This window comes from Nonomuraea sp. NPDC003214 (assembly GCF_053590035.1).
This window is the reverse complement of the sequence record NZ_JBSFSX010000002.1, coordinates 57,672-114,585: the sequence shown is the minus strand read 5'-3', so window position 1 is coordinate 114,585 and position 56,914 is coordinate 57,672. Positions and strand designations below refer to the sequence as shown.

At 72.0% G+C, this 56,914-nt stretch carries 47 protein-coding genes (1 of these 47 running past the window's edge); 17 read left to right on the top strand and 30 right to left on the bottom strand.

Annotation, left to right across the window (positions count from 1 at the left end; translation table 11 throughout):
* The 9 genes from ACWDXC_RS05460 to ACWDXC_RS05420 all read right to left on the bottom strand — a co-directional run.
* Positions 1-540, bottom strand: the 5' portion of a protein-coding gene (locus ACWDXC_RS05460; protein ID WP_449978332.1) for an electron transfer flavoprotein subunit beta/FixA family protein. 240 nt of this gene lie to the left of the window's left edge; 540 of the gene's 780 nt are visible here — the first part of the coding sequence; its start codon is at positions 538-540; its stop codon lies beyond the left edge, outside the window.
* Between the two features lie 183 nt (positions 541-723).
* Entirely contained in the window at positions 724-1,920 is a 1,197-nt protein-coding gene (locus tag ACWDXC_RS05455; RefSeq protein WP_357590322.1) for a serine/threonine-protein kinase, read from the bottom strand.
* 36 nt (positions 1,921-1,956) lie between these two features.
* On the bottom strand, positions 1,957-3,732 hold the full coding sequence (locus ACWDXC_RS05450; RefSeq protein ID WP_449978330.1) for a serine/threonine-protein kinase: 1,776 nt from the start codon (positions 3,730-3,732) through the stop codon (positions 1,957-1,959).
* Between the two features lie 16 nt (positions 3,733-3,748).
* Positions 3,749-5,884 carry a protein kinase domain-containing protein gene (locus ACWDXC_RS05445; RefSeq protein WP_449978328.1) on the bottom strand — a complete coding sequence of 712 codons (2,136 nt, stop codon included), beginning with the start codon at positions 5,882-5,884 and terminating at the stop codon, positions 3,749-3,751.
* A gap of 132 nt (positions 5,885-6,016) precedes the next feature.
* Positions 6,017-6,529 (bottom strand): YbaK/EbsC family protein, encoded by a 513-nt coding sequence (locus ACWDXC_RS05440; RefSeq protein ID WP_372455342.1) that lies wholly within the window; start codon positions 6,527-6,529, stop codon positions 6,017-6,019.
* Positions 6,530-6,589: 60 nt separating this feature from the next.
* A complete protein-coding gene (locus tag ACWDXC_RS05435; RefSeq protein WP_449978326.1) occupies positions 6,590-8,140 on the bottom strand; it encodes a flavin monoamine oxidase family protein in 1,551 nt (516 codons plus the stop codon).
* Positions 8,141-8,170: 30 nt separating this feature from the next.
* Positions 8,171-9,013: a M55 family metallopeptidase gene (locus ACWDXC_RS05430; protein WP_449978324.1), complete on the bottom strand. Its 843-nt coding sequence runs from the start codon at positions 9,011-9,013 to the stop codon at positions 8,171-8,173.
* 748 nt (positions 9,014-9,761) lie between these two features.
* Positions 9,762-10,967, bottom strand: coding sequence for a DUF6395 domain-containing protein (locus tag ACWDXC_RS05425; RefSeq protein ID WP_364175932.1), 1,206 nt, complete (start codon positions 10,965-10,967; stop codon positions 9,762-9,764).
* Positions 10,958-11,302 (bottom strand): hypothetical protein, encoded by a 345-nt coding sequence (locus ACWDXC_RS05420; RefSeq protein ID WP_219501018.1) that lies wholly within the window; start codon positions 11,300-11,302, stop codon positions 10,958-10,960. The genes ACWDXC_RS05425 and ACWDXC_RS05420 overlap by 10 nt, the downstream gene beginning before the upstream one ends.
* 302 nt (positions 11,303-11,604) lie before the next feature.
* On the opposite strand from ACWDXC_RS05420, the gene ACWDXC_RS05415 reads away from it, so the two are divergent.
* Positions 11,605-12,654, top strand: a complete 1,050-nt coding sequence (locus ACWDXC_RS05415; protein ID WP_449978321.1) for an endo-1,4-beta-xylanase — start codon at positions 11,605-11,607, stop codon at positions 12,652-12,654.
* On the opposite strand, the gene ACWDXC_RS05410 is transcribed toward ACWDXC_RS05415, so the two are convergent.
* Positions 12,641-13,414 (bottom strand): enoyl-CoA hydratase/isomerase family protein, encoded by a 774-nt coding sequence (locus tag ACWDXC_RS05410; protein WP_449978319.1) that lies wholly within the window; start codon positions 13,412-13,414, stop codon positions 12,641-12,643. The genes ACWDXC_RS05415 and ACWDXC_RS05410 overlap by 14 nt on opposite strands.
* Positions 13,415-13,527: 113 nt before the next feature.
* Between ACWDXC_RS05410 and ACWDXC_RS05405 the strand changes: the two genes are divergently transcribed.
* Positions 13,528-15,441, top strand: coding sequence for an N-acetylmuramoyl-L-alanine amidase (locus ACWDXC_RS05405; protein WP_449978317.1), 1,914 nt, complete (start codon positions 13,528-13,530; stop codon positions 15,439-15,441).
* Here the strand turns inward: ACWDXC_RS05405 and ACWDXC_RS05400 are convergent.
* Together ACWDXC_RS05400 and glgP are read right to left on the bottom strand one after the other, a co-directional pair.
* Entirely contained in the window at positions 15,407-16,303 is an 897-nt protein-coding gene (locus ACWDXC_RS05400) for a MurR/RpiR family transcriptional regulator (protein WP_219501009.1), read from the bottom strand. The genes ACWDXC_RS05405 and ACWDXC_RS05400 overlap by 35 nt on opposite strands.
* A 47-nt stretch (positions 16,304-16,350) precedes the next feature.
* The gene (gene glgP, locus ACWDXC_RS05395; RefSeq protein WP_449978315.1) at positions 16,351-18,933 is read right to left on the bottom strand and encodes an alpha-glucan family phosphorylase; all 2,583 of its coding nucleotides are present in this window, start codon (positions 18,931-18,933) and stop codon (positions 16,351-16,353) included.
* Between the two features lie 241 nt (positions 18,934-19,174).
* Here glgP and ACWDXC_RS05390 point away from each other — a divergent pair, with 241 nt between their 5' ends.
* From ACWDXC_RS05390 to ACWDXC_RS05380, 3 genes are all read left to right on the top strand, one after another.
* Complete coding sequence (locus tag ACWDXC_RS05390; protein ID WP_449978313.1) at positions 19,175-21,379, top strand: alpha-1,4-glucan--maltose-1-phosphate maltosyltransferase; 2,205 nt, start codon at positions 19,175-19,177, stop codon at positions 21,377-21,379.
* 71 nt (positions 21,380-21,450) lie between these two features.
* On the top strand, positions 21,451-23,151 hold the full coding sequence (gene treS / locus ACWDXC_RS05385; RefSeq protein WP_219501002.1) for a maltose alpha-D-glucosyltransferase: 1,701 nt from the start codon (positions 21,451-21,453) through the stop codon (positions 23,149-23,151).
* 3 nt (positions 23,152-23,154) lie between these two features.
* Positions 23,155-24,498: a maltokinase N-terminal cap-like domain-containing protein gene (locus ACWDXC_RS05380; protein ID WP_219501000.1), complete on the top strand. Its 1,344-nt coding sequence runs from the start codon at positions 23,155-23,157 to the stop codon at positions 24,496-24,498.
* A gap of 17 nt (positions 24,499-24,515) precedes the next feature.
* Here the strand turns inward: ACWDXC_RS05380 and ACWDXC_RS05375 are convergent, their stop codons facing one another.
* Positions 24,516-26,036: an MFS transporter gene (locus ACWDXC_RS05375; protein WP_449978310.1), complete on the bottom strand. Its 1,521-nt coding sequence runs from the start codon at positions 26,034-26,036 to the stop codon at positions 24,516-24,518.
* Between the two features lie 145 nt (positions 26,037-26,181).
* Here ACWDXC_RS05375 and glgB point away from each other — a divergent pair, with 145 nt between their 5' ends.
* The 4 genes from glgB (at position 26,182) to sppA (ending at position 33,442) form a co-directional block, all read left to right on the top strand.
* The gene (gene glgB, locus ACWDXC_RS05370) at positions 26,182-28,329 is read left to right on the top strand and encodes a 1,4-alpha-glucan branching protein GlgB (protein ID WP_449978308.1); all 2,148 of its coding nucleotides are present in this window, start codon (positions 26,182-26,184) and stop codon (positions 28,327-28,329) included.
* An 86-nt stretch (positions 28,330-28,415) separates the two neighbouring features.
* Positions 28,416-30,329, top strand: a complete 1,914-nt coding sequence (locus ACWDXC_RS05365) for a S8 family peptidase (RefSeq protein ID WP_449978306.1) — start codon at positions 28,416-28,418, stop codon at positions 30,327-30,329.
* Between the two features lie 62 nt (positions 30,330-30,391).
* Positions 30,392-31,708 (top strand): S8 family peptidase, encoded by a 1,317-nt coding sequence (locus ACWDXC_RS05360; protein WP_449979790.1) that lies wholly within the window; start codon positions 30,392-30,394, stop codon positions 31,706-31,708.
* A gap of 36 nt (positions 31,709-31,744) precedes the next feature.
* Positions 31,745-33,442 (top strand): signal peptide peptidase SppA, encoded by a 1,698-nt coding sequence (sppA, locus tag ACWDXC_RS05355; protein ID WP_219500989.1) that lies wholly within the window; start codon positions 31,745-31,747, stop codon positions 33,440-33,442.
* 218 nt (positions 33,443-33,660) lie between these two features.
* On the opposite strand, the gene ACWDXC_RS05350 is transcribed toward sppA, so the two are convergent.
* From ACWDXC_RS05350 to ACWDXC_RS05330, 5 genes are read right to left on the bottom strand one after another with little or no spacing between them, the layout of a single operon-like run.
* Positions 33,661-34,140, bottom strand: a complete 480-nt coding sequence (locus ACWDXC_RS05350) for a flavin reductase family protein (RefSeq protein WP_375071632.1) — start codon at positions 34,138-34,140, stop codon at positions 33,661-33,663.
* 37 nt (positions 34,141-34,177) lie between these two features.
* Positions 34,178-35,095 carry an ABC transporter substrate-binding protein gene (locus ACWDXC_RS05345; RefSeq protein ID WP_449978302.1) on the bottom strand — a complete coding sequence of 306 codons (918 nt, stop codon included), beginning with the start codon at positions 35,093-35,095 and terminating at the stop codon, positions 34,178-34,180.
* Between the two features lie 46 nt (positions 35,096-35,141).
* A complete protein-coding gene (locus ACWDXC_RS05340; protein WP_364175893.1) occupies positions 35,142-35,813 on the bottom strand; it encodes an ABC transporter permease in 672 nt (223 codons plus the stop codon).
* On the bottom strand, positions 35,810-36,484 hold the full coding sequence (locus ACWDXC_RS05335) for an ABC transporter permease (RefSeq protein WP_364175890.1): 675 nt from the start codon (positions 36,482-36,484) through the stop codon (positions 35,810-35,812). Before ACWDXC_RS05335 ends, ACWDXC_RS05340 begins: the two co-directional genes overlap by 4 nt.
* Positions 36,477-37,436, bottom strand: a complete 960-nt coding sequence (locus ACWDXC_RS05330; protein WP_364175887.1) for an ABC transporter ATP-binding protein — start codon at positions 37,434-37,436, stop codon at positions 36,477-36,479. Before ACWDXC_RS05330 ends, ACWDXC_RS05335 begins: the two co-directional genes overlap by 8 nt.
* Before the next feature lie 261 nt (positions 37,437-37,697).
* Here ACWDXC_RS05330 and ACWDXC_RS05325 point away from each other — a divergent pair, with 261 nt between their 5' ends.
* Entirely contained in the window at positions 37,698-39,110 is a 1,413-nt protein-coding gene (locus tag ACWDXC_RS05325) for a hypothetical protein (RefSeq protein ID WP_449978298.1), read from the top strand.
* Here ACWDXC_RS05325 and ACWDXC_RS05320 read toward each other — a convergent pair whose 3' ends face one another.
* From ACWDXC_RS05320 to ACWDXC_RS05295, 6 genes are read right to left on the bottom strand one after another with little or no spacing between them, the layout of a single operon-like run.
* The gene (locus tag ACWDXC_RS05320) at positions 39,111-39,830 is read right to left on the bottom strand and encodes a DUF981 family protein (protein ID WP_449978296.1); all 720 of its coding nucleotides are present in this window, start codon (positions 39,828-39,830) and stop codon (positions 39,111-39,113) included.
* Between the two features lie 23 nt (positions 39,831-39,853).
* On the bottom strand, positions 39,854-41,017 hold the full coding sequence (locus ACWDXC_RS05315) for a lipid-transfer protein (protein ID WP_449979787.1): 1,164 nt from the start codon (positions 41,015-41,017) through the stop codon (positions 39,854-39,856).
* Between the two features lie 5 nt (positions 41,018-41,022).
* On the bottom strand, positions 41,023-41,433 hold the full coding sequence (locus ACWDXC_RS05310; protein WP_219500976.1) for a MaoC/PaaZ C-terminal domain-containing protein: 411 nt from the start codon (positions 41,431-41,433) through the stop codon (positions 41,023-41,025).
* Positions 41,433-42,320, bottom strand: a complete 888-nt coding sequence (locus ACWDXC_RS05305; RefSeq protein WP_449978293.1) for a bifunctional MaoC family dehydratase N-terminal/OB-fold nucleic acid binding domain-containing protein — start codon at positions 42,318-42,320, stop codon at positions 41,433-41,435. Before ACWDXC_RS05305 ends, ACWDXC_RS05310 begins: the two co-directional genes overlap by 1 nt.
* Positions 42,317-43,471, bottom strand: coding sequence for an acyl-CoA dehydrogenase family protein (locus tag ACWDXC_RS05300; RefSeq protein ID WP_449978289.1), 1,155 nt, complete (start codon positions 43,469-43,471; stop codon positions 42,317-42,319). Before ACWDXC_RS05300 ends, ACWDXC_RS05305 begins: the two co-directional genes overlap by 4 nt.
* The gene (locus tag ACWDXC_RS05295) at positions 43,471-44,481 is read right to left on the bottom strand and encodes an acyl-CoA dehydrogenase family protein (protein WP_449978286.1); all 1,011 of its coding nucleotides are present in this window, start codon (positions 44,479-44,481) and stop codon (positions 43,471-43,473) included. The genes ACWDXC_RS05300 and ACWDXC_RS05295 overlap by 1 nt, the downstream gene beginning before the upstream one ends.
* A 186-nt stretch (positions 44,482-44,667) precedes the next feature.
* On the opposite strand from ACWDXC_RS05295, the gene ACWDXC_RS05290 reads away from it, so the two are divergent.
* The 5 genes from ACWDXC_RS05290 (at position 44,668) to ACWDXC_RS05270 (ending at position 49,347) form a co-directional block, all read left to right on the top strand.
* On the top strand, positions 44,668-45,318 hold the full coding sequence (locus tag ACWDXC_RS05290) for a TetR family transcriptional regulator (RefSeq protein WP_219500968.1): 651 nt from the start codon (positions 44,668-44,670) through the stop codon (positions 45,316-45,318).
* A 56-nt stretch (positions 45,319-45,374) separates the two neighbouring features.
* Entirely contained in the window at positions 45,375-46,370 is a 996-nt protein-coding gene (locus ACWDXC_RS05285) for a sigma-70 family RNA polymerase sigma factor (RefSeq protein WP_449978284.1), read from the top strand.
* 43 nt (positions 46,371-46,413) lie between these two features.
* A complete protein-coding gene (locus ACWDXC_RS05280; RefSeq protein WP_449979785.1) occupies positions 46,414-47,532 on the top strand; it encodes a steroid 3-ketoacyl-CoA thiolase in 1,119 nt (372 codons plus the stop codon).
* Positions 47,533-47,621: 89 nt separating this feature from the next.
* Entirely contained in the window at positions 47,622-48,647 is a 1,026-nt protein-coding gene (locus ACWDXC_RS05275; protein ID WP_364175866.1) for an MBL fold metallo-hydrolase, read from the top strand.
* A 7-nt stretch (positions 48,648-48,654) separates the two neighbouring features.
* Positions 48,655-49,347 (top strand): FadR/GntR family transcriptional regulator, encoded by a 693-nt coding sequence (locus ACWDXC_RS05270; protein ID WP_449978280.1) that lies wholly within the window; start codon positions 48,655-48,657, stop codon positions 49,345-49,347.
* A gap of 29 nt (positions 49,348-49,376) precedes the next feature.
* Here the strand turns inward: ACWDXC_RS05270 and ACWDXC_RS05265 are convergent, their stop codons facing one another.
* Together ACWDXC_RS05265 and ACWDXC_RS05260 are read right to left on the bottom strand one after the other, a co-directional pair.
* A complete protein-coding gene (locus ACWDXC_RS05265; RefSeq protein WP_449978278.1) occupies positions 49,377-50,189 on the bottom strand; it encodes a hypothetical protein in 813 nt (270 codons plus the stop codon).
* Between the two features lie 14 nt (positions 50,190-50,203).
* Positions 50,204-51,016 carry a hypothetical protein gene (locus ACWDXC_RS05260; protein ID WP_449978275.1) on the bottom strand — a complete coding sequence of 271 codons (813 nt, stop codon included), beginning with the start codon at positions 51,014-51,016 and terminating at the stop codon, positions 50,204-50,206.
* A gap of 75 nt (positions 51,017-51,091) precedes the next feature.
* Between ACWDXC_RS05260 and ACWDXC_RS05255 the strand changes: the two genes are divergently transcribed.
* On the top strand, positions 51,092-52,039 hold the full coding sequence (locus ACWDXC_RS05255; RefSeq protein WP_449978272.1) for a DNA polymerase ligase N-terminal domain-containing protein: 948 nt from the start codon (positions 51,092-51,094) through the stop codon (positions 52,037-52,039).
* Here the strand turns inward: ACWDXC_RS05255 and ACWDXC_RS05250 are convergent.
* Entirely contained in the window at positions 51,994-53,163 is a 1,170-nt protein-coding gene (locus ACWDXC_RS05250) for a Cmx/CmrA family chloramphenicol efflux MFS transporter (RefSeq protein WP_449978269.1), read from the bottom strand. The two genes, ACWDXC_RS05255 and ACWDXC_RS05250, sit on opposite strands and share 46 nt — an antisense overlap.
* A 202-nt stretch (positions 53,164-53,365) precedes the next feature.
* Between ACWDXC_RS05250 and ACWDXC_RS05245 the strand changes: the two genes are divergently transcribed.
* Positions 53,366-53,797: a GNAT family N-acetyltransferase gene (locus ACWDXC_RS05245; RefSeq protein ID WP_219500947.1), complete on the top strand. Its 432-nt coding sequence runs from the start codon at positions 53,366-53,368 to the stop codon at positions 53,795-53,797.
* Here ACWDXC_RS05245 and ACWDXC_RS05240 read toward each other — a convergent pair.
* Genes ACWDXC_RS05240 through ACWDXC_RS05230 form a run of 3 tightly spaced genes read right to left on the bottom strand, consistent with a single transcriptional unit; the run spans position 53,785 to position 56,737 of the window.
* A complete protein-coding gene (locus tag ACWDXC_RS05240; RefSeq protein WP_449978266.1) occupies positions 53,785-54,693 on the bottom strand; it encodes an aldo/keto reductase in 909 nt (302 codons plus the stop codon). The genes ACWDXC_RS05245 and ACWDXC_RS05240 overlap by 13 nt on opposite strands.
* A complete protein-coding gene (locus tag ACWDXC_RS05235; RefSeq protein WP_449978264.1) occupies positions 54,690-55,442 on the bottom strand; it encodes an SDR family NAD(P)-dependent oxidoreductase in 753 nt (250 codons plus the stop codon). The genes ACWDXC_RS05240 and ACWDXC_RS05235 overlap by 4 nt, the downstream gene beginning before the upstream one ends.
* Entirely contained in the window at positions 55,439-56,737 is a 1,299-nt protein-coding gene (locus ACWDXC_RS05230) for an L-fuconate dehydratase (protein WP_449978261.1), read from the bottom strand. The genes ACWDXC_RS05235 and ACWDXC_RS05230 overlap by 4 nt, the downstream gene beginning before the upstream one ends.
* Positions 56,738-56,914 lie beyond the last annotated feature (177 nt).

The following is a 56,914-nucleotide window of genomic DNA, read 5'->3' as shown; positions in this document are numbered from 1 at the left end:
CTTCTCGACCACGGACACGACGGCGGGCAGCGTGGCCTCGACCTTGTCGTAGCCGTAGTCGGTCAGCCGCTGGATGCTGATCGAGGAGCCGTCGACGTCGACCTTGTTGGCCAGCGTGAGCTGCGGCGTGCCGAGGCGCTCGGCCAGCATCGCGGGCAGCACGCCGGTGCGCGCGTCGGTGGACTCGGAGCCGAGGATGACCAGGTCGAACCCGATCTTCTTCAGCGCCTGCGCCATCGCGTAGGAGGTCGACAGCGCGTCGGAGCCGTGCAGCGCGTCGTCGGTCAGGTGGACCGCCTTGTCGGCACCCATCGCGAGGGCCTTGCGGATGGTCTCGGTGGCCTTGCCCGGCCCCATGGTCAGGACCGTCACCTCGCCGCCGTGTGCTTCCTTGAGCTTCAGAGCCTCCTCGACGGCATACTCGTCAAGCTCGTTCACCACGCCGTCGACCGCGTCACGGTCGAGCGTCTTGTCATCGGACCGCAGCTTGCGCTCGGTCGCCGTGTCGGGGACCTGCTTCACGCAGACGACGATGTTCATGGCCGGTGGCCGACCTCCCGTGTTCGCGTGCGCCACCGCGTCGTTGCGGCGGCGCCGGATGCATGCTGTCCAGACTGCCAGGTGCCCCGTGGCGTTGTGACATCGGGGCTCCAGCGGTCATGTTACCCATCAGTAGCTTGCGTGCAAACGCCAGCGACTCCCACCATACCGAACTTTATTCGGTCACGCGGAGAGCAGGAACACGACCCCCACCACCAGGGCCGTGCCCGCGAACAGCGCCAGCACCGGCGTGGTGAAGATCGCGCTCAACGCCACCGACAGCCCCAGCGCCCCCGCGATCCCCGCGAAGTCCGCCACGATCCGGCCCTTCCTGAACGGCCCGCGCGAATAGAGCCCGAACCCCGCGTCGATGACCACCACCAGCGTGAACGCCGACAGCAGGAACAGCGCCACCTCCGGCAGCGGCTCGCGCGCGGCGGCCGCCAGCAGCGACACGAACACCCCCGAGCCGATCAGCCAGCGCCTGCGCACCCGCTCGCGGTGCCGGGCCCTGGCGACCTCCGCCGGCTCCTTGCGGGGCAGCCGCATCTCACGGGTGGACAGGTGATGCACATCACCCGCCGCGCGCCGCCGGGAGAAGCGCGGCTTCGCCGGCGCCTCCACCCCCAGCCGCTCGCAGATGCGCGCCGCCGTCGGCCGCGCCGCCGGATCGACGGCGAGGCAGTCACGCAGCAGCGGCTCCAGCCACCCCGGCGCGCCCTCCAGATCGGGCTCGTGATGGACCACCCGGTAGGCGACCGCCGAGGCGGGCCCCTGACCGTACGGCTGCCGTCCCGTGGCGGCGTAGGCCAGCGTCGCGCCGAAGGAGAACACGTCAGCCTCCGGCCCCGCCTGGCCGCCCTCCAGGACCTCGGGGGCTAAGTAACCGGGCGTGCCGACCACCGCGCCCGACGCCGTGACCGACAGGGAGTCGAGCGCGCTCGCGATGCCGAAGTCGATCACCACGGGCACCCCGTCGGCCATCATCACGTTGGCCGGCTTGAGATCGCGGTGCACCACCCCGGCCTCGTGCATGGCCAGCAGCGCGTCGGCCAGCCCGGTGGCCAGCGACCGCAGCTCCGCCACCGGCACCGGCACCGCGCTCAGCGGCCTGCCCTGCACGTAGCGGGTGACCAGGTAGGGGCGCGAGACGTCCAGCGAGGCGTCGAGCACCTCCGCCACGTGCGGCCCGCCCACCCGGCGCATGGTCTCGACCTCACGGGCCAGCCGCGCCAGCGCGCCCCCGTCGGTCACCACGTGCGGGTGCAGCACCTTGACCGCGACGGTCCGGCCGTCGGGATCGAGCGCCAGATGCACTTCGCCGAACCCGCCCGAGCCCAGCCGCGAAAGCAACTGGTAGGGGCCGAGGTGCTCGCTCATACCCCCTACTTTCCCCCCGGGCGGCTCCGGAGACACTCACGACCAGGGTGACAGGAAGCCGAGCCCCAGATCCTTCAGCAGGTCGCCGATCAACCCGGTGATGAGGCCCACCGCGCTGTCCTGGGCGCGTTCGGTCAGCTCGTTGATCACCGTCTCGGGTGCGCGCCACGGCTCCCACGACGGGTCCTGGCCCAGCGCGAACATCACCGCGAACAGCGCCAGCGTGCCCACGGCCACGGTCGCGACCAGCGCCGCGCCCGGCGAGCGCAGGGTCGCCGTCAGCGTGCGGGTGACCGCCTTGCGCGGCGCCCCGCCGCCCGGCAGCAGGAACAGCCCGGCGGTGAACGCCCCGGCGGCGTAGGCGGCGGCCTCGTTGACGCCCATCCCGCCGCCCCAGCGCAGCACCCCCCACACGCACACGCCGAACAGGATCGACAGCGGCACCTGCGCCACGCTCACCAGCGCGGCCTTGACCAGCGCCCACGGCGTGCCGACGAGCACCAGCAGCGGATCGGCCGCGCTGCTGCCGCGCACCTGGCGGCGCTTGACCATGTCGCCGAACAGGTATTCGCCCATCCGGAACACCAGCGCCAGCACGATCGCGACCATGCTCACCACGACCGGCATCATCACGGCCAGCGCGACCAGCGACACCATCAGCAGCAGCCCGACGAACTGGCTGCCCACCAGATAGCGCTTGCGCTCGGCCGGCCTCGGCTGCGGCGGCGGCGTGTAGGGCCTGGCCGGCGGCTGAGCCGAGGGTCTGGCCGGCGGCGGCGCCGGATAGCCCGCGACCCGCTGGTCCGGCCTCGGCGCCGCCGGGGGCCGCGCCGAGATCGGCGCGGGGACGTAGGGCGGCGGCCTCTCCTCACGCGCCGGCGGGCGGCGGTCGTAGTCGACCGGCGGCAGCACGTCGGCGAACGACTCCATCACCCGCGTGCGGTTGAGCAGCCGCCTGGTGCGGCTCGGCGCCTCCGGCGGCGTCTCGTGGAACGTCGTCACCGACGGGTCCAGCGCCTTGGCCATCTTGAGCAGCTCGCGGGCGTCGGGCCGGTCCTCCGGCTCCACCTGGAGCGCCCGGCTCAGCCAGCCGCGCAGCCACACGGGCGCCTTGTCGAGCTGGGCCCGGCCCTCCATGATGTTGAAGCAGACCGCCTCGAACGTGCCCGTGCCGAACGGCGGGCCGCCCACCGCGGCGAAGAACACCGTCGAGGCCAGCGAGTGCACGTCCGCCTTCTGCGTGATGTCGGAGTCACGGATGATCTCCGGCGCCAGATAGCCCGGCGTGCCGACGAACATGCCCGTCTGGGTCAGCCGCGTGGCGTTGACCAGGTGGGCGATGCCGAAGTCGATGACCAGCGGCTCCTCGCCCACCAGCATGACGTTGGACGGCTTGAAGTCACGGTGGATCACGTCGGCCGCGTGGATGGCCACCAGCGCCTGGCACAGGCCCTGCGCCAGCTTGATGATCTGACGCGCCTCCAGCGCGCCGTCGGCCAGCACGGTCTCCTCCAGCGTGCGGCCGGGGGCGAACCGGGTCACCACGTACGGCTGGCCGCCCACGAGCTCGGCGTCGAGCACCTCCGCCACGTACGGGCTGCGCACCCGGCGCATCGTCTCGACCTCGCGAGTCAGCCGGTCGCGCGCCTTGAGGTCGGCGGCCACGTGCGGATGCAGGACCTTGACCGCGACCTCGCGGCCGTCGCCGTCGACACCGAGGTGGACAACCCCCATGCCGCCCTCGCCGATTCGCCTGACCAGACGGTAGGGGCCGAGCCGCTCCGGCGTCTGGGTGTCGCCGCCCGTGCTCATCGCAACCGTCCCCGCGTCATCCGTCGTCGCCCCCGTTCAGCTTCTCCAGCAGATCCGTCGCCGAGCCGACGTCGACCGGACTCCATACGGCCTCCCTCGCGTCGTCCCCGTACGTGCCGTAGGCGAGGATGAGGGAGAGGGCGGCCCCTGCCGCCAGGACTCCCGCCATCACCATCGCCGCTGTCCTCGAGGGTACGAGCGATGAGAGCGTCCTGCGCATCTGCCTTCCGGGGCCCTCCACCCCCGGGCCGGCGCAGACGGTCCACAGCGCCACCGCCGCCCCCCAGGCCAGCGCGTTCGACGGGTCCATCTTGACTACCACGGTGAGCAGGAGCGTAACGGGCAACCCCAGAATGAGAGCGTAAAGAACGAGCGCCAGCGTGATGCCCGCCGACTTGGCCAGCGCCTGCGGCAGCCCGAACACCCTGACCACGTCGAGGGCCGCCGCGCTGCTCGGGCGGCGCACGGTCAGCGACGGCTGGGCCAGGTCGGCGGCCCGCAGCAGCACCGCGACCGGCACCGCCACCACCGCCACCAGCACCGGGGCCAGCGCGGCCAGCACGATCATGATGATGAGCAGCATCGCGCCGGCCACCGCGTAGGCGGCCGACTGCTTGAGCGGCTGGCCCGGGAGCGCGCCCGGGATGAACGGCTCGCGCCGCGTCTGCGGCTCGGGCGGGAACTGCGCCTGCGCCGGGATGTAGGGCGGCGGCGGCACCGGGGCGCCGCGGCCGTAGTCGGGCGCCTCCGGGCGCACCCGCCGCGTCGGCACCTCGCCCTCCGGCGGGTGGACGGCGGGCGCCTGGTTCCACGGCAGGCTCTGCCGGCCCGCCTCGCGCTGCATCTGGCGCAGCTCCTCCGGGCTCACCCGGCGGGTCGGCCACGGGTCGCCCTGGCCGGGGAGAAGCGACACGTACTGCTGGTCGGCGGCCTGCGGCGGGGCGTGCGGCGGGCGTCCGTCGACGACCTGGCGCGGCGTCACGGGCGGCGTGGCGGCCTCCCACGGCTGCCGGTCCTGCCCGTGCGCCGCCACGTCGCTCCCGTACGGCCGCGACACCGGCACGTCCTGCGGCCTCTCGCTCCCGTACGGCGGCGCCCCCTGCGGGCCGCTGCCGTGGAGCGGCACCGGCACGCCCTGGGGGCCGCTGCCGTGCGGGTGTCCGGCCGGTGCGTCCTGGGGGCCCGTCCCGTACGGGGGACGCGCGGGCGGTTCCTGCGCGCCCGTGACCGGAACGCCCTGCGGGCCGGTGCCGTAGGGCGGGCCGGGGCGGTCGGTGTAGGGCGGCGGCAGGTGCTCGCCCGTGCGCGGCGGCCCGTCGGGGCGCGGCACGGTGGAGATCTGGTCGGGCGCGCCGCCCGGCGGCCTGGGCAGCATGCGCGCGGTCTGCTCGGCCAGCTCGGCCGCCTTGGGCCGCTTGGCCGGATTGCGCTGGAAGGCGGCCTTGAGCAGCGGCTGGATCGCCTTCGGGGCGGCGCTGACGTCGGCCTTGCCGGCGGTGATGTTGTAGAAGACCATCTCCAGCGTGCCCTTGCCGAAGGGCGGCTGGCCGGTGCCGGCGTAGAGCAGGGTGCCGGCCCAGGCGTGGATGTCGACCTCGGGCCCGGCCTCCTGGCCCTCGATGATCTCCGGCGCCAGGTAGCCCGGCGTGCCGATGAACATGCCCGTCTGGGTCAGCCGGGTCGCGTCGACGGCCTGCGCGATGCCGAAGTCGATCAGCACCGGCTCACCGTCGAGGATGAGCACGTTGCCCGGCTTGAGGTCGCGGTGGATGACGCCCACCGAGTGCACGGCGGCCAGCGCCGCGGCCACCCCGTAGCCGACCTTGAGCAGCGCGGGCAGGTCGAGCGGCCCGTCGTTCTTGACGATCTCGTCGAGCGCGCGGCCGGGCACGTAACGCGTCACGATGTACGGCCGGTGACCGGTCACGTCGGCGTCGAGCACCTCGGCGATGTAGGAGCTGCGCACCCGGCGCATCGTCTCGACCTCGCGCGCGAGCCGTCGCCTGGCGACCTCGTCACCGGCGACCTCGGAGCGCAGGACCTTGACCGCCACCTGCCGCCCCTGAGGGTCGGTGGCGAGGTGGACCACGCCCATTCCGCCCTCGCCGAGCCGCCTGAGCAGCCGGTAAGGGCCGAGTCGGTCATCGTTCATGGCATGAAGCACCATACCGGCTTAATCCCCGCCCACGAGATGAACCACGAGGCCACATTCCCACTCGTACAACGTCCAGAAGGGCCTCATCGGTTTCCCAATCAACGGTCTCGAATTGGCTACGGTGACCGATCAGCCGGCCAGAGGAAGCACTTCCGCCTGCTTGAGCCCCGCCAGCGTGGCCCCGGCGACGGCGAGCTTGGCCCGCCGCACCCCGGCGCCGATGACCACCTGAGGGTGCTCGGCCACGTTGACGTCCACCAGGACCGGCCAGCCGTCGGGCAGGCCGAGCGGGGTGATGCCGCCGTACTCCATGCCGGTGAGCTCGACCGCCTCCGCCATCGGGGCGAAGCTCGCCTTGCGCGCGTCGAGGTGCTTGCGCACCACGCCGTTCACGTCCACCCGCATCGTCGCGAGCACCATGCACGCCGCGTAGCGGATCTCACCGCCGCGCTTGGCGGCGACCACCACGCAGTTGGCCGACTCCTCCAGCGTCACGCCGTAGCGTTCGCAGAACGCCGCCGTGTCGGCCAGCTCCGGGTCGATCTCGGCCACCCGTACGCCGTCGAGCTCTCCCACGGCCCGCGCCACCGGCTCGGCCAGCAGGTCGGGCCGGTCGGCGGCGGGCACCCAGTGCAACGTCATCCCCAACTCCTCGGTCGCTCTCCCAGGACCTTACGCCGGTCCCGGGAGCGGCATGCGACGTCACGGCGACCGCAGCACCCGTTGGTGCAGTTGCGTGACGGCGCCGCGGGCGGACTCCATGGCCCCCGCCTGCCAGGCGGTCAGCCGGGTGAGCCAGTCACCCGCGAAGTACACCCTTCCGCTGGGGCGTTGCAAAAGAGTGAAGGACGAATCAAAGTCGGGCCAGCGCACCCAGCCGCCCTGGATGTGCTCCTGGCGTTCCCAGGCGATGGAGACGCTGGACAGCACGCCGGTGCGGTACTTCTCGCCGTGGATCTTCTTGCCCTGGGTGAGCGCGCGGCGCCTGCGGTCCTCCGGCGTGAGCGCGCCGTAGAGCTCGGCGTGCGCGTCGGTGTTGTAGTAGCCGACCACGATGCCGCGCTCGGCGTGGTAGTCGTGCGACGGGTACCAGATGTGGGTGATGTCCAGGTCGGTCTCGGTGACGCCGCCGTAGATCCGGTCCTCCAGCTCCCACCAGCGGCTCGCGTACTCCAGGCCGATCTTGCCGGCGGCCACGGGGACGGGCCGCCGGAGCGCGGCGGTGACGGGTTCGCCCAGGTTGTGGGGGATCTTGGCCAGCAGGTGCGGCGGGAGGGTGGCGACGCAGTAGTCGGCCTTGACGCTGCCGCCGGCCCAGGCGACCTCGACGCCGTCGGGCAGGTCGGTGATGCGGGTGACGCGGGCGCCGGTGGTGATCCGATCGGCGCCGACGGCCGCGACGAGCCGGTCCACGATCGCGTCCATGCCGCCGACGGGCTGGAACATGGGGGTGGCCTGGTCGTACCCGAAGTCGTTGGTGATCGCGCGGCCGGTGCCGGCGGCGAGGACCTGGTGCAGGGTGCCGGGCGGGGCGAGCGGGGTGCCGCCGTCCAGCGCCGGATATTTCACGAAACCGCGCCTGCCGGACCCCTCGTACTCCAGCCGCGGCCCCAGGTCCCCGAACCGGCGCAGGAAGTCCAGCAGCACCTCCTGGTCGCCCTTCGACACCTTCCTGTCGAGCGCGCCGACATGGGTGGCCTTGGCGAGCAGCTCGGCGATGTATCCGTACATGTCGGCACGGGCCGTCCCGGACCGCACCGTCTGGCCGTTCGTGTGCACGTACGTCTGCGCGCTGCGGTTGACGAACGTCTCGATCGGGACGCCCAGCTCGCGGCAGTAGTCCATCGTGACCATCCACGGCGCGATCCGGGCCGGACCGGCGTTGAAGTAGCTCCCCTCGCCGAACCGCACCGCCTGCGCCGGCCCGTTCAGCTCGGTCAGCCGGTCGCCGCCCCTCAGCGTCAGGCTCCGCCCGCCCGCCTTGGGCCTGGCCTCCAGCAGCGTGCAGTCGTAGCCGGCCTTCCCCAGCTCGTACGCCGCCACCAGCCCCGCCACGCCCGCGCCCAGGATCACCACCTTCGCCGCCGCCCGGCCCTGAAGGGAGAAATCACTCTTCCTGGGCGGCGTGAACGCCTTGTCCTGCTCCGCCGGCGCCAGCCCCAGCGCGCCCATCGCCGCGTACATGGCCCCGGCGCCGCCCGCCGCACCGATCCCGACCAGCAGCCCGCGCCTGGTCAGCGCCGCGCCGTCCATCACACCTCGCCGCCGTCCCCGGTCCGTCGATCAGCCGTACGGGCCACTGCCGCACGCCACCTGACCGCCGATGGTGGCGAAGATGCCGAACAGCGCCATGATCTGGGTGTAGTCGTCCGTCGTGAACTCCGTGTGGCGAGGCCCCACCGTCTTCACCCCGGGAACCAGCGCCACGGCCGCCGCGATGGCCGTGGAGTTCCATTCCACCCCCAGCGTGTACGGAGCCTCCAAGGTGTAAGGCGTGAAGTCGCTCAACCGGTTGAGCGCCCTGACCGTCGCCTCACGAATCCGCTGCTGCGCGACGCTCGGCGGCAGCAACTCGGCCGAGAACTTCCCGATCCCCTTCTTGACCGCCACCGTCTCCACATCGCCCAGCAGCTCCCGCGCCTCCTCACCCACGGCCTCGTCACCGGTCACCACCACCACCGGGACCCCGTGGTAACCGGCGCATGCCGCCACCACCCGCGTCTCGCCGCACACCTCGCCGTTCAGGTACAAGTTCTGGATCTCCTTGCCCATCCACGTATGGTTGAGCACCCCGTCCGCCACGCCCGCCCGCGCGTGGTAGCCCACGAAACAGGCCGCCGCGAACGAGCCGTCCAGGCCCTGCGCCATCCGCTGCGACTTCCCCGGGCCCCGGATCAGGCTCGCCCTCGGGTCGAGCAGATCGATCCGCAGGTTCTTCGTCGACCCGTGCGCGTCGTTGACCAGCACGCTCTCCGCCCCGGCCGCGAACGCCCCGTCGATCGCCGCATTGGCGTCGGCGGTCATCAGCTCACACCCGCGCTCGTAGCCGCGCTGCCCGGCGTGCATCTCCTCCGGGTCCGTCAACCCGGTCACGCCCTCCATGTCAACGGACAGATATACCTTCACGCCTTGCTTTCCTCTCCGCTCCCGAACCCGCCCACAGGCCCAGCCGGCCTAGCATCGCACCCCGGCCCCCAACACACCCACCCCACACCAGACCGCACCACCGCAAACCGCCCCCACGGGCGCGGGCGCATCCCGCATGCCCGAGGCGACAACGGCGCTGGAAGGCACGCGACACCCGGGCCGGCCTGCCCCGGACGCGGGCCGACCCCGCCGCGAGCGCGCCGGCAGTAGAAGGCCGCAGACCGCGCGGAAGGGGCGGCAGCCCGTCGCCGAGTCCCCCGTAAGGTTGGGCACCGGCCGGCCCGTTCGCCGCTGTACGCGCGGAAGGACAGCGCCGCGTGGGGGCGCACCTCTCGTCCCGTACGACGGCGGCCCTGAGGGGCGCGGCGACGCGGGGCCGGCCTGCCGGACGCGCGCTGGCCTGCCGGACGCGGGCTGGCCTGCCGGACGCGGGCCGACCCCGCCGCGAGCGCGCCGGCAGCCCGTGGCCACGTCCCGCGAGGGAGCGGGGCGCGGCGGCTGTCCTGTCCGTATGGGACGGGCGCGGCGGCCTCCGGGGCCACGTCCCACGTCGGAGCGGGTCGCGCCGGCCCGCCTGGGAGCGGGTGCGGCGGCAGCCGGTGGCCACGGCACACGCGAAAGCGGGCGGCGGGTCGTCGCCGAGTCCCCCGTGAGGTTGGGCACCGGCCGGCCCGTTCGCCGGGGGCGTTCGGGAGGGTGGGGCGGCCGGGGTGTGAGGTGGCTGGGGTCAGGAGCCCCATGATTCCACTCGATGGCGTTCCGGGTCGGTCATGAGGCCGACGTGGGTGGTCAGGAAGGCGGCCGCCTGGTCGCGCCAGGGGGGTGGGATCTCGTCCAGGGACGGGGGGTAGCAGTGGTCGAGCCAGCGGGTGGACTCCTCGGTGGCCTCGAAGTGGTCCAGGGCCTTGGCGAACATGGTGTGCTCGATGCCGGGGATGCGGGCGAGGCCGTACTCGATCATCTCCTGGCCGCCGTAGGGCGGCGGCTGGAGCCACTTCTTGGCTTTGCCGCTGGTCGGCGGGATGGGGGTGTCGAGGGGGCGGCGTTCGACGGCGGCCTGGATGATCTCCTTGTACAGGCACTTGGCGCAGTTGCGGCAGGGCCCGTCGGTGCCGATGAGGCACCAGCGGACGTAGTCCTTGAGGTCGGAGTTCAGGGCCAGGCGCATGGTGACGGCCTCGCTCACGCCGCCCACGGGGAGGACGATGTGCACGCCGGCGGCGGCGAAGAGGCGGCCCCACGCGCCGTGCGGGGCCCACATGGGGTTGTCGGGCGTGTAGCGCAGCAGGTAGCGGTCGCCGCCGAGCCAGCGTGAGCCGAGTTCGTAGCCGAAGGCGAGCCCGCCGAGGTCGAGGCGGTCGGCGAGGAGCAGGGCGCCGGCGGCGACGGCGTGGTGCTCGGGGTAGCCGGGCCGGGGTTCGGCGAGCGTGAACTCCAGGTCGGAGGAGACGGTGGTGAGGTCGCGCCCGGTCCGCGCGGCGAGTTTGGCGAGCACGTCGGAGCGGTAGTGCGGCCAGCGGTTCGGCACGCGGGGGTGCGGGACGCGGCGGAAGTGGACGAACGGCGCGTCGGGGTAGATCGCGGCGGCGGCCACGGAGTCGGCCCCGCCGCTGTAGGAGATGGCGAGGGCGCGTCCGGTACGGCGTGGCTCGGCGGCGACGGGGCCGGCGTCGACGCCCCAGCCGTCGTGCAGCGCGGCGGCGACGTCGGCGGAGACGGCGCGGTCGAAGGTGATCCGGCGGCGGGTCCAGGGGGCGACGACGGTCCAGGCGGCGACGGCGAACAGGTCGGGGTGGGCGTCGTCCGGCACGCCGGCGATCGTGCAGGTGTTGGTGGCGAGCTTGACCGGGTGCTCGTCGGCGGCCCGGCCGGTGATCTCGTCCTCGGGGTCGAGGCGGAAGGTGAGCCGTCCGCCGGTCCAGTTCACGCGCACGGGCGTGCCTCCGTTCCGCGGTCAGGCACGGCGCCGGGGCCCGCCGAGCGGAGTTCGTCGACGGCCTGCCAGAGGAGGACCTCGTTCTGCAGGAGCCCGTCGAGCGCCTGGGCGGTCTCGTGGGCCAGGCGGCAGGTGTCGGGGGCGGGCGGCGGGGGCGTCTCCTTGAGGCGTTTCACCTCGGCCCGGAGGGCGGCCAGTTCGTCGCGCAGGGCGCGGGTCTCGCGGTGGGCGTCCTGGAGGTCCCGGCGGTGGTCGGCGATCGGGACGTAGTGGGAGTCGAGCCAGGCACGCACCTTGGCACGCAGCCGGGAGGGGACCAGGACGCGCATCATGACACGCCACCATAGTGGCAAGAAGCCCCCCAGACCCGCCCGCCCTGGCAACACCGGCATCACGGCGGCCGGGCGTGGCGGCGGCAGGCGGAGGGGTGTTGACGTCACGCCGCCGGGCGCTTACGTTTCCCGCTGACGGCGAAAACTATCGCCATCATTCCGAAATTTTCGGAGGCCCGGCGTGATGTCACGAGGCGTGGTCGCGATCGGGGTACGCACGCGCTCGGCCCCCTGCCCGTCGCCGGCCGGAGCGTGACGCTCCTGCCGCGCGCCCTCACCACGATCGTGATCGGAGATCACCGATGAGAGCACTCGCCCTCGCCCTGGTCCTGCTGCTGGCCCTGCCGGGCACGGCGTACGCCCAGGGCGGGCACGACCCGCGCGACCTGCGTGAGCTGGCGCGCAAGAACGGCATCAGGATCGGCTCCGCGGTGGACGTGGCCGCGCTGCGGGCCGAGCCGGACTACCGGGCCGCGCTCAACCGCGAGTTCGACCACGTCACCGCCGAGAACGCGATGAAGTGGGAGTCGGTCGAGCCGGAGCGCGACGTCCACACCTGGGACGACGCCGACGCGGTGGTGCGCAACGCCCGCCGCCACGGCCAGAAGGTACGCGGCCACACGCTGGTCTGGCACAACCAGCTTCCGGCCTGGCTGACGGCGGGCGTCGAGGACGGCTCGATCGGCGCGGCCGAGCTGCGGGAGATCCTGCGCGAGCACGTCACCACGCAGGTCCGCCGCTACCGGGGCCAGGTCCGGGCCTGGGACGTGGTCAACGAGGCGTTCGAGGACGACGGCACGATGCGGCAGAGCATCTGGCGCAAGCACCTGGGCCCGGGCTACATCGCCGACGCCTTCCGGTGGGCGCACCGGGCCGACCCGCACGCCAGGCTCTACCTGAACGACTACAACCTGGAGTGGAGCGTCCCCAAGATCGAGGCGACGCTGGCGCTGGTCAAGGAGCTGAAGGCGCAGCGGGTGCCGATCCACGGGATGGGCTTCCAGGGTCACCTGGGCATCCAGTACGGCTACCCGGGTGACTGGGCGAACGTGATGGGCCGCTTCGCCGAGCTCGGCCTGGAGATCGCGATCACCGAGCTGGACGTGCGGATGGAGCTGCCGGTGACGGCGGAGAAGCTGGCCACGCAGGCCGAGTATTACACCCGCGCGCTCACCGACTGCCTGAGCGTGCGGGCGTGTGCGGAGGTCACGGTGTGGGGCTTCACCGACCGGCACTCGTGGGTGCCCGAGTGGTTCGACGGGGAGGGCGCCGCGTGCCTGATGGACGAGAGCCTGGCCGGGAAGCCCGCCTACGACGCCCTGCTGGCGCTGGGGAAGGTCAGCGGCCGGTGAACTTGGGGGTGGACTTCTCGGCGAACGCGGTCATGCCGATCTTGGAGTCGTCGGTAGCGAACAGGCCGGAGAACTGCAGCCGCTCGATCTCCAGACCGGTGTCGAGGTCCACCTCCAGCCCCTGGTCGACGGCCTGCTTGGCGGCCCGCAGCGCGACGGTGGGGCCGCCGGTGAAGGTCGCGGCCCACTCGCGGGCGGCGCGGTAGACGTCGGCGTCGGGGACGACCCGGTCGACGAGGCCGATGGCCAGCGCCTCGGCGGCCGGGACGTGCCGGCCGCTGAAGATGAGGTCCTTGGCGCGGGCGGGGCCGATCAGGCGGGGCAGCCGCTGGGTGCCGCCGGCGCCGGGGATGATGCCGAGCTGAATCTCCGGCTGGCCGAGCTTGGCCGACTCGCCGGCGACCCGGAAGTCGGCGCACAGCGCCAGCTCGCAGCCGCCGCCGAGCGCGTAGCCGGTGATGGCGGCGATGACGGGCTTGCCGATGCGGGCCACGGCGGTGAAGCAGTCCTGGAGGGTGCGGGAGTGGGCGGCCATGTCGGCGTAGGACATGCCGGCCATCTCCTTGATGTCGGCCCCGGCGGCGAAGACGCGCTCGCCTCCGTAGAGGATGACGGCGTGCGCGTCGGGGTCGGCGTCGGCGATGCGCGCGGCCTCGGCGATCTCGCGCTGGACCTGGCCGTTGAGCGCGTTCATCTTGGGACGGTCAAGCGTGATCGTGGCGATCTGGTCGGCCACCTCGACACTCACGAAATCAGCCATGAGCCGACCCTACTAGTTAACGTCTGAAAAATTCCTTCGCAAAACTCTCGCCGAAGAAGGAAAATGTTGAGACGCTGACGGGGTTACAGCACCCCCCAGTCAAGGAGCGGTACATGCGCAGAGCGCTGGCGATCGCCGCGGTCGCCATTCTGCCCTTAGTCAACCTCACCGGCGCCCGCGCCGCCGCCGAACCGGACGACCGGCAGGCCGCCTTCGCGGCCGCGGCCGAGGAGTTCAAGGTTCCGCAGAGCGTGCTGCTGGGCGTCTCCTACCTGGAGTCACGCTGGGACGCCCACGCCGGCCAGCCCAGCAACGACGCCGGCTTCGGGCCCATGCACCTGACCGACGCGGCCGCGTACACCGGGACGAACCACCATCAGGAAGGCGAGGAGGACGCGCGCGGCGACGAGAGCAGGCCGCTGGTCGTCCCCGAGCACCAGGCGGCGCCGGTGGAGATCCCCGCGTCGCTGCGCACGATGGAGAAGGCCGCCGAGCTCACCGGCGAGACCCACGAGCGGCTGCGCACCGACCCGGCCGCCAACATCCGGGGCGGCGCGGCGCTGCTGGCCGACTACCAGAAGGCGCTCGGCGCGCCGCTCAGCGACAATCCCGGCGAATGGTACGGCGCGGTCGCCCGTTACTCGGGGGCCGAGGAGGCCGAGGCAGCCAAGTTCTTCGCCGACGAGGTCTTCGCCACCATCGAGCAGGGCGAGCAGCGCGTCACCGACGACGGCCACCGGGTGAAGCTCGACCCGGTCCCCGGCCTGGACAAGGTCGAGAAGTGGCTGGAGAAGCTCGGCCTGCGCCCGCCGCGCCGCGACGGCGTCGAGTGCCCGCCGACGATCTCGTGCGAGTGGATCCCGGCCGCCTACGCCGAGCTGCCGCCCGACGACTACGGCAACCACGACCTGTCGAACCGGCCGCACAACCAGAAGGTCGACTACATCGTCATCCATGACATGGAGGGCTACTTCGGCCCGTCGATCGGCCTGGTCCAGCGGGCCACCTACGGCGCGAGCTGGCACTACTCGCTGCGCTCCTCCGACGGGCACATCGCCCAGCACATCAAGACCAAGGACGTCGGCTGGCAGGCGGGCAACTGGTACATCAACGCCAAGTCGATCGGCCTGGAGCACGAGGGCTTCCTCGCCGAGGGCAGCACCTGGTACACCGAGGCGATGTACCGCACGTCCGCCAAGCTCGTCCGCTACCTGGCGTTCAAGCACGGCGTGCCGCTCGACCGCGCGCACATCATCGGCCACGACAACGTGCCCGGCACGCTGCCGACCACCGTCCGCGGCATGCACGAGGACCCGGGGCCGTTCTGGGACTGGGCGCACTACTTCAAGCTGCTCGGCAAGCCGCTGCACCCGTTCGGCGGCCCCAACTCGGGCAGCGTCATGATCAGGCCCGACTTCGCCACGAACAAGCCGTACTTCTACGGCTGCGACCGCAAGAACCCCGAGGCCGCCTGCCCGCCGCTGCCCGCCGGCACCGTCTGGCTGCGCACCGAGCCGCGCGCCGACGCGCCGCTGATCAAGGACATCGGCAAGCACCCCACGGGCGAGTCGCTCTACAGCGTGTACGACCACAGCGCGCGGGCCAGCACCGGCCAGCGCTTCGCCGTGGCCGACCGGCAGGGCGACTGGACGGCCATCTGGTATCTCGGCCAGAAGGCGTGGTTCCACAACCCGGCCGCCGCGCCGACCGCCATCCCGTCGATGGGCCTCGTCGTGACGCCCAAGCCGGGCCTGGCCACGGTCCCGGTGTACGGCAGGGCGTACCCGGAGAAGGAGGCCTACCCCGAGGGCATCCCGTACCAGGCGGTGACGCCGCTGCAGTACACGTTCTCGGCGGGCGAGAAGTACACGCTGTCGGGCACGGCGGCGGCCGAGTACTACCGGGCCGTCACCTTCGACCCGGCCGGCCACACCGTGGTCCGCGGCAAGACGAAGTATCTGCAGATCCAGTTCGGGCACCGGGTGATGTTCGTCAAGGCTGACGACGTGCGGGTGACGCTCGCTTAGTGAACTCCTCGACGGCGCGCCTGGTGCTCGCGAGAGCCTCCTGTGAGGAGTCGAACGTGCGCTGGGCGACGCCGACGAAGACGCAGTCGACGACGAGGAGCTGGCTGATGCGGCTGGCCAGCGCGCCGGGCCTGAACTCGGTCTCGCGCCCCGCCGAGATCAGCACGTGCTCGGCCAGCTCCGCGATGGACGAGCGGGGGTTGTTGGTGATCGCGACCGTGGTCGCGCCCGCCTCCCCCGCCCTCGTCAGCGGCTCGATCACGTCGGGCGTCTCGCCCGAGGTGCTGATGCCGATCGCCACGTCGCCTTCCCGGAGCAGCACCGCGCTGGTCAGCGCCAGGTGGGCGTCCTGGAAGGCGTGGCTGGACAGGCCGATCCGCATCAGCTTCTGTGCCATGTCCTCGGCGACCAGGCCGGAGGCGCTCACCCCGTAGGCGTCGATCCGGCGGGCCCCGGCGATGGCGTCGACCACCAGGCCTAGCCGCTCGGAGGTGAGCTGGGCGACGGTGTCGTTGATCGCCTCGGTCTCGGCCCGCGCGACCTTCAGGATGACCTCCGACAGCGGGTCGTCGGGCGCGAGGTCACCGGGGACGAGCCGGTCGGGCTGGGCGGCGGCCGCCGCCAGGGCCAGGCGGAGCTGCGGGTAGCCGGCGAAGCCGAGCAGCCGGGCGGTGCGCACGATCGTCGCCTCGCTGGTGCCGGAGGCGGCCGACAGCTCGGTGATCGTGCTGCGCGCGACCGTCGCCGGATCCTCCAGGATCAGCCTGGCGACGGTGCGCGCGGCCGGGGTCAGGGACGGCAGCACGCCGCGGACCGTCGCCACCAGTGTGTCTGCCCGCAGGCCGTTCCCGCTGTCGTCCACAGTGCAGATTATGCCGCTGGTTCAGCACATTTCTACCGGGAGCCGCCCTACCGCAACGTCCCGTTGGTCATCCCGGCGGGCTCCTCCGGAACGGCGACCAGCCCCAGCTCCGCGCTGGCGGCCACCAGCGGGTGGTGGGGCACGACGCGCACGGTGTAGCCGAACGCGCCGGTGCGGTCGAGCGGGACCACGCCGGTGTAGTGGGCGCGGCCGTCGTCGTCGACGCCGTCGGCGGAAAGCGCCAGGTAGGTGGGGTGCAGCAGCTCGTCGTGCGGGCCGACCCGGCCGTAGGCGGCCTCCACGCGGACGTCGCCCGGCTCCAGGTCGCCCAGTGCGACCGTGGCGCGCAGCTCCAGCGACGCGCCGACCTCCGGCGTGTCACCCACGCCGGACGCCTCCACGTGCTCCACCCGCACCCCGGGCCAGCCCTTGGTCACCTTGAGCCGCCAGGCCGCGAACGCCTTGGCCGGCGCGTGGTGATCGGCGGACAGCTCGCGGGCGGCCCGCGCGGCCGGGGTGTAGAGGTCGACCACGTAGTCGCGCAGCATCCGCCCGGCGAGCACCTTGGGGCCGAGCGAGGTCAGCGTGTGCTTGACCATCTCCATCCACCGGCGTGGCAGCCCGTCGCCCGCCCGGTCGTAGAACCGGTCGGACACCTCGTGCTCGATCAGGTCGTAGAGGGCCGCCGCCTCCAGCTCGTCGCGCCGGTCGGGGTCGCTGACGCCGTCGGCCGTGGGGATCGCCCAGCCGTTGGTGCCGTCGTACCACTCGTCCCACCAGCCGTCGCGGATGGACAGGTTGAGGCCGCCGTTGAGCGCCGACTTCATGCCGGACGTGCCGGACGCCTCCAGCGGGCGCAGCGGGTTGTTGAGCCACACGTCGCAGCCCTGGGTCAGCAGCTGGCCAAGCGCCATGTCGTAGTCCGGCAGGAACACGATGCGGTGGCGCACCTCGGGCCGGTCGGCGAACTTGACGATCTGCTGGATCAGCTTCTTGCCGCCCTCGTCGGCCGGGTGGGCCTTGCCGGCGATCACGATCTGCACCGGCTTGTCGGGGTGGAGCAGCAGCTCGGTGAGCCGTTCGGCGTCGCGCAGCATGAGCGTGAGCCGCTTGTAGGACGGCACCCGGCGGGCGAACCCGATCGTCAGCACGTCGGGGTCGAGCACGTCGTCGATCCAGCCGAGCTCGGCGGGCGAGGCGCCGCGGTCGCGCCACGAGGCGCGCAGCCGCTCCCTGGCCCCTTCGACCAGGCGCCGGCGCAGCGTGCTCCGGATGTGCCAGATCTCCGCGTCGGAGATCTTCTGCACGCCCTCCCAGCCGCGCGCCCGCTCCAGCAACGACGGCAGCTCGCGCCCGGCCAGCTCCATGAACTCGCGGCCCACCCAGGTCGGCGCGTGCACGCCGTTGGTGATCGAGCCGATCGGCACCTCGTCGACGTCGAAGCCGGGCCACAGGTTCTTGAACATCTCCCGGCTGACCTCGCCGTGCAGCTCGGAGACGCCGTTGACGCGCTGGGCCAGCCGCATGCCCATGACGGCCATGTTGAACCGGCTCGGGTCGGCCTCGGCGCCGAGCGCCAGGATGCGCTCGACGGGCACGGTCGGCCAGGCGTTGTCGCCGCCGAAGTGGCGGGCGATCATGTCGACGGGGAACCGGTCGATGCCCGCCGGAACCGGCGTGTGCGTGGTGAACACCGTGCCGGCCCGTACGGCCTCCAGCGCCTCGTCGAACGAGAGCCGCGCCTCGGTCAGCTCGCGGATGCGCTCCACGCCGAGGAAGCCGGCGTGGCCCTCGTTGGTGTGGAAGACCTCGGGGTCGGGATGCCCGGTGATGCGGCAGTAGGCGCGGATGGCCCGCACGCCGCCCACGCCCAGCAGCAGCTCCTGCATCAGGCGGTGGTCGGTGCCGCCGCCGTAGAGGCGGTCGGTGATGTCGCGGGCGGCGCTGTCGTTCTCGGCCACGTCGGAGTCGAGCAGCAGCAGCGGCACCCGGCCGACCTGCGCCACCCACACCTGCGCGTGCAGCACCCGGCCGGCGGGCAGGCCGACGCGGACCTTGACCGGCGTGCCGTCGGCCTCCTTGAGCTGGCTCAGCGGCAGCCCGCCCGCGTCGAGCGACGGGTAGTGCTCCAGCTGCCAGCCCTCGGGCGAGAGCGACTGGGTGAAGTAGCCGTGGCGGTAGAGCAGCCCGACGGCCAGGATCGGCACGCCGAGGTCGCTGGCCGCCTTCAGGTGGTCGCCGGCCAGGATGCCGAGGCCGCCGGAGTACTGCGGCAGGGCGGCGGCGATCCCGTATTCGGGCGAGAAGTAGGCGATGGCCCGGGCGGCGTCGGGCAGCGTCTGGTACCAGCGGGGCGCGGTCATGTATTCGCGCAGGTCGTCGGCGGCGTCGGCGAGCCGGCGCTGGAAGCGGCGGTCGGCGGCCAGCTCGGCCAGCCGTTCGTGGCCGACGGCGCCCAGCAGCGCGACGGGGTCGTGGCCGACCTGCTCCCAGAGTGCGGCGTCGACCTCGGCGAAGAGGTCCATCGTCTCCGGGTGCCACGACCAGCGCAGGTTGTGGACGAGCTCGCCGAGTGCGGCCAGCTCCGCGGGCAGGACGGTCCGGACGGTGAACCGGCGGATAGCTCTCACAATTTCGAACCCTATGGGCTAGGAGGGACCTCTGAGTCCTTCACCGCGAGGGAGGAACTTCAAACCCCTTCCAGGAGGAAGCATGAAGAGGGACTATTGGGGCAACTTCTTCCAATGTCAGTTCTCCCGGGGACACTCGGGGGTTCTATCCACTGCTGCCCGCAATTCCCATGCAAGGATCGTTCCTGCCACGGAAAGCCTCCGGCGGTACCGAGTGTGCCGTCGCAACCCTTTGAATGCGATGATCGGACGAATTCCCATCACGGACATCTCCCCCGTCGTCGACTGCGGGCAGTGGCCCGCCAAGGCGGTCGCCGGCGAGACCTTCGAGGTCTCGGCCACCGTCTTCAGGGAAGGCCATGACGCCGTGGCCGCCGGGGTGGTGCTCACCTCGCCTGACGGCCGCCGCGAGCGGCTGAGACGGATGCGCGAGCTCGCCCCGGGCACCGACCGGTGGGCGGTCGACGTCTGCCTGCCCGCCGAGGGCGAGTGGCTGTTCCGCGTGGAGGCGTGGAGCGATCCCATCGCCACCTGGCTGCACGACGCGGAGATCAAGATCCCGCGCGGCATGGACACCGATCTGATGTGCGAGGAGGGCGCCCGGCTCTTCGAGCGCGCCGCCAGGGCGGTGCGCCAGGCCGACTGCCCGGGGCCGAACGGGACGGGCCACCCGGCGGTCCAGGCCCGCACGACCGGCACGGCCGCCCCGGGGACCACTGCGGGGACCATTGCAGGGACCACCGCGAGGACCACCGCCGGGAACGGGGGCGCCAACGGCCGCAACGGGGCCAACGGCGGCAACGGAAGCAACGGGGCCAACGGCAACGGCGACGGGGCCTGCGGGCACCGGGCCGCGCTGCTCGCGATCGCCTCGACGCTGCGCAACGAGGAGCTGGACCCGCGGGCCCGGCTGTCGATCGCGCAGTTGCCGGAGACGGCCGCGCTGCTGGCCGCCCACCCGCTGCGCGACCTGGTGACCAGGGCGAAGCAGCACCGGATCAGGGTGGACCGGCGCCGGGCGCTGTACGGGTCCTGGTACGAGTTCTTCCCGCGCTCCGAGGGCGCCGTGGTGAGCGAGTCCGGCATCACCAAGTCCGGAAATTTCCAGACTGCCGCCAAGCGCCTGCCCGCCATCGCCAAGATGGGCTTCGACGTCGTCTACCTGCCGCCGATCCACCCGATCGGCCACACGTTCCGCAAGGGCCGCAACAACACGCTCAGCCCGGAGCCCGACGAGCCCGGCTCGCCGTGGGCGATCGGCTCGGAGGACGGCGGCCACGACGCGATCCACCCTGATCTGGGCACCATCGGCGATTTCGACGCGTTCGTCGCCAAGGCCCGCGAACTGGGCATGGAGATCGCGCTCGACTTCGCCCTGCAGTGCTCCCCGGACCACCCGTGGGTCAAGGAGCACCCCGAGTGGTTCACGATCCGGGCGGACGGGACGATCGCCTACGCCGAGAACCCGCCGAAGAAGTACCAGGACATCTACCCGCTGAACTTCGACAAGGACCCCGAGGGCATCTACGCCGAGGTCAAGCGGGTGCTGCGGCACTGGATGGACCACGGCGTGCGGATCTTCCGGGTCGACAACCCGCACACCAAGCCGGTGGCGTTCTGGGAGCGGCTGATGGCCGACGTGCACGCCACGGACCCCGACGTGCTCTTCCTGGCCGAGGCGTTCACCCGGCCGGCGATGCTGCAGACGCTGGCCAAGGTCGGCTTCCACCAGTCCTACACGTACTACACGTGGAAGAACTCCAAGTCCGACGTCGAGTCCTACCTGTCGGAGCTGGCCCACCAGACCTCGCGCTTCCTGCGGCCCAACCTGTTCGTCAACACGCCGGACATCCTGCACGAGTACCTGCAGCACGGCGGGCTGCCGGCGTTCAAGATCCGGGCCGTGCTCGCCGCGCTGGCCTCGCCGACGTGGGGCGTCTATTCGGGGTACGAACTCACGGAAAATGTCCCAGTACGCCCCGGTAGCGAGGAATACCTGGATAGTGAGAAATATCAGTACAGGCCGCGCGACTGGGCCACGGCCGAACGCGAGGGCCGCAGCCTCGCGCCTTTCATCACACAGCTGAATTTGTTCCGAAGAGCCCATCCGGCGCTCCAGGAATTGCGTAATCTACGGTTCCACATGGTCGACCAACCGGACATCATCTGCTTTTCCAAACGACTCCCGGGCGCCTATGACACGGCCACACGAAGGCACGGGCTGGGCGACGTCGTTCTGGCGGTGATCAATCTGGATCCGCACCACACCCATGAGGCCACGGTCGAACTCGACCTGCCCGCGATCGGTCTCGACTGGAACGCCGAGTTCGTCGTCGACGACGACCTGTCGGGCGAGTCGTACCGCTGGCGGCAGCGCAACTACGTGCGCCTCGACCCTCACATCCAGCCAGCCCACATTCTGACCGTACGGGCCTCGCCACGGTAGAACTGAATTCAGCGGGGAGTCTTCAACGTGTGTGAAAGCGCCTCCCTCATGAGCTTCCCTGGGGGTCGCTCATGAGCTCCACACCCATTCCCAACTCCTTCGACGAGGAGAAGCCGCGCGATCCGCAATGGTACAAGCGCGCGGTGTTCTATGAGGTGCTGATCAGGGGTTTCGCCGACTCCAACGGCGACGGCACCGGCGACATCAAGGGCCTGATCGGCAAGCTCGACTATCTCCAATGGCTCGGCGTCGACTGCCTGTGGCTGTTGCCGCTGTACGAGTCGCCGCTGCGCGACGGCGGTTATGACATCGCCGACTTCATGAAGATCCTGCCCGAGTTCGGGGATCTGGGAGACTTCGTGAAGCTGGTCGACGAGGCGCACAAACGCGGCATGCGGGTCATCGCGGACCTCGTGATGAACCACACCAGCGACGCCCATCCCTGGTTCCAGGCGTCCCGCCACGACCCGGAGGGCCCGTTCGGCGACTTCTACGTCTGGTCGGACTCCGACAGCGCCTACTCCGACGCCCGCATCATCTTCATCGACACCGAGACCTCCAACTGGACCTACGACCCGGTGCGCGGCCAGTACTACTGGCACCGCTTCTTCCACCACCAGCCGGACCTCAACTACGAGAACCCGGACGTGCAGGACGCGATGCTGGAGGTGCTGCGCTTCTGGCTCGACCTGGGCATCGACGGCTTCCGCCTGGACGCGGTGCCCTACCTGTTCGAGGAGGAGGGCACCAACTGCGAGAACCTGCCGCGCACGCACGAATACCTCAAGCGCGTGCGCGCCGAGGTGGACCGGCTCTACCCGGACCGGGTGCTGCTGGCCGAGGCCAACCAGTGGCCGTCGGACGTGGTCGAGTACTTCGGCGACCCGGTCGGCGGCGGCGACGAGTGCCACATGGCCTTCCACTTCCCGCTGATGCCGCGCATCTTCATGGCCGTGCGCCGCGAGTCCCGCTACCCCATCTCCGAGATCCTGGCCCAGACGCCGAAGATCCCGGAGAACTGCCAGTGGGGGATCTTCCTGCGGAACCATGACGAGCTGACCCTCGAGATGGTGACCGACGAGGAACGCGACTACATGTACGCCGAGTACGCCAAGGATCCGCGCATGCGCGCCAACGTCGGCATCCGCCGCCGCCTGGCGCCGCTGCTGGAGAACGACCGCAATCAGATCGAGCTGTTCACCGCCCTGCTCCTGTCGCTGCCCGGCTCACCCGTCCTCTACTACGGCGACGAGATCGGCATGGGCGACAACATCTGGCTGGGCGACCGCGACGGCGTCCGCACGCCCATGCAGTGGGACCCCGACCGCAACGCGGGCTTCTCCGACTGCGACCCCGGCCGCCTCTACCTGCCGGTCATCATGGACCCGATCTACGGCTACCAGGGGCTCAACGTCGAGGCGCAGCAGAAGAACGCGGGCTCGCTGCTGCACTGGACCCGGCGCATGATCGAGATCCGCAAGCGCCACCCGGTCTTCGGCCTGGGCGAGTTCGCCGAGCTCAACTCCTCCAACCCGAGCGTGCTGGCGTTCGTCCGCGAGCTGGGCGACGACCGCATGCTCTGCGTGAACAACCTGTCCCGCTTCCCGCAGCCGGTGGAGCTGGACCTGCGCAGATTCGTCGGCGTCTCCCCGGTGGAGACGATGGGCGGGGTGCCATTCCCGGCAATTGGCGAACTTCCGTATCTTTTGACGCTTCCTGGGCATGGGTTCTACTGGTTCACCCTCCCGCCGGCCATCACCCAGGAGGAGTAAGACGTGCTGGATGAGCTCCTTGCCGCATGGATCAGCAGACAGCGCTGGTTCGGTGGCAAGGGGCGCCCGATCGACTCCCTGTCGATCGAGTCGGACGTCGTCATCCAGTCCGGCGACCCCAGCCTGCGCCACCTGATCGTCTCCGTGTGGCAGGACGGCTCCCGCGAGCGCTACCAGCTCCTGCTCGGGCTGCGCACCGAGCTGCCCGACACGCTCAACCACGCCCTCATCGGCCCGTACGCGACGGGTGGCGCCGAATGGTCGGCCTACGACGCCGTCCACGACAACGAGCTGACCCACTGGATGCTGGAGTCGATGGCGGGCGGCACCGGCCAGGACGGCGTGCGCTTCCGCCACCTGCCCGGCGTCGAGATCGACACCTCGCCGCGCAGCCTCGTGCTGGGGGCCGAGCAGTCCAACACCTCGCTGGTCTTCGGCGACGCGTACATCTGCAAGCTGTTCCGGCGGCTCATCCCCGGGGTGAACCCCGAGCTGGAGGTCGTCACCGCGCTGGCCGAGCGCGGCGCGCCGCACGTCGCCCAGCCGTACGGGTGGATCGAGACCGACCTGGACGGCACGCCCACCACGCTGGCCATCATGCAGGAGTTCCTGTCGAACTCCACCGACGGCTGGGACCTGGCGCTGACCAGCGTGCGCGACCTGTACAACTCGCTGTCGGGGATGTCGGCCGCCGACGCGGGCGGCGACTTCGCGGCCGAGGCGACCAGGCTCGGCGCGGCCACCGCCGCCGTCCACCGCGAGCTGGCCGCCGCCTTCCCCACCGGCGTGGTCGAGATGCACGAGGTCAAGCGGATGGCCGAGGGCTTCAGGCGCAGGCTCGGCCGGGCGGTCGCCGAGGTGCCCGAGCTGCGCCCGTACGTCGGCGTGCTGGAGGCCGCCTACCACCAGGTCGAGGAGCTGACCACCGAGGTGCCCGTGCAGCGGGTGCACGGCGACTACCACCTCGGCCAGGTGATGCGCACCACCACCGACTGGGTGGTGCTCGACTTCGAGGGCGAGCCCGGCCAGCCGCTGGCCGAGCGCCGCGCCCTGTCCTCGCCGCTGCGCGACGTGGCCGGGATGCTGCGCTCCTTCGACTACGCCGCCCGCCACCTGCTCGCCGGGCACTCCGAGGCCGAGAGGCTGGAGCCCAAGGCCGAGGAGTGGTCCGCCCGCAACCGGTCGGCGTTCCTCGACGGCTACCTCCAGGGCGGCGGCCTCATCACGCCCGGTGACGCCGCCCTGCTGCGGGCCTTCGAGCTGTCGAAGGCCGTCTACGAGGTCGTCTACGAGGCCCGCAACCGCCCCGCCTGGATCTCCATCCCGCTGGCGGCCTTCCGCCACTGACCAGGCCAACGGGCCGGTCAGTCGTGGGCCGGGGCGGGGGTGTCGGCGCTGAGAGCGGGGACGTGGCGGAGCGCGGTGGCCGCCATGATCGCCGCCGCGAGGACGACGGCGGCTCCCGCGCCCGCCGCGACCGCCAGCCCCGAGCCGAACGCCTCCCTGGCCGCGTCGGCGAGGGCGGCGGCGACGGGACCGGGCTGGCCGGACGCGACGGCGATCGCGCCGCCGAGGGTGTCACCGGCCGCCTCGGCCGCCTCCGGCGACACCCCGTCCGGCACGGTGAGCCGCGCCGTGTAGACGGCGGCCGCGATGCTGCCGAAGATCGCCAGGCCGAGCGCGCCGCCGAACTCCTGGGCCGTCTCCGACAGGGCCGCCGCCGAGCCCGACCGCTCCGGCGGGGCGGACCCGACGACCATGTCGGTGCCGAGCACGAGCAGCGGCGACGCGCCGAGGAAGAACAGCGTCTGCCCGGTCACCAGCGGCGCGAGACCCGGCTGGGTGAGCAGGAGCAGGCCGCCCGCGCCCAGCACCAGCCCGGCGGCGGCCACGTACCCGGGCCTGATGCGGCGCGCCAGCGGCGGCGCGGCCACGAAGCCCGCGACGACCGCCAGCGTGGACGGCAGCGTCCACAGCCCGGCCTCCAGCGGCGACAGCCCGAGGACGAGCTGCATGTACTGGCCCGCGAGCAGGCCCAGGCCCGGGCCGACCAGGATGACGAGCATGAGGCTGGCCAGCGAGCCGCTGAAGCGGCGGTCGGCGAACAGCTTGAGGTCCAGCAGCGGCGCCGGGACCGTGCGCTGCCGCCGGATGAAGACCACGGCCAGCGCCAGGCCGGCGGCGAGGGCGAGGATCGCGAGCGGGCCCGGCTCACCGGCGGCCAGCTCCTTGACGCCGTAGGTGGCGGCGAGCGCGGCCACGACCGACAGCACGACGCTCACCAGGTCGAGGCGGCCCGGGTCGGGGGCGCGGTACTCGGGCAGCAGCAGCGGCCCGGCCACGAGCAGCACGGCCATCACCGGCACGCCCAGCAGGAACGCCGACCCCCACCAGAAGTTCTCCAGCAGCGCGCCGCCCACCAGCGGCCCGATCACCATGCCGCCGCTGAACCCGATCATCCAGAAGCTGATCGCGGTGGTCCGCTGGGCCGGGTCGTGGAACATGTTCCGGATCAGCGACAGCGTGGACGGCATCAGCGTGGCCCCGGCGACGCCGAGCAGCGCCCGCGCGGCGATGAGCACCTCGGCGCTCGGCGCGTAGGCGGCCAGCGCGGAGGCCACGGCGAACGCGCCCGCGCCGATCAGCAGCAGCTTCCGGCGGCCGATGCGGTCGCCGATCGTGCCCATCGTGATCAGGAACCCGGCTATGAGGAACCCGTAGATGTCATTGATCCACAACAGTTGCGCGCCGGTCGGGCGCAGGTCCTCGCTCAGGGCCGGGGCGGCCAGGTGGAGCACGCTCACGTCAATGGAGAGCAACAGGGTCGGCAGGATGAGGACGCCGAGTCCGATCCACTCCCGCCGGCCGGCACGTTCTATGTTCATGCATGGAACGTTAAGAACTCAATTGCGCTTGAGGTCAAGTTCTCCCGGATAAACCCAAGATTCCGCACTTTCGGTGATTGTCTCGGTGAAAGCGGGCAGTGGCTGGGTTGGACGGTCGTCGTAGGGCAGGGTTGGGAGCATGCCGATGAGGACAGAGCTCGACCGCCTCGCGGGCGGGGCGCACCATGACCCGCACTCGGTGCTGGGCGCGCACCCGGTTCCGGGCGGGGTCACGTTCCGGGCGCTGCGCCCGCTGGCCGAACGGGTCAGGGTGGTGCTGGACGACGGCACGGCCCACGACCTGAAACACCAGGCCCACGGCGTGTTCGAGACCACGGTCCAGGGGCTGGACAAGGTGCCCGCCTACACGCTGAGCGTCCAGTACCCGGGTCACGACCCGCACGAGACGCGCGACCCGTACCGCCACTGGCCGACGCTGGGCGAGGTGGACCTGCACCTGATCGGCGAGGGACGCCACGAGCGGCTGTGGGAGGTGCTCGGCGCGCGCGTGATGGAGCACCAGGACGTGCGCGGCACCGCGTTCGCCGTGTGGGCCCCCAACGCGCGCGGCATCCGCGTCGTCGGCGACTTCAACCACTGGGACGGCACCGCCTACCCGATGCGCTCGCTGGGCCGTTCGGGCGTGTGGGAGCTGTTCATCCCCGGCCTGGAAGCGGGCGAACGGTACAAGTACCAGATCCTGGGCGCCGACGGCGTGTGGCGCGACAAGGCCGACCCGATGGCCCGCCGCACCGAGGTGCCGCCGCAGACCGCCTCCGTCGTCGAGGAGTCGGTCTACACCTGGGAGGACGACGCCTGGATGGCCGCGCGCGGCGACAAGCAGGCGCGCAGCGGCCCGATGAGCATCTACGAGGTCCACCTGGGCTCGTGGCGGCCCGGCCTGTCCTACCTGGAGCTGGCCGACCAGCTCTCCGAGTACGTGGCCGACATGGGCTTCACCCACGTGGAGCTGCTGCCGGTGGCCGAGCACCCGTTCGGCGGCTCGTGGGGCTACCAGGTGACCTCCTACTACGCGCCGACGGCCCGCTTCGGCACGCCCGACGAGTTCCGCAGGTTCGTCGACCGGATGCACCAGCGCGGCATCGGCGTGCTGCTCGACTGGGTGCCCGCGCACTTCCCGATGGACGACTGGGCGCTGGCCCGCTTCGACGGCACGCCGCTGTACGAGCACGCCGACCCGGCCAGGGGCGAGCACCCCGACTGGGGCACGTACGTGTTCGACTTCGGCCGCAGGGAGGTGCGCAACTTCCTGGTGGCCAACGCCCTCTACTGGCTGAAGGAGTTCCACATCGACGGGCTGCGGGTGGACGCCGTGGCCTCGATGCTCTACCTGGACTACTCGCGGCGCGAGGGCGAGTGGACGCCGAACGTCTACGGCGGGCGCGAGAACCTGGACGCCGTCGAGTTCATCAAGGAGATGAACGCGGTCTGCTACCGGGAGGCGCCCGGCATCACGACCGTGGCCGAGGAGTCGACCGCGTGGCCGGGCGTGTCACGGCCGGCGCACCTGGGCGGGCTCGGGTTCGGCTTCAAGTGGAACATGGGCTGGATGCACGACACGCTGGAGTATCTCCGGCACGAGCCGATCTTCCGGCAGTATCACCATCACCAGATGACGTTCTCCCTGATCTACGCCTATTCGGAGAACTACGTGCTGCCGCTCTCGCACGACGAGGTGGTGCACGGCAAGGGCTCGCTCATGGGCAAGATGCCCGGCGACGAGTGGCAGCGGTTCGCGCAGTTGCGGGCGCTGCTGGCGTTCATGTGGGCGCATCCGGGCAAGCAGCTGCTGTTCATGGGCGGGGAGTTCGGCCAGGGCTCGGAGTGGTCGGAGGAGCGCGGGCTCGACTGGTGGGTGCTGGAGTTCGACGGGCACCAGGGCGTGCAGCGGCTGGTGCGCGACCTCAACCGGCTCTACCGCGACACGCCCGCGCTGTGGGAGCAGGACTCGACGCCCGACGGGTTCCGGTGGATCGACGCCGACGACGCCCCGGGCAACACGTTCTCGTTCCTGCGCTACGCGGCCGACGGGTCCGCGGTGGCGTGCGTGGTCAACTTCAGCGGCGGGCCGCACGAGAGCTACCGGCTGGGCCTGCCGTACGGCGGGGAGTGGACGGAGGCGGTCAACACCGACGCCTACGAGTACTGGGGCAGCGGCGTCGGCAACATGGGCGCGATCGAGGCTGTCGAGGATCCCTGTCATGGGCTGCCCTACTCGACGACGTTGCGGGTTCCGCCGCTGGGAGCTGTCTGGTTGACGAAGCCCGCCTGAAAGTCTGGTGAGAAAGGGGCTCCGGCCCTATATCTGGGGGATAAATCGCCCTAAACTCCGAGATCATCCCTTCTCGGAGGACGCCGGTGCGATTTCGCCCCCTGATCGTGTGCTCGCTCGTGCTCGCGCTGCTGCCCGCGGCGCCCGCCCTCGCCGCCGATCCGACGGCCGCACCGGTCCCGACCGCCGCCCCCAGCCCCGCTCCCAGCCCCGCTCCGAGCACCCCTGAGGAGAAGGTCGAGGAAGGGTTAGGCGTCGACGGCGGCACCGTGCGGGCCATCGTCGAGCTCACCCAGCCGATCCCCGCCCCGATCTCCGAGATCGGCAACGCCGAGGTGCTGCTGCAGCCCGAACGCCAGCCGTTCGTGGTCGTCGAGGGCACCGCCGAGGAGCTGGCCGCGCTCGCCGAGGACCCCAAGGTCACCTCGATCCGCCGCGACCGCGCCTACCCGCCGTCGCTCGTCTCCAGCCTCCCCCAGATCGGCGCCGACAAGGCGCACGCCGCCGGCTTCACCGGCAGCGGGCAGAACGTCGTCGTCCTGGACACCGGCATCGACCCCGATCACCAGGCCTTCGCCGGCCGCATCACCGCCGAAGCCTGCTTCTCCGCCGTCGACCAGGGCGTCAAGTCGCTCTGCCCGAACGGCCAGACCAGCCAGACCGGCCCCCGCGCCGCCGACGCCACGACCGCCAACTGCCTGGCGGGCGGCGTGAACCTGTGCGACCACGGCACCCACGTGGCCGGCATCGCCGCCGGCACCGGCGGCGTCGCGCCCGGCGCCGGGATCATCGCCGTCCAGGTGTTCAGCCGGGTCGAGGACATGGACGTGTGCGGCGAGCCCGTCTGCCTGCTGGCCTTCGAGTCGTCGCTGCGGCTGGCCATGGACCACGTGGCGTCGCTGACCGCCCCGATCGCCGCCGTCAACCTCAGCCTGGGCGGCATGCCGTCCGAGACCTCCTGCGACACCAGCGAGGAAGGCCAGGTCCTCAAGCCGAAGATCGACGCCCTGCTGGCCAAGGGCATCGCGACCGTGGTCGCCGCCGGCAACGAGTACTTCGAGGGCGCCTCCTATCCGGCCTGCATCACCTCCGCCGTCGCCGTGGGCGCCAACGACGACGGCGACGCCATCGCCGACTTCTCCAACCGGGGCGCGCTGCTCGACCTGTTCGCGCCCGGCGTGGACATCGAGTCGGCGGTGCCGGGCAACCAGACGACCGTCTACAGCGGCACCTCGATGGCCACCCCGCACGTCGCCGGGGCGCTGGCCCTGATGAAGGCCGCCTCGCCGCAGACCCCCATGCCGGAGCTGATCGACAAGCTCAAGACGACCGGCAGGCCGTACGTCTACCAGGCCAACGGCGTCCAGGTGCGCACGCCGCGCCTGGACCTGGCCGCGGCGCTCGCCGGGGCGGCCCCGCAGCCTGAGATCAGCCAGAACCCGCCGGCGCTCCCCGGCGGCCCGGGTGACCCCGACTCGCCCGACCCCGGCCCCGGCACCGATCCCGAGCCGGAGCCGACCGGCAGCGGCCCGACGCCCCAGCCCGACCCGGTGGACCCGGACCCGACGCCGGTCCCGCTGCCGACCGTCACGGTCACGGTGACGATCACCGCCACCCCGAAGGCGCCCGCGACCGTCTGCACGCGCGGCACCTCGGCCAAGCCGATGACCACCAAGCAGTGGGCCGTGGAGGTCTACCGGGGCACCGGCTCGATCGACGACGCCACCCTGACCTGCTACCTCAAGCTCGCGCACAAGGCCAGCAAGGTCTTCCCCGAGCTGACCAAGGCGTCGTCGCTGGGCAAGGCGTACCGGGTGCTCAAGGCGAGCAGGACGGCCAAGCAGCGGCTCGACAGCGCCCTGCTCACCGGCTGGCTCAACTGGGCGCACGGGATGAACAACACCAAGGTCCTCAACTCCTCCGAGAAGGTGCGGCTCTCCGCGAAGTCCACGAGCACCGCGCTCAAGAAGGCGGCCGCGAACGTCCTCAAGACTCGTTAATCACTCGGGAAACCGCGACATCACGCGCCCCACGTGCGGGCATCTGTCCCGCCGTGAGACGAATGATCCTGGTGGCTGCGGCCACGACCTCGGCCTTGCTCGCCGCGACGGCCGCCGGGCAGGCCGACACCGGTGACCCGGTGATCAGCCCGGCGCTGATCGCCCAGCTCGACACGCACCAGAAGGTGCGCTCGATCGTCGAGGTCAAACCCGGGCAGAGCGTCACCGCCGTCGCCGGCGACGTCGAGAAGGGCTCCTCCTCCGCCCGGGTGCTGGAGTCCACCGAGTCGCCCACGTTCTTCGTCGCCGAACTCGACGCCGACGCGCTCGCCCACCTCAAGAAGGACGCCCGGGTCAGGGCCGTGTACGAGGACGCGCTCAGCAAGCCGTTCCTGGCCGAGACCACCAAGGTGATCGGCGCCGACCGGGCCCACGCCGCCGGCTGGACCGGCAAGGGCGCCACCGTCGCCGTCCTCGACACCGGGATCGACCGCGACCACCCGTTCCTGGCCGGCCGGATCGTGGACGAGGCGTGCTTCTCCACCTCCGACGCGGCGAGCCAGGCCGTCTCCCTCTGCCCCAACGGCCAGGCCAACCAGACCGGCCCCGGAGCCGCCGACGCCGAGACCCGCCAGTGCCTGGACGGCGGCGCCAACCGGTGCGACCACGGCACCCACGTCGCCGGCATCGCCGCGGGCAAGCTCGTCACCGGCGCCCCCGCCAACGGCGTCGCCCCCGAAGCGGGCATCCTGCCCATCCAGGTCTTCTCCCGCATCAACAGCGCCATCGCCTGCGGCACCACCCGGGTGCCGTGCTTCCTGAGCTACACCTCCGACCAGAAACTCGCCCTCGAATACGTCGCCAGGGTCGCCAAGGAACGCAACGTGGCCGCCGTCAACATGAGCCTCGGCGGCGGCGGGCCGCACCGGCGGCACTGCGACGCCGACCCCGGCGCGGGCGCGCTCAAACCGCAGTTCGACCAGCTCATGGCCCTCGGCGCGGCCCCCGTCGTCGCCGCCGGCAACGACGGCTGGACCGACGCCGTCGCCTCCCCCGCCTGCGTCTCCACCGCCGTCACCGTCGGCGCCACCGACGACGCCGACCGCATTGCGCCCTTCTCCAACCGGGGAGTGCTGCTCGACCTGCTCGCCCCCGGCGCCGACGTCACCGCCTCCGTGCCCGACGACGCGTACGGGCTGATGAGCGGCACGTCCATGGCCGCGCCCCACGTCGCCGGCAGCTTCGCGCTGCTGAAGCAGGCGTACCCGAACCTGACCGCCGCCCAGGCGCTGCAACGGCTCCAGAGCACCGGCCTGCGCATCGACACCACCGCCCGCGTCGACGCCGCGGCCGCCACCACCGGCACACCTCAAGTGTGAGCGCACGCCCGGCTCCTGCCGCTTAGGGTGGCTTTCATGGACGCAGGCAAGGCGATCAGCGAAACCGTCGGCAAGCTCCGTCAGCGGCGCACCGCGCCCCTGGTGCTGGAGCTGGACCTCACCGAAGGCGTGATCGAGGGGCCGCCCGCGGACCCCCTCGCCGCCGTGCTGTCCATGCGCAAGCCACGCCTGTCCGACGTGCTCGCCGGGCTCAAGCGCGCCCGGCAGGACTCCCGCGTCAAGGCCCTCATCGTGAAGATCGGCGGCAACCCGCTCGGCCTGGCCACCGTCCAGGAGCTGCGCCAGGCCGTCGTCCGCTTCCGCGCCTCCGGCAAGCTGACCGTGGCCTTCGGCGAGACGTTCGGCGAGTTCGGCAGCGGCACCGTGCCCTACTACCTGGCCAGCGCCTTCGAACGCGTCTACCTCCAGCCCAGCGGCGACGTCGGGCTCACCGGCATCGCCCTGGAACAGCGGTTCGTCAAGGGCGCGCTGACCAAGCTCGGCGTCGGCTACGAGATGGGCCAGCGGCACGAGTACAAGACCGCCGCCAACACCTTCACCCACGACCACATGACCGAGCCGCACCGCGAGTCGGTCGGCCGGATCGTCGAATCCGTCACCGGCCAGCTCACCGCCGGCATCGCCGACGGCCGCCGGCTCGACCCCGCCAAGGTGCGCGAGCTGTTCGACCAGGGCCCGTTCATCGGCGCCGAAGCCCTCCAGGCCGGGCTGGTCGACGGCCTGGCCTACCGTGACGAGGTGTACGACGAGGTCAAGCGCGCCGCCGGCGACGAGGCCCACCTCCTGTACGTCTCCCGCTACGCCAAGGGCGCAGCCGTCCGCAAACTGCCCAACCCGACCGCCGACGGCATCGCGCTCATCCACGGCATGGGCCAGATCCGCACCGGCCGCTCCGGCCGCAGCCCGCTCGGCGGCAGCGGCGCCATGGGCTCCGACACGATCAGCGCCGCGCTGCGCGCCGCCCGGCGCGACGACCACGTCAAGGCCGTCGTGTTCCGCGTCGACAGCCCCGGCGGCTCGTACGTCGCCTCCGACACCGTCTGGCGCGAGGTCGTGCTCACCCGCAAGGTCAAGCCGATCATCGTCTCCATGGGAGACCTCGCCGCGTCCGGCGGCTACTTCGTCTCCATGGCCGCCGACGTCATCGTCGCCCAGCCCGGCACCCTCACCGGCTCCATCGGCGTCTTCGGCGGCAAGCCCGTACTGTCGGAGCTGCTCGAACGCATCGGCGTCACCTCCGAGACCGTCGCCGAAGGCGCCAACGCCGGCATGTTCTCCACCTCGCGCGGCTTCTCCCCCGAGCAGTGGGAACGGGTCAACGCCTGGCTCGACCGCATCTACGACGACTTCGTGGGCAAGGTCGCCGAAGGCCGCTCCCTCACCCGCGAACGGGCCCACGAGCTCGCCCGCGGCCGCGTCTGGACCGGCGGCGACGCCCGCGACAACGGCCTCGTCGACGAGCTCGGCGGGCTGGAGGACGCGCTGGCGCTGGCCAGGAAGCGGGCCGGGCTCGCCGACGACGCGCCCGTACGCACCTACCCCCGGCTCAACCCGCTGGAGCGGCTGCGCGGGCCCGACTCCAGCGAGGACCGGGCGGCGGCGCTCACCCGGGTCCGGCTCGACGCCTGGGGGCCGCTGGCGCGGCTGTCGGCGGAGCTGGGGCTGCCCGCCGGGGGGCCGCTGTCGTTGCCGGGCTGGTACGTCATCCGCTGACGGCAAGGGCCTCACCGGTGGCGCGCTGCGCGCGTGGGCGGTTCGGGCCGTGTCTCCAGGGGGAGCCGAGCTCCCCCTGACCCCCTTGGCAAGGGGCCTCCGGCCCCCTGCACCCCCGAGCCCGGCCGTGCGCCGCTCGTCAGAGCGGGTTCCGCAGCCGTGGCCAAAGAGCGGCAAGGCATCCGGCGTCGAACCCACGGGCAACCGGACCTGGAAGATCAGCCCAGGGCCCGGTATCGCCCTCGGAGCCGGACCAGTGGGTGCAGGGACGGGGTGACGTACGAGACGGCGAGGACCTGGGCGATGAAGAGCGTGTGGTCACCCGCCGGCACCACTTGGACGGTCTCGGCCTCCAGGGCGGCGACGCCGTCCTCCAGCACCAGGGCGTCCGAGTGCGGTCCGCGGTGGTGGGGCGCGCCGGCGACGAGGTGGCGGGCGCTGGGCCGGCCGGGGGCGGCGAAGCGGCTGGCCATGGCGGCCTGGCCGGAGGAGAGCAGGGAGCACGCCCAGCGGTCCTGGCGGCACAGCACCTCGCTGAGGTAGCCGCCGCTGGACAGGCTGATCAGGACGAGCGGCGGCGCCAGGGAGACCGACAGCAGCGCCGAGATCGTCACGCCCAGGTCGTCGCGGCCGTCGCGGACGGTGACGACCGCGACGCCGCCGGCGAGCTGGGCCATGGCCTCGGTGAACTCGCTCACGGCGAGGGCCTCAGGGGAGAGGCCCCCGCCGGGCGGGTCAGCCGAGGCCGTTCGCGCTCAGCCATTCCTTGGCCACCGTGGCGGGCTCGTCCTTGTTGACGGCGATCTTCTGCATCATGTCCAGCAGCGAGTCGGTCGTCAGCTTGGCGGAGATCGCGTTGAGGGTGGTGCGCACCGTGTCGGTGGCTCCGGCCTTGTTCAGGAGCGGGGTCACGTTCTGGGCGGGGAAGATGTTCTTGGTGTCCTGGAGGGGCACCAGGTTGTTGGCGGTGATCTTCGGGTCGGTGGAGAACACGTTGCCGACCTGGATGGAGCCGTCCTTGATGGCGTCGGCCGTGGCCGGGCCGGTGGGCTTCCACTGCTTGAACTCGATGCCGTAGACCTCCTTGAAGGGGGCCTCCCAGCGCTTCTTGAACTCCGGCGGACCGCCCACGATCATGTCCTTCGACACCTTGGCCAGGTCTTCCATCGTGTTGATGGACTGCTTGGACTGGGTGTCCTTGCTGATCGACAGCGTGTCCTTGTCCTCGGCCGGGGAGGATTCGAGCACTTCGAGCTCGGCGGGGAGCTTCTCCTTCAGCGCGGCGTTGACCTCTTCGGTGGTCGCGGCCTTGTTCTGCTGGTCGATGAAGGCCAGCAGGTTTCCGTTGTACTCGGGCACCAGCGTCAGGCCGCCGCTCTTGACCTGGTCGTAGACGACCTCGCGGCTGCCGATGCGGGGCTTCTCCTCGACCGTCACGCCCTTGGCCTCCAGCGCCTGGGCATAGATGGAGCCGAGCAGCACGCTCTCGTCGAAGTCGAAGGAGCCGATCACGACGGTCCCCCCGCCGCCGCCGGTGGCGGAGCCCGTGGGCGCCGCGCTCGTGGTGTCGAGCGGGTTGCCCCCGCCGCCGCCACCACCGCAGGCCGTCAAGGTGAGCGCCGCGGACAGGACGACCGCCGCGGTGCTGAACATGCGTCTCATTAAAATGTCCCCTTCTTGCGGGAGGTAGTACGAAAAATCAACGTGTCTTCAGTCGTTGGCTCACCCCCGGGGAGACCGTCACCCTCTGCGCGAGGGTGAACGCGATCTGCACCACGAGCGCGAACAGCACAATCAACACTGAACCCCCGACGACGCTCGCGTAATCCTTCGTCGCGAACCCGTCGATCACGAACCTGCCCAGACCGCCCAGCCCCGTGTAGGCGGCGACGGTCGTGGTGGCGACCACCTGGATCGCCGAGAGCCTGAGCCCGAGCAGGATGAGCGGCAGCGCGACCGGCACCAGCACCCGCCCGAGCACCTGGCCGCCGCGCAGCCCCATCCCGTACGCCGCGTCGCGCAGCTCGGGGTCCACTCCCCTGATGCCCTCGAACGTGTTGACCAGGATCGGCGGCACGGCCAGCAGCACCAGCGGGATGATCACCGGCCAGATCGACGCGGTGCCGAGCAGCAGCACGAACAGCACCAGCAGGCCGAGCGTCGGCAGCGCCCTGGCCAGGTTGGCCGAGACGACCACGAGCACCCCGCCCCGGCCGGTGTGGCCGATGAGCAGCCCGATCGGCACCGCGATCAGCATCGCCAGCGCGAGCGCCAGGGCCGAGAACTCCAGGTGTTCCAGCAGCCGTACGGGGATGCCGTCGAGGCCCGTCCACCGGGCGGGGTCGCCGAAGAAGTCGATCAGCCAGTTCACGACGCCCCCCTAGCCCGCACCCACGGGGTGAGCAGCCGCTGGGCCAGGAGCAGCAGCCCGTCGGCGATGAGCGCCAGCGCCACGATGAGCACGATGCCGACGACGACCGGAGGCAGGAACGGGTTCTGGTAGGCCCGGGTGAACAGCATGCCGAGACCGCCCTCGCCGATCAGCGCGCCCACGCTCACCAGGCTGATGCTGGAGACCGCGACGACCCGCAGCCCGGCGATCACCACGGGCGCGGCGATGGGCAGCTCGACCTGCACCAGCCGGCGCAGCGGCGTGAAGCCCATGGCCACCGCCGACTGGCGCACGTGCGGAGGCACCGATCCGATGCCGTCGACCACGGCCGGGATGAGCACGGCCATGGCGTAGAAGGTCAGCGGGACGATGACGGTGATCGGTGACAGCCCGGTCACCGAGATCAGCAGCATGAACAGCGGCAGCGACGGCAGCGCGTAGATCACGTTGAAGAGGCCGGCCGTCGGCTGGTAGAGCCACCGCCAGCGGACGCTGGCCAGCCCCAGCGGCAGGGCCAGCGCGAGCCCCAGCACGATCGGCACCAGCGACATGAGCAGGTGGTCGCCGAGCAGGTCCCTGATGCTGCCGACCCGCCCGGTGTCCCAGTTGCGCGCGATCCACTCCCAGAGTGAGGGCGGGCCGTCACCCATGGGCGGCCTCCGCCAGCGCCTCGTCCAGCGCCTCCCTCGTGGCCACGCCGACCACCTCGCCCCGCTCGTCCACGGCCACCGCGGTGCCCGACGGCGACAGCAGCGCCGCGTCGAGCGCGGTGCGCAGCGAGTCGGTGCCGAACACGAACGTGCCGGCGCCCTCGGGGGCGGGCAGATCGGTGCGCAGCCGCAGCCCCTCGGTGGAGACGAACTGCAGCCGCCGGATGCCCCGGTCGCGGCCCAGGAACTCGCGGACGAAGTCGTCGGCCGGCTCCGACAGCAGCGTCTTCGGAGGGGCGAGCTGCGCCAGCTTCCCGCCCACCCGCAGCACCGCGACCTGGTCGCCGAGCTTGATGGCCTCGTCGATGTCATGGGTGACGAACACGATCGTCTTGTTCAGCTCCGACTGCAGCCGCAGCAGCTCGTCCTGGAGGCTGGTGCGGACCACCGGGTCGACGGCGCTGAACGGCTCGTCCATCAGCAGCACCGGCGGATCGGCGGCCAGCGCCCTGGCCACGCCCACCCGCTGCTGCTGGCCGCCGGAGAGCTGGAAGGGGTAGCGGCCGGCCAGCCCCGGGTCGAGCCCGACGCGCTCCAGCAGCTCCATGGCCCTGTCGCGGGCCTTCCTGCGGTCCCAGCCGAGCAGGTAGGGCACGGTGGCGACGTTGTCCAAGATCTTGCGATGCGGGAACAGCCCGGCCTGCTGGATCACGTACCCGATGCCGCGCCGCAGCGTCGGCGGGTCGATGTCCTGGACCGGCTCCCCGTCGAGCAGGATGCGCCCTTCGGTGGCGTCGATCATCCTGTTGATCATCCGCAGTGACGTCGTCTTCCCGCAGCCCGACGGGCCGACGAACACGGTGATCTCGCCCGTGGGCGCCTCAAGGCTGAGGCGGTCCACGGCTACCGTTCCGTCTGGGTAGCGTTTGGTGACAGCGTCGAATGTGATCACGCGCGACCTTCCGCTTCGTGGCAGGGCCGCAGCCCCCCTGCCACGACCGCCGCATGATCTAACGGCAACCACCCTACGGCGATTGAACGTGGTCTGTCCCATCGGGAGGAGGTTAAGCGGTTCACTGACCTGCGATTCCGTACGAATTCGTGATCTGGTAGTGCGCCGGCCTGGGTGGAGTTGGCATGATTGCCTCCACATGCACAGACGCCGCACCCTCACCCGCAGCGTCCGCTTTTCCCAGTAAGAGGATCCGGTCACGTGACACACCCGCTCACCGGTCAGCACTCACGCGCCGAGCTGATCGCAGAGCTCTACGACCGTCACGCCGCCGGGCTGTTCGCGTACTGCGCGGACCAGCTCGGCGACCCTGGCTCCGCGGCAGACGTCGTGGCGACCGTGCTCGCCGCCGTGCCGTCGCAGCCGCCCCCGCGTGCCGCCCTGTACGCCTACGCCCGGCGCGAGGTCTTCCGGCGTGACGTCGTCTACGCGCCGCCCGTCGTCGACCCGCTGATCGACCCGGCCTCGGCGCTGGTCGAGCGGGCGCTGCGCGAGCTGCGTCCGGCGCAGCGCGAGGTGCTCGTGCTGGTCCAGGTGTGCGGGCTCAACCGGGAGGAGCTCGCCTGGGTGCTCGACGTGGCGCCGGACACCGCCGAGGAGCTGGCGGTCAGCGTGGCGCACCGGTTCACGCAGGCGCTCGGGCTGGCGCTGGGCGGCGCCGGCGGGCGCGTGTCCAAGCCGGTCGCCGACGTCTACGGCGCGCTCGCCGTCGCGCCGCTGCGCGACGTGCTCGGCCGCCTGCCGTGGCCGACGCCGCCGGCGGCGCTGCGCGTCCACTTCGCGGGATCCCGTACGGCCGAGCCCGCGCCGATGTTCGTCAAGCCGCGCTGGCCCGTGCCGCCGACCTGGCCCCTGCCGCTGGGCGCCGCCGACCCGGCGAGCACCACGGGGATCTTCCCCGCCGAGCTGCTCGCGCCGCCGCCGCCGTCGCGGATGCCCGACCACGAGGCCACCACGGCGCCGATGCCCAGGCTGCGTGACCCGCTGGCGCCCTCGCCCGAGCGCACCGGGCGGCCGACGACCTTCCGCGCCTTCGAGGCGGCCCCGCCCGCCCCGTCCGGCCTGTCCACCCCGTTCGCCGCCTTCGAGGCCCGCCGCCCCATCGGCGGCGCGCCGGCCAAGGACCTGCTCGGGAGGGATGTACCCGCCAAGGACGCGCCGCAGGCGCGGCTGGAGCGGCCGTTCGTCATGCCCGCGCCGGTCCCGGCGGACGTGCTGGACGACGAGCCGGTGACCCAGGACCTGCCCGCCGTCACCGACGCCCGCGCCCCGCGCGAGGCCGGGCCGCTGTTCACGCCCCGGGCGCAGCCGAAGGAGCCGGTCTACCGGATGCCGCTGCCGCCGGAGCCGCCCGCCGCGCCGGACGCTCCCTCAGCGAGCACGACGGAGCCGGAGCAGGACTCGGTGAGCGAGCCGCAGGCCAGGCCCGCGCCGGCCCCGCGGCGGACGCCCGCCCCGCGGAGGGCGTCCGGATCGGGCAAGGCCGTCCGGCGGCCCAAGGGGAAGAAGCGCCGCAGGCACCACGACTGGGCCTGGGAGCTCACCGGCTTCCTGATCTGCGTGGTCATCGCGATGATCGTGTTCTTCTCCGTCCCGATGATCGTCAGCCCCTGATCACATGGTGTTGACGATCAGCCCGATGTGCGTGAAGTAGTTCAGCGCCCCGAACAGCGCGAACACCACCCCGGCCACCAGCCAGCACACGCCCGTCACCGTCGCCGCGGGCCCGCCACGGGCCCGCAGCGCGAACGGGAACACCACGGCCCCGATGCCCACCAGCACGTACAGCCCGGAGATGAACGTCGCCTCCAGCATCGGCATGTCCGCGAACGCCCCGGAGATCGGCTCCTGCGGCGGCGCGGCGAACAGCGTGTACGTCCACCCGGCGGCGGCGATGCCGAAGCAGGCCAGCCCCATCGCGAAGGCGAACAGCGAGATCGGCCCCGCCACCCGCGCCACGTGCTCGCGCCGGTCCGCGGCCCCCTGGGACGGCGTCCAGCGCTTCCACAGGTAGAGGGCGGCGGCCAGCAGCATCGCGCCGAACGCGAGCGACGGCTCGCCGAAGATGATGTTGTCGAACGGGAATCCCTGCCCGGCGAGCGGCCAGGTGAGCGTCATGTGCAGCCCGGTGAGCGCCAGCAGCGCGCCGAGCACGCCGAACGCCAGCGCCCACCCGTCGACGTGCTCCATCGGGTCGCCGCGCAGCAGCTTCCTGCCGAACCAGACCACGAGCACCAGCCCCACGCCCGCCGCGACGGCCATGATCGTGTTGTACGTGGGCATCTTCGTCCAGTCGATCTTCAACTCCGGCTGGACCAGCAAATATCCGACCATACCCGCATGACTACCCTGGGTGATCAATCCGACACGCCGGACAGGATCAGCCCGCTGGTCGGCACCCCCGTTCCGGCCGTCACCAGCACGTTCCGCACGCCGTCCACCTGGTTGGCGGCGGTGCCGCGGAGCTGGCGCACGGCCTCGGCGATGCCGTTCATGCCGTGGATGTACGCCTCGCCGAGCTGCCCCCCGTGCGGGTTGACCGGCAGCCGCCCGCCGAGCTCGATGCCGCCGTCGCGCACGTACGCGGCGGCCTCGCCGCGCCCGCAGAACCCCAGCTCCTCCAGCTGCGTCAGGACGAACGGGGTGAAGTGGTCGTACAGGATCGCGGTCTGGACGTCGGCGGGCGTCAGCCCGGACATCTCCCACAACTGCCTGCCGACCACCGACATCTCCGGCAGGCCGGTCATGTCGTCGCGGTAGTAGCTCGTCATCATCATCTGCCCGGCGCCGGAGCCCTGGGCGGCGGCGGTGACGACGGCCGGGGTGCGGCGCAGGTCACGGGCGCGCCCGGTGGTGGTGACGACGAGCGCCACCGCGCCGTCGCTCTCCTGGCAGCAGTCGAGCAGCCGCAGCGGCTCGGCGATCCACCGCGACGCCTGGTGGTCGGCCAGCGTGATGGGCCTGCCGTGGAACCAGGCCGCCGGGTTCGTCGCCGCGTGCCGGCGCATGGCCACCGCCACCCGGCCCAGGTCCTCGGACGTGGCGCCGTAGGCGTGCAGGTAGCGACGGGCGAACATGGCCACCCACGCGGCGGGCGTCACCAGCCCGTACGGCACGTGCCAGCTCATCTCCATGCCCTGCGAGGACTGCTGCCCGGCGAGCCCCGCGTCCGGCCGGCCGAACCGGCGGCCCGAGCGCTCGTTGAAGGCCCGGTAGCAGACGACCGCGCGGGCCGCCCCCGTCGTGACGGCCATGGCCGCGTGCGCCACGGTCGCGCAGGCCGCGCCGCCGCCGTAGTCGACGCGGGAGAAGAAGCTCAGGTCGCCGATGCCGACCTCGCGGGCGACGGCGATCTCCTGGTTGGCGTCCTGCGTGAAGGTGACCAGGCCGTCGACCTCGGCCGGGGACAGCCCGGCGTCGTCCAGCGCCGCGAGCACCGCCTCGGCCGCCAGCCGCAGCTCCGAACGGCCCGAGTCCTTGCTGAACTCGGTCGCGCCGATGCCCGCGATCGCCGCGTCCAGGCGCGTCACGGCCGCACCTCCGGCAGCAGCAGGGTGACGGTCCCGGTGGCGTGGTCGCCGAGGCTGACCCTGCCCGTGACCCCCACCGTGACCTCGCCGTCCGCGAGCGCGGTGACGCCGCCCCGGAAGCTCAGCCGGTCACCCGCGTAGGCGGGCACGCCGAGCTTCACGTCGATCCGCCTGATCACGGCCTCCGGCCCGGCCCAGTCGGTCACGTACCGCTCGACCAGCCCCATCGTGGTCAGGATGTTGAGGAAGATGTCCTTCGCCCCCTGCCCCCTGGCGACCTGGACGTCGTGATGGACAGGGGTGAAGTCCATCGTGGCCAGCGCGGTGGAGACGACCACCGTGGGCGTGAGGTCGAGCGACAGCTCGGGCAGCGCCGCGCCCACCTCGACCTGATCTCGCGTCAGCATCACGGCTCCCCGGGCGTCCAGACGGGCAGGACCAGCTCGTCGTCCATCGGCCGGTACGCGACCCGTACCGGCATGCCGACCGCCACCGACTCCGGCGGGCAGTCGACCACGTTCCCCACGATCCGCACCCCTTCGGGCAGCTCCACGACCGCCACCACGAACGGCGTCTCGCGGCCCGGCACCGGCGGATGGTGGTGGACCACGTAGCTGTAGACGACGCCCTCGCCGCGCGCCACCACGTGGGCGCGGTTCACCGAGTGGCAGCGCGGGCACATCGGGCCCGGCGGGTGGCGCAGCTCGCCGCAGTCGGCGCAGCTCTGGACCCGCAGCTCGCCGCGCCGCACGCCGTCCCAGAAGAACGCGGTGTCACGGTTCACCGAGGGCCGCAGCGGGTACGGCTCGGCCCGTTTCTCCGGCGGCCGGAACTTCAGCACCCGGAACAGCATCTCGGCCACCGGCTCTCCCTCGCCGGCGTACCAGGTGACGACCCAGGTCGCGAAGAACCCCTCGCCGAGCGCGGTCCGCTTGGGCCCGGCCAGGCCGGTGAAGCGGGTGGCGGGGGTCAGCAGCTCGCCGACGCGCACGTAACGGTGGTAGGTCTGCTCGCAGTTGGTCGCCACCACGCCCGTGTAACCGGCCTCGTCCAGCGCGCCCATCATGACGCTCACCGGCGAGCGGTCGCCGGGCGCCGGCGCGGTCATCGTCCACACCTGCGCCATCGCGGGCGGGGCCAGGCCCCGGTCCAGGTAGACCGGGTTGCGGTCGCCCATCGCGGCCAGCCAGTGGCGGATCATCGGCACGTTCACCGGGTCGTCGGCCGGGGCCCCGGCCAGCTCGCCCAGCGCCGCCTGCTTGGCTGCCAGGTCCAGCAGCTCCTCGCCGGTCATCGGGGCGGCCTCGGCAGGCTCAGGCCGAGCATCGCGATCAGCTCCCGCTGCACCTCGTTGACGCCGCCGCCGAACGTCAGCACCACGGCGCCCTTGACCGCCCGGTCCGTCCGCTCGATCAGCTCGGCCGTCTCCGGATCGGCCGGGTCGCCGTAGCGGGCCAGCACGTCGCCGAGCAGCCGGCCGGCCTCCTGCATGCGCTCCGAGCCGTAGACCTTGGTGGCCGACGCGTCGGGGGCGCCCAGCCAGCCCAGGTCCATGTTGGCCGCGACCTGCCAGTTCAGCAGCTCGTTGGTGCGGAACCAGGCGCGCACCCGGCCGAGCGCGCGCCGTACGTCGGGCTCGTCCGCCAGCCCCGCGCGGCGGGCCCAGGTCAGGAAGCGGTCGTAGGTCTGGCCGAGGTTCCCGGCGGGGCCGAGCGTGACGCGCTCGTGGTTGAGCTGGTTGACGATCAGGTCCCAGCCCTTGTCCACCTCGCCCACCACCAGGTCCACGGGCACCCGCACGTCCGTGTAGTAGGTGGAGTTGGTGTGGTGGCGGCCGTCCATCGTGACGATCGGCGTCCAGGAGAAGCCCGGGTCGTCCGTCGGGACGATCATCATGGTGATGCCCTTGTGCTTCCTGGCCTCCGGGTTCGTGCGGGCGGCGAGCCAGATGTACTGGGCGTGGTGCGCGCCGCTGGTGAAGATCTTCTGCCCGTTGACGACGTAGTGGTCGCCGTCGAGCACCGCGGTCGTGCGCAGCGCGGCCAGGTCGGTGCCCGCCTCCGGCTCGCTGTAGCCGATGGCGAAATGGCACTCGCCGGCCAGGATGCTCGGCAGGAACCGCTCCTTCTGCTCCTCCGTGCCGTACTGCATGAGCGTCGGGCCGACCGTCTGAAGGGTGATGATCGGGTACGGGACTCCGGCGCGGGCGATCTCGTTGGCGAAGATCTGCTGTTCGAGCGGGCCGTGGCCGCCTCCGCCGTACTCCTTCGGCCAGCCGAGGCCCAGCTTGCCGTCACGGCCGAGGCGGCGACAATGCTCCAGGTACGCCTCGCCGAACGGGTCCTCGGCCAGCTTCGCCCGGTCCTCGGGGGTGAGGCAGCCGGCGAAGTACTCGCGCAGCTCGTCGCGGAGGCGGCGCTGCTCGGGGGTCAGGTCGATGTGCATCAGGCGAGCCCTCCGATCAGGTCGAGCTGGGCGTCGGCGCCGCCGAGCAGGTGCGTCAGGTGCTTGGCCTGGGCGAAGTAGCGGTGCAGCGGGTAGGTGACGTCCAGGCCGAGGCCGCCGTGCAGGTGCTGGCAGGTGTACAGCGCCCGCGCCGCCTCGTCGGCGTGCAGCGCGGCCACGGCCAGGTCCTCCTCGGCGGGCAGCCCGGCGTCCAGCCGCCAGGCGCCCGACCACATGGCCACGTCCAGCGCCCGGCCGGTGATGTAGACGTCGGCGATCTGCATGGTGACGGCCTGGAACTCGGCGAGCGCGCGGCCGAACTGCTTCCTGGTCCTGATGTGGGCGGTGGTCAGCTCCAGCGCGCCGGCCAGCACGCCGCTCGCCTGCGCCGTGACCGCCGCGGTGAACAGCCGCCGCACGTCGCCGGCCGCCTCCGGGCCGCCGACCCGCTCGGCGGGGCAGCGTTCCAGCGTGATCGTGGCGGCGGGCTCGCCGGTGGAGGTGAACTCGGGGGCGGCGGGCGGCGCGTGGACCAGGAACAGCCCCTGGTCGGCGGTGACCAGCACGTCGCCGCCGGGATGGGTGACCCCGGACTTGCTGCCCGTCAGGAACCAGCCCGCGGCCAGGTCGGCGGGCGCCCGCTCGGCGATGGTCACGGGCGGCGCGGTCAGCGGGCGGCCGGGCTCCCGGATCGCCACCGAGGCGGGGGTCTCGCCGGACAGGCGGCGCTGCTGCCCGGGGCTGCCGTGCCGGCTCACGGCCAGCGTGCTGACCAGCGTCTCGCGTAACGGGCCCGGCGCGGCCCTGGCGCCCAGCTCGCGCAGCACGACCGCCATCTCGACCGGCCCCAGCCCGGCGCCGCCCGCGTGCTCGGGCACGCAGATCGCCGTCAGGCCCGCCTCGCGCAGCGCGTCCCACAGCCGGGCCGCGTCCTGCCCGTCCTCCCTGGCCAGCAGCTCCGCGGTGAGGGTACGCAGGTCCCGCTGGGTCTCGTCGAGGTTGAAGTCCATGCACCACCACCAAGCGCTCGGTCGGTAGAATGGCAAACTAGAACAGATTCTAATATCTGTCCAGAGGGCACCCATTTCGACAAGTCCAGATATAGCCGTGTAACGCCAAAGACATGCATCTATACGGCTTGTTAGTGACTGGCGAGTAACAAGCCGGGTTATCGAGAAATCAGATAACGTGTTCTCATGCGCACTCCGCAGGCGGACGTCGCCACGCCCCCCGCCGACCCCGAGGGGCCGACGGAGCACCACCCCGCGCCCGGCGGCAACAGCGCCCGCTCACGCAGCCAGCACCAGCGCCGCAAGCGCATCGTCCAGGCCGCCGCGGCCCTCGCCTCGCGCGGCGGCGTCGAGGCGATGCAGATGCGCACGGTCGCCGAGCGGGCCGGCGTCGCCCTCGGCACCCTCTACCGCTACTTCCCGTCCAAGATGGACCTGGTCGTGGCCGTGGTCGGCGAGGAGATCGACCTCCTCGAAAGCAGCATCCAGCGCCGCCCGCCGAGCTCCCCCACCCCGTCCGGCCGCGCCGTCGACGTGCTGATGCGCGCCACCCGCGGCCTCATGCGCGAGCCCGAGCTGGCCGACGCCCTCATCAGGTCGCTGATCCTGGCCGAGGTCGAGACCCCGTTCGGCGACCGCATGACCGGCCTGCTGCTGCGCGTCTCGGCCGGCGGCCTCGACCCGGCGCGGGCGTCGGAGGAGCAGCTCGCCCTGGCCGGCTCCCTGTCGAGCATCTGGGTCCAGGAGCTGCTGGAGATGCTGCGCGGCCGGCGCACCTACGACCAAATCCAGCGCCGCATCGAGATCGCCTCCGACCGCCTGCTGAGCGACCTCTGACCTGCCCTTTCGCGGAGAAGAGGCGATCTGTCGGTGGCGTCGTCTATACAGGGGGTATGAGCGACAAGCCGTCCAACGAGGACTTCCTCCGGCAGGCTGACCCGATGCGCCGGGAGCTGCTCGCGCACTGCTATCGCATGATGGGGTCGGTGCACGACGCGGAGGATCTCGTCCAGGAGACCTATCTGCGTGCCTGGCGGGCCTACGACGGGTTCGAGGGGCGCTCGTCCCTGCGCACGTGGCTCTATCGCATCGCCACCACCCAGTGCCTGACCGCGCTCGACAGCCGGGGCCGCCGCCCGATGCCGACGGGCCTGGGCGCGCCCGCCACCGAGCCGAGCGCGCCGCTGGTGCAGCGGGGCGAGGTGCCGTGGCTGGAGCCGGTGCCCGACGGGATGGTGGGCGCGGGCGGCGACGACCCGGCCGCGATCGTCACCTCGCGCGAGAGCATCCGGCTCGCGCTCGTCGCGGCCCTGCAGCACCTGCCGCCGCGCCAGCGCGCGGTGCTGATCCTGCGCGACGTGCTCAAGTGGCGCGCGGCCGAGGTCGCCGAGGCGCTCGAGACCACGACCACCGCCGTCAACAGCATCCTGCAGCGCGCCCGCGCCCAGCTCGCGCAGGTCGCGCCCAGCCTCGACGACCGCCCGCAGCCGCTGACGCCCGAGCAGAGCGAGCTGCTCGACCGCTACGTGGCCGCGTTCGAGAGCTACGACATCAAGACGATCGTCGACATGTTCACCAAGGAGGCGATCTGGGAGATGCCGCCCTTCGAGGGGTGGTATCAGGGGCCCGACGCGATCGTCGAGCTCGTCGAGACCCAGTGCCCGGCCCAGGCGCCGGGCGATCTGCGGCTGGTGTCGGTGCGGGCCAACGGCCAGCCGGCGTTCGCCCTGTACTTCCGGGAGGGCGACGGCTACCGGCGCTTCTCGCTGCTGGTGATCGACTTCGACGGCCCGCTGATCAGCCATGTGGCGATGTTCTTCGACCTGGCGCTGTTCGAGCTGTTCGAGCTGCCGGAGAGCCTGCCCGCCGGGGCTTTCGCGGCTAACTAGAACCGGTTACAGTCGCCACCAGAGCATCGTTCTGGAGGTGGCTGTGGGCACACCCGTGATCGTCGAGGCCGTACGCACGCCGATCGGCAAGCGCGGCGGCTGGCTGGCCGGCCACAAACCGCAGCAGGTGCTGGCCACGGCGCTGAACGGCCTGCTGGCCCGCTCCCGCCTCGATCCCGCCGCGGTCGAGCAGGTGTTCGCCGGCTGCGTGACGCAGGCCGGTGAGCAGGGCGGTCACGTCGGGCGGCACGCCTGGCTCTACGCCGGGCTGCCCTACCAGACGGGCGTCACGACCGTCGACGCGCAGTGCGGCTCCTCGCAGCAGGCCGTGCACCTGGCGGCGGCGATGGCCCGCGCCGGGGTGATCGACGTGGGCGTGGGCTGCGGCGTCGAGGTGATGAGCCGGGCGCCGCTCGGCAGCAACGTGTTACCGGCCCAGCCCCGGCCCGACGACTGGAGCATCGACCTGCCCGACCAGTTCACCGCGGCCGAGCGGATCGCCCGGCGGCGCGGGCTCACGCGCGAGCGGCTCGACTGGTTCGGCGCGCGGTCGCAGCGGCTCGCGGCGCGGGCCTGGGCGGGCGGCCGGTTCGCCCGGGAGATCGTGCCCGTCGGCGAGGTCAGCCGCGACCAGGGGCTGCGCGAGACCACCGTCGAGGGCCTGGCCGCGCTCAAGCCGGTCCAGGGCGAGGGCACGCTGCACACCGCCGGGACCTCCTCGCAGATCTCCGACGGGGCCGCCGCCGTGCTGGTGATGAGCGAGGAGGCCGCGGCCAGGCACGGGCTGCGCCCGAGGGCGCGGATCCTGGCCCAGGCGCTCGTCGGCGCGGAGCCGTACTTCCATCTGGACGGGCCGGTGGACGCGACGGCGAAGGCGCTCGCGGCGGCCGGCATGTCGGTGGGCGACATCGACAGGTTCGAGGTGAACGAGGCGTTCGCGTCGGTGGTGCTGTCGTGGGCGAGCGTGCACCAGCCGGACTTCGACCGCGTCAACGTCAACGGCGGCGCGATCGCGCTCGGCCACCCGGTCGGCGCGACCGGCGCGCGGCTGATCACCACGGCGCTGCACGAGCTGGAGCGCTCGGACTCGGCGACGGCCCTGGTCACGATGTGCGCGGGCGGCGCGCTGGCCACGGCCACGATCCTTGAGCGGATCACGTGACAGGACGGATCCCGAAAAATCATTCCCATCCACCCGCCCCCGCACCCACACTCGACGAAGACCACGCACGCACGACGGGGGCCACTCCAATGACACGAACGCGGCGCAGGCCGTTCACCGAACAGCGCACCCAGGACCTCGGCGGCGGGGTGTGGAGCGTGCCCGTGCCGATCCCCGGCAACCCGCTCGGCTACACGCTCGTGTACGCCGTCGAGTCGCCCAACGGCCCCCTGCTCGTCGACGCGGGCTGGAACCACCCCGACGCCTGGGCGGCGCTGTGCGACGGGCTGGCCGCCGCCGGCATGGCCGTGGCCGACGTCAGCGGCGTGGTCGTCACCCACTTCCACCCCGACCACGCCGGGCTCGCCGGGCAGGTCAGGCAGGAGTCGGGCGCCTGGATCGCGATGCACGAGGCCGACGCGGCGCTGGTCGCGATGATGCACGGGCTGGCCCGCGACGAGCACCGGGACTTCCAGGCCGAGATGCTGCGGCGGGCCGGCGCGGACCCCGAGGCGGTCGCGGCGGCGTCCGGCGGCAGGGGCGAGCCGCCCGCGCGGCCGGACCGGGAACTGCGCGACGGCGACCTGATCGACCTGCCCGGCCGGAAGCTGCGGGCCGTGCACACGCCGGGCCACACCCCCGGCCACGTCTGCCTGCACCTGGAGGACGCCGACCGGCTGTTCACCGGCGATCACGTCCTGCCCGGCATCACCCCGCACATCGGGATCTACCCCTTCGACCGGGACGACGTCGACCCGCTGGGGGACTTCCTGGACTCGCTGCACCGGGTGGGCGAGCTCGGCCCGCTCGACGCCCTGCCCGCCCACGAGTGGACTTTTCCGGATGTGGCGGCACGGGCGGCCCAGATCCGCGATCATCACGAGGAGAAGCTCGAACGACTCCACGCCCAGCTCCGCGACCGGTCCGAGCCGCCGACCATCTGGGAGACCGCCGCCATGATGACCTGGAACCGGCCCTGGTCCGACCTGCCGCCGATGCTGCGCGGCCTGGCCGCCGGCGAGGCCGCCGCCCACCTGCGCACGCTGGAGGCCCGCGGCGCGATCCGCCGCGTTCCCGGCGACGGCGCCGTACGGTTCCAGGCCCTAGACTCCTAGACATCCGATGTCCAGGGGGAAGATCGTGGCGGTCACCGACGCGGCCATCGACCGGATCAAGCAGATGATCCTCTCCGGCGAGCTGGCCCCCGGCGACCGGCTGCCCAAGGAGGCCGACCTGGCCGAGCGCCTCGGACTGTCACGCAACTCGCTGCGCGAGGCCGTCCGGGCGCTGGCCCTGATCAACGTCCTGGACGTGCGGCAGGGCGACGGCACCTACGTGACCAGCCTGGAGCCCCGGCTGCTGCTCGACACCCTGTCGTTCGTGCTCGACCTGCACCGCGACGACACCGTCATCCAGTTCTTCGAGGTGCGCCGCATCCTCGAGCCCGCCGCCACCGCGCTGGCCGCCGAGCTGATGACCGACGAGGAGATCGACGAGCTGCGCACCATCCTGGAGGCGCTGCCCGCAGATCCGACCATTGAGGAGCTCGTCGCCAACGACCTGGAGTTCCACCACCGCATCGCGCGCGGGTCGGGCAACAGCGTGCTGTGCTCGTTCGTCGAGAGCCTGTCCGGGCCCACCACCAGGGCCCGGATCTGGCGCGGCCTCACCCAGGAAGGCGCCCTGGACCGGACCCGCGAGCAGCACGCGGCCATCTACGAGGCCATCGCCGCCCGCCAGGCCGACGTGGCCCGGTCCTGGGCCACGGTCCACATAGCGGGCGTCGAATCCTGGCTGCGCAAGGCCCTGCCCTAGGGGCCTGGCCTGGTGGCCGGGCCCGCGGGCTAGTGGGCGGCCCGGCCCTTGAGGCTCAGGCCGGTCGGGAAGCTCGGCACCTTGCCGACCTCGTTCGACGCGATGACCTCCTCGACGCCCGGCATCGGGATCATCTGCCAGCGGCCCCACTCGGAGAAGCGGGTGTCGACCCTCTTCAGCCACGCGCCCTTGGGCGAGTAGTTGGTCGTCATGAAGCGCTGGATCACCCCGGAGGAGTTGGTCCAGAGCTGCCACTTGATCTTCGACTTGGCCTTGGCCTTCGACTTGACCCCGTCCACGTCCACGGCGTAGTGGTCGCGTGCCACCTTGTTCAGCTCGGCGTAGGTCACGTCACCCTGGAAGTGGTAGCCGCCCGAGACGGCCTTGCCCTTCGCGCCCTTCAGCGTGACCTGGAGGCTCGCCGGGTCGAACACGTCGATCGTCTGCTGCGTGGTCCAGAACTCGGGCGCGACCTGGCCCTTCGGGTAGCGGTAGGCGACCCAGTTCTTGTCCTTGGGCAGCGGGACGTCGGAGGTCGTGTAGAGGGCGTCGCCGCCGGCCACGGCCTCCGTCTCGTCCTCGGGGTCGGTGGCGTTCACGTCGCGCACGGTCAGGTACGCGGCCACGGGCCCGCGGGTGCCGAACTGGATGCCGCCCTGCCGCCGGGTCGGCGGCTCGGCGTCACGCAGGCGCGCGACCTCGGTGAAGTCGACGCCCCGCTCGGCGCGGAACTGCTTCTTCATCGCCTGCACCGGGTCGGGCGCGGCGGCGCTCTGCGCGGAGGCGGCAGTGGGGGCCAGCGTGAAACTCGCGGCGGCCACCAGAACGATCCATCGTCTCATCGGGGGGTTCATCCTCATCTGGAAGTACGGAACGGGCCGAGATCGAAGCCGGGCTCGTCGTAGGGCTGGTCCAGGAGCTCGCGCCAGGACATGGCCTCGTCGGCCGGCGGCAGGGGTATGGTCATCCGCTGCCCCCACCCGGAGTAGCGGGTGTCGGCGCCGCCGCCGAGCCGGTTGCTCATCAGGCGGGTGACCAGCCCCTGCTTGTCGGTCCAGAGCCGCCAGGAGACCTTCCGCTTGGCGAACTCGCCGGCGACGTCCCTGCCGAACTGCGCGGCGTAGTGCTTCGGGGCCGCCTTGAAGAGGTCGCCGTACGTCACGGCCCCCTGATAGAGGTGACCGCCCGGCACGCTCTTGACCTTGGCGCCCTTGAGGATCGCCTTCAGGATCGCCGGATCGAGCGGGTTGATCGTCTGGCTGCTGAGGATCAGGCCGGGCACCGGGGTGACCTTGGTGCCCTTGTCGGGCTCGAACACGACCCACTTCTTGCCCGGGGGCAGATCCGGCGCGGAGAGATAGAGCTGAACAGGCGTCATGATCAGCTCTACCTCGGTGCCCTGCTCCTCGCCCTTCTTCTGAACGGCGGAGAACGTCATGTACGAGGCGACGGGCCCGCTCGCACCGAACTGGATCCCGCCCTTGGCGCGGACCCGGGTCACCGATGCGTCGCCCGTCATGCGGGACACCTCGGTGAAGGTGACGCCGTGTTCGGCGCGGAACTGCCTCTTCAGGGCCTGTACGGGGTCCGGCGGCGCGGGCTGCGCGGCGGCGGCGTCCGGTGCCAGCGCGACCAGTGCGGCGACCGCCAGGACGATCCAGCGTCTCATTGCACGTCTTCATCCTCATGGGGGGAAATGCGGATAGATCATCCTTGCAGAGCCATAACCGGGTAGGAGCCATTTGTGGCCGACAAACTTCACAAATACCGGAGCAAACGCGACGCCAGCCGCACCCCCGAACCCGTCCCCCAGGACGCGCCACGCCCCCAGGACGGTGACGCGTTCGTCATCCAGGAGCACCACGCCCGCTCCCTGCACTGGGACCTGCGCCTGGAACGCGACGGCGTGCTCGTCTCGTGGGCCGTCCCCAAGGGCCTCCCGCCCGACCCCGGCACCAACCATCTGGCCGTCCACACCGAGGACCACCCGATGGAGTACCTCACCTTCCACGGCGAGATCCCCAAGGGCGAGTACGGCGGCGGCACGATGACGATCTGGGACCGGGGCACGTACGAGACGGAGAAGTGGTCGGAGCGGGAGGTCAAGATCGTCCTGCACGGGGAGCGGGCGGAGGGCAGGTTCGTGCTGTTCCGGACGGACGGCAAGAACTGGATGATCCACCGCATGGACCCGCCCGTGACCGACCCGTTCCCCGACGTGGCGCCGATGCTGCCGGTCCGGCGCAAGGCGCCGCCGCGCGACGCCGCCGCGTACGCCTTCGAGTTCGCCTGGGGCGGGCGGCGGCTGCTCGTCCCGATCCAGGGCGGGCGCACGGACGCGGCCAGGGAGCACCCGTGGCTGCGCCCGCTCGCGGAGTCGTTCGGCAGCCGCACGGCGGTGCTGGACGGCGAGCTGACCACGCTCGCGGGCGCGGAGGTGCTGATCTTCTACGACCTGCTGTACGACGACGGGCACGCGCTGGTGGATCGCCCGTACCGGGAGCGGCGGGCGGCGCTGGAGGCGCTCGGCCTGTCGGGCGCCCGCTGGCAGACCGCCCCCTCCTGGCCGGGTGAGGCGGCCCCGGTCCGGCAGGCGGCCCGCGAGCAGGGGCTGCCGGGCGTCGTCGGCAAGCGCCTGGACTCCCCCTACGAGCCCGGCGAGTCGGCGGCCTGGGTGTTCGTCCCCTCCTGACGCCGGATGAGGACGGCGAAGGCGAGGGCGACCAGCAGCGCGCTCACCCACAGCGGCGAGCGGAACCCGTGGCCCGCACCGATGGCCAGGCCGCCCAGCCAGGGGCCGAGCGCCGCGCCGACGTTGAACGCCGCCGTGGCGAACGCGCCGCCCAGCCTCGGCGCGCCCGCCGCCGCGTACAGGACCTGGGAGATCAGCGTCGAGCCGACGGCGAAGGCGAGCGTGCCCTGGGTGAGCACGAGCACCACCGCCGCCACCGGGCTCCCGGCGGCCAGCGCGAACACCACCCACCCGGCCAGCAGGCACGCGCCGCCGGCCGTCAGCAGCCGCGCGGGCCGCGTGTCGGCCAGGCGACCGGCGGCGGTCACGCCCGCGAACGACCCGGCGCCGAACAGCGCCAGCACGACCGGCACCCAGGCCGCCCCCAGCCCGGCGACCTCGGTGACCACGGGCGCCAGGTACGTGTAGGCGCAGAAGGTCGCCCCGTTGACCAGCGCGCCGAGCAGCAGCGTCACCCGCAGCCGCCCGTCACGCAGCACCCGCAGTTCCTCGCGCGCCCCCGAGGGGGCCGAGTCCGCGCGGGTCGCGGGCACGGCCCGCAGGATCGCCACGAAGGCGGGGACCGACACCAGGGCCACCGCCCAGAACGCCGAGCGCCACCCCCACACCTGGCCGAGCAGCGCCCCGGCGGGCACCCCCGCGACGCAGGCGACGGTGACGCCGCCGAGCAGGACGGCGGTGGCCCGGCCCTTGGCGTCGGGCGCGACCATGCCGGCCGCCGCCGAGAGCGCCACGGCCAGGAACCCGGCGTTGGCCAGCGCCCCGGCCACCCGGGTGAGCAGCAGCACGTCGAAGCTCGTGGTGACCGCGCCGAGCACGTGCACGAGCGTGAAGATCGCGAGGAACGCCAGCAGCGCCCGCCGCCGGGGCCAGCGCAGGCTGAGGATCGCCATCAGCGGCGCGCCGACGATCATGCCGACGGCGAAGGCCGTGGTCAGCTGACCGGCGGCGGGAATGGAGACGCCCAGCTCCTGGGCGATGCCCGGCACCAGACCGGACAGCATGAACTCGGACGTGCCCATGGCGAACACGGCGAGGCCGAGCAGGTATACGACGAAAGGCATGAAGAGGCTCCGCACCCAGAGGAAGATCGGCAGGACATGCGGCAGCGGTGATCCGGAGCTCTCACTCGTGACAGGAACGGCGAAAGGCCACCGGACGACCGGTGGCTAGTGTCTTGACGCCTCTGGGCTGGACATGCCGGGCAACCTAGCAAGGCCGCCCCGGTGGGGCCAACCGGTTTTTCGGATGGGCGATACTCGCCAGATGCTGATTTCCGAAATATCGCCCGACAGAGCCCTCTTCGACGTGCAGCGTGCCGCCTATGCCGTCGAGGCGGAGCTCATCGGCGACGACCGCATCCCGCCCCTGCGCGAGAGCCTGGACGACCTGCTGGCCCAGCCGCTGCGCTGGCTCGGCGCGCTGGACGGGGAGCGGCTGCTGGGGGCGATCGCCTGGACGGAGAGCGACGAGGAGGTGGACGTGGACCGGCTCGTCGTCGATCCGGCGGCGCACCGGCGCGGCATCGGCCGGGCCCTGGTCACCGAGGTCATCGCCAGGGCGGGCGAGCGGCGGATCGTGGTGTCGACCGGGCGAGACAACGTACCGGCCCGGACTCTGTACGAGAAGCTGGGATTCGTCCTGAAGAGTGAGTTCGAGCCGATCCCCGGGCTGTGGGTCGTCGGCTACGCGCGCTGAAGGTCCGCCCACAGGGCGTCCGGCACCGGGCGCCGCCACAGGGCGGCGTTGGCGCGCACCTCCTCCGGCGAGCGCGCGCCCAGCACGACGGCGGCGACCGCCGGGTGGCGCAGCGGGAAGGCCATCGCCGCCTGCGGCAGCGTCACCCCGTGCGCCTCGCACACGCGGGCCAGCCGGGTGGCGCGGGCGACCAGCCGGGCCGGGGCGGGCCGGTAGTCGTAGGCGCCCGACGGGGTGTGGGTCGCCAGCAGGCCGCTGTTGAAGACGCCCGCCGCCAGCACCCGGGTGCCGCGCGCCGCGCACTCCTCCAGCAGCGGCAACCCCGACCGGTCGAGCAGCGTGTAGCGGCCGGCCAGCATCACCACGTCCACGTCCGTCTCCCGGACGAACCGCAGCGGCGCCTGCCACTGGTTCATGCCGACGCCGACGGCCTTGACCACGCCCTGCGCGCGCAGCTCGGCCAGCGCCGGGTACGCCTCGTCGAGCGCCTGCTCCAGATGGTCGTCCGGGTCGTGGATGAGCGCCAGATCCACGTACGGGAGTCCGAGCCTGGACAGGGAGTCGTCCAGGGAGCGCAGCACGCCGTCACGCGAGAAGTCCCACCGCCGCTCGAAGGCGGCGGGGACGTCGAAGCCCTCGTCGTCGGCGCCGCCACGGCCGGACGGGACGAGCAGCCGGCCGACCTTGGTCGACAGCACGTAGCCGGTGCGGCCCGCCAGCGCGGCGCCGAGGCGGCGCTCCGACAGGCCGAGCCCGTAGTGCGGCGCGGTGTCGAACAGGCGCACGCCGCTGTCCCACGCGGCCTCGACCGTGGCCCGCGCCTGCTCGTCACCCACCGCCTCGTACAGGTTGCCGATGGGCGCGCCGCCGAACCCGAACCGCGGCAGCTCGATCACCTGAGCTCCTCAACCGGCCCGCCGGGCCGGAGCCGCAGCCCCTGCATGCCGCCGTCGACCGCGAGCGCCGTCCCGGTGGTGGCGCCGGCGTCCGGGCCGGCCAGGTACGCGATCGCCGCCGCGACCTCCTCCGCGCTGACCAGGCGGCCCATCGGCTGCCTGGCGCGCAGCGCCTCCCGTTCCGCCTCGGGGTCGTCGGCGGCGTCGAGCAGCCGGGCGACCCACGGCGTGTCGGCGGTGCCCGGATTGACGCAGTTGACCCGGATGCCCTCGCGGACGTGGTCGGCCGCCATGGCGAGGGTCAGCGACTGCACCGCGCCCTTGGTCGCGCTGTAGAGGGCGCGGCCGGGCAGCCCGGCGGTGGCCGCCACGGAGCACGTGTTGACGATCGAGGCGTGCGCCGACCGGCGCAGGTACGGCAGCGCCGCCCGAGCCACCCGGACCATGCCGAACACGTTGACGTCGAACACCCGCCGCCACTCGGCGTCGTCGTTGTCCTCGACCGTGCCCTGCGCGCCGATGCCCGCGTTGTTGACCAGGATGTCGATGCCGCCCAGGCGCTCGGCCGCCTCCGCGACGGCCCGGCGTACCTGCTCGTCGTCGGTCACGTCGGCCTTGACGCCGACGAACGGCTCGCCGGGCGGGTCCAGGTCGAGACAGGCGACGCGCATGCCGCGCCCGGCTAACAGGGTGGCGGTGGCCAGGCCGATGCCTGAGCCGCCTCCGGTGACGACGGCTTTGAGCGTCATGCGTCCCTCCAGACCGCGCCGCCCGGGTAGGTGTGGGCGGCGACCGACTCGGCGTGCATCGCGGCGCTGAACCCGGGCGCCGCAGGGGCCCGGTAGCGGCCGTTCTCGATCACCACCGGGTCGGTGAAGTGCTCATGCAGGTGGTCCACGTACTCGATCACCCGCCCGTCCAGGGTGCCGCTGACGGCCACGTAGTCGAACATGGCCAGGTGCTGCACCAGCTCGCACAGCCCGACGCCGCCCGCGTGCGGGCACACTGGCACGCCGAACCTGGCCGCGAGCAGCAGGATCGCGAGGTTCTCCGGCAGCCCGCCGACCCGGGCGGCGTCGATCTGCAGGTAGGAGATCGCGCCGGCCTGGAGGAGCTGCTTGAAGATGATCCGGTTCTGGACGTGCTCGCCGGTGGCGACCGGCACGGGGCTGACGCCCTCGGCGATCGCCGCGTGGCCGAGCACGTCGTCGGGGCTGGTCGGCTCCTCGACCCAGTGCGGGGCGTACGGCTTGAGCGCGGTCACCCAGTCGATGGCCGTCCCGACGTCCCAGCGCTGGTTGGCGTCGATCGCGATGGGGAAGTCCGGGCCGCACACCTCGCGGGCCACCTTGAGCCGGCGCACGTCGTCGGCCAGGTCGGCGCCGACCTTGAGCTTGATCTGGCCGAAGCCCTGGTCGAGGGCCTCCCGGCAGAGGCGGCGCAGCTTGTCGTCGGGGTAGCCGAGCCAGCCGGGCGAGGTGGTGTAGGCGGGGTAGCCGTCGGCCCGGAGGCGGGCGATCCGCTCAGCCTTCCCCTTTTCCGCCTTTTTCAGGATTTCGAGTGCTTGGCCGGGTATCAGGGCGTCGCTGAGATAGCGGAAGTCGATCAGCGCGACGATCTCCTCGGGCGGCATCTCCGACAGCAGCAGCCACACCGGCTTGCCCGCCCGCCTGGCCTTCAGGTCCCACAGCGCGTTGACCACGGCGGAGATCGCCATGTGCATGACGCCCTTCTCCGGCCCCAGCCAGCGAAGCTGCGAGTCGTAGACCATCTCCCTGTACAGCGCGCCCAGGTCCTCGGCGTCCCGGCCGATCACGTACGGCCTGAGCGCGCCGATCGCCGCCGTCTGCACGTCGTTGCCGCGCCCGATCGTGAACGCGAACCCGTGCCCCTCGAACCCGTCGTCCGTCCGCAGCACCACGTAGGCGGCCGAGTAATCAGGGTCGGGGTTCATGGCGTCGGAGCCGTCCAGCTCCCGCGAGGTGGGGAAGCGCACGTCGTGCGTCTCCATCCCGACGATCCGGTACGAGCCTCCCGCGCCCATGCCACCCCGCACTCATCGGATGTCTGTATCGTCATGCTGATCCCGCCCTCGGACACTGTCAAGGACCGGATCATCGTCTTCCGGAAGACATCGGATCATCGCCTCCCCGTGCCGCACCCGCTCCTTGACGGTCGTACAGTGCCGTAATAGAACACGTTTCAGTACGGCTTTCCTGTA

What these genes read in the sequence shown, in the direction of transcription:
- ACWDXC_RS05445 (WP_449978328.1), bottom strand. Translation starts at nt 5,884, where the DNA reads ATGAACGATGACCGACTCGGCCCTTACCGGCTGCTCAGGCGGCTCGGC.
- ACWDXC_RS05420 (WP_219501018.1), bottom strand. Translation starts at nt 11,302, where the DNA reads ATGATGCGCGTCCTGGTCCCCTCCCGGCTGCGTGCCAAGGTGCGTGCC.
- ACWDXC_RS05285 (WP_449978284.1), top strand. Translation starts at nt 45,375, where the DNA reads ATGAGCGACAAGCCGTCCAACGAGGACTTCCTCCGGCAGGCTGACCCG.
- ACWDXC_RS05390 (WP_449978313.1), top strand. Translation starts at nt 19,175, where the DNA reads ATGATCGGACGAATTCCCATCACGGACATCTCCCCCGTCGTCGACTGC.
- ACWDXC_RS05345 (WP_449978302.1), bottom strand. Translation starts at nt 35,095, where the DNA reads ATGTTCAGCACCGCGGCGGTCGTCCTGTCCGCGGCGCTCACCTTGACG.
- ACWDXC_RS05265 (WP_449978278.1), bottom strand. Translation starts at nt 50,189, where the DNA reads ATGAGACGATGGATCGTTCTGGTGGCCGCCGCGAGTTTCACGCTGGCC.
- ACWDXC_RS05305 (WP_449978293.1), bottom strand. Translation starts at nt 42,320, where the DNA reads ATGACCGGCGAGGAGCTGCTGGACCTGGCAGCCAAGCAGGCGGCGCTG.
- ACWDXC_RS05440 (WP_372455342.1), bottom strand. Translation starts at nt 6,529, where the DNA reads ATGACGTTGCACTGGGTGCCCGCCGCCGACCGGCCCGACCTGCTGGCC.
- ACWDXC_RS05245 (WP_219500947.1), top strand. Translation starts at nt 53,366, where the DNA reads ATGCTGATTTCCGAAATATCGCCCGACAGAGCCCTCTTCGACGTGCAG.
- ACWDXC_RS05295 (WP_449978286.1), bottom strand. Translation starts at nt 44,481, where the DNA reads ATGGACTTCAACCTCGACGAGACCCAGCGGGACCTGCGTACCCTCACC.
- ACWDXC_RS05405 (WP_449978317.1), top strand. Translation starts at nt 13,528, where the DNA reads ATGCGCAGAGCGCTGGCGATCGCCGCGGTCGCCATTCTGCCCTTAGTC.
- ACWDXC_RS05290 (WP_219500968.1), top strand. Translation starts at nt 44,668, where the DNA reads ATGCGCACTCCGCAGGCGGACGTCGCCACGCCCCCCGCCGACCCCGAG.
- ACWDXC_RS05275 (WP_364175866.1), top strand. Translation starts at nt 47,622, where the DNA reads ATGACACGAACGCGGCGCAGGCCGTTCACCGAACAGCGCACCCAGGAC.
- ACWDXC_RS05230 (WP_449978261.1), bottom strand. Translation starts at nt 56,737, where the DNA reads ATGGGCGCGGGAGGCTCGTACCGGATCGTCGGGATGGAGACGCACGAC.
- ACWDXC_RS05435 (WP_449978326.1), bottom strand. Translation starts at nt 8,140, where the DNA reads ATGGACGGCGCGGCGCTGACCAGGCGCGGGCTGCTGGTCGGGATCGGT.
- ACWDXC_RS05320 (WP_449978296.1), bottom strand. Translation starts at nt 39,830, where the DNA reads ATGGTCGGATATTTGCTGGTCCAGCCGGAGTTGAAGATCGACTGGACG.
- treS (WP_219501002.1), top strand. Translation starts at nt 21,451, where the DNA reads ATGAGCTCCACACCCATTCCCAACTCCTTCGACGAGGAGAAGCCGCGC.
- ACWDXC_RS05375 (WP_449978310.1), bottom strand. Translation starts at nt 26,036, where the DNA reads ATGAACATAGAACGTGCCGGCCGGCGGGAGTGGATCGGACTCGGCGTC.
- ACWDXC_RS05450 (WP_449978330.1), bottom strand. Translation starts at nt 3,732, where the DNA reads ATGAGCACGGGCGGCGACACCCAGACGCCGGAGCGGCTCGGCCCCTAC.
- ACWDXC_RS05310 (WP_219500976.1), bottom strand. Translation starts at nt 41,433, where the DNA reads ATGCTGACGCGAGATCAGGTCGAGGTGGGCGCGGCGCTGCCCGAGCTG.
- ACWDXC_RS05360 (WP_449979790.1), top strand. Translation starts at nt 30,392, where the DNA reads ATGATCCTGGTGGCTGCGGCCACGACCTCGGCCTTGCTCGCCGCGACG.
- ACWDXC_RS05415 (WP_449978321.1), top strand. Translation starts at nt 11,605, where the DNA reads ATGAGAGCACTCGCCCTCGCCCTGGTCCTGCTGCTGGCCCTGCCGGGC.
- ACWDXC_RS05455 (WP_357590322.1), bottom strand. Translation starts at nt 1,920, where the DNA reads ATGAGCGAGCACCTCGGCCCCTACCAGTTGCTTTCGCGGCTGGGCTCG.
- ACWDXC_RS05250 (WP_449978269.1), bottom strand. Translation starts at nt 53,163, where the DNA reads ATGCCTTTCGTCGTATACCTGCTCGGCCTCGCCGTGTTCGCCATGGGC.
- ACWDXC_RS05270 (WP_449978280.1), top strand. Translation starts at nt 48,655, where the DNA reads ATGTCCAGGGGGAAGATCGTGGCGGTCACCGACGCGGCCATCGACCGG.
- ACWDXC_RS05335 (WP_364175890.1), bottom strand. Translation starts at nt 36,484, where the DNA reads ATGGGTGACGGCCCGCCCTCACTCTGGGAGTGGATCGCGCGCAACTGG.
- glgB (WP_449978308.1), top strand. Translation starts at nt 26,182, where the DNA reads ATGAGGACAGAGCTCGACCGCCTCGCGGGCGGGGCGCACCATGACCCG.
- ACWDXC_RS05410 (WP_449978319.1), bottom strand. Translation starts at nt 13,414, where the DNA reads ATGGCTGATTTCGTGAGTGTCGAGGTGGCCGACCAGATCGCCACGATC.
- ACWDXC_RS05300 (WP_449978289.1), bottom strand. Translation starts at nt 43,471, where the DNA reads ATGCACATCGACCTGACCCCCGAGCAGCGCCGCCTCCGCGACGAGCTG.
- ACWDXC_RS05260 (WP_449978275.1), bottom strand. Translation starts at nt 51,016, where the DNA reads ATGAGACGCTGGATCGTCCTGGCGGTCGCCGCACTGGTCGCGCTGGCA.
- sppA (WP_219500989.1), top strand. Translation starts at nt 31,745, where the DNA reads ATGGACGCAGGCAAGGCGATCAGCGAAACCGTCGGCAAGCTCCGTCAG.
- ACWDXC_RS05235 (WP_449978264.1), bottom strand. Translation starts at nt 55,442, where the DNA reads ATGACGCTCAAAGCCGTCGTCACCGGAGGCGGCTCAGGCATCGGCCTG.